Source organism: Rhizobium sp. Root1204 (genome assembly GCF_001424965.1).
Classification (GTDB): Bacteria; Pseudomonadota; Alphaproteobacteria; order Rhizobiales; family Rhizobiaceae; genus Pararhizobium.
This window is the reverse complement of record NZ_LMCZ01000041.1, coordinates 115,344-172,341: the sequence shown is the minus strand read 5'-3', so window position 1 is coordinate 172,341 and position 56,998 is coordinate 115,344. Positions and strand designations below refer to the sequence as shown.

General features: G+C 59.5%; 55 protein-coding genes and 1 riboswitch (2 of these 56 only partly in view). Of the genes, 21 read left to right on the top strand and 34 right to left on the bottom strand.

The features are described 5' to 3' along the window. The 5 genes from ASC96_RS27455 to ASC96_RS27435 form a co-directional block, all read right to left on the bottom strand. On the bottom strand, positions 1-1,755 hold the 5' portion of the coding sequence (locus ASC96_RS27455) for a glycoside hydrolase family 2 protein (RefSeq protein WP_060506322.1). 711 nt of this gene lie to the left of the window's left edge; only the first 1,755 of its 2,466 coding nucleotides appear in the window; its start codon is at positions 1,753-1,755; the stop codon falls past the left edge of the window. A gap of 97 nt (positions 1,756-1,852) precedes the next feature. Then, the gene (locus tag ASC96_RS27450) at positions 1,853-2,932 is read right to left on the bottom strand and encodes an ABC transporter ATP-binding protein (protein WP_112834602.1); all 1,080 of its coding nucleotides are present in this window, start codon (positions 2,930-2,932) and stop codon (positions 1,853-1,855) included. Positions 2,933-2,942: 10 nt separating this feature from the next. Further along, positions 2,943-3,770, bottom strand: coding sequence for a carbohydrate ABC transporter permease (locus ASC96_RS27445; RefSeq protein WP_244482353.1), 828 nt, complete (start codon positions 3,768-3,770; stop codon positions 2,943-2,945). A gap of 106 nt (positions 3,771-3,876) precedes the next feature. Beyond that, entirely contained in the window at positions 3,877-4,779 is a 903-nt protein-coding gene (locus ASC96_RS27440) for a sugar ABC transporter permease (protein WP_060506240.1), read from the bottom strand. Between the two features lie 117 nt (positions 4,780-4,896). Further along, positions 4,897-6,132 carry an ABC transporter substrate-binding protein gene (locus tag ASC96_RS27435; protein ID WP_060506239.1) on the bottom strand — a complete coding sequence of 412 codons (1,236 nt, stop codon included), beginning with the start codon at positions 6,130-6,132 and terminating at the stop codon, positions 4,897-4,899. 491 nt (positions 6,133-6,623) lie between these two features. Here ASC96_RS27435 and ASC96_RS27430 point away from each other — a divergent pair, with 491 nt between their 5' ends. Next, the gene (locus ASC96_RS27430) at positions 6,624-7,661 is read left to right on the top strand and encodes a LacI family transcriptional regulator (RefSeq protein ID WP_060506238.1); all 1,038 of its coding nucleotides are present in this window, start codon (positions 6,624-6,626) and stop codon (positions 7,659-7,661) included. Between the two features lie 85 nt (positions 7,662-7,746). On the opposite strand, the gene gndA is transcribed toward ASC96_RS27430, so the two are convergent. Further along, positions 7,747-9,177 carry an NADP-dependent phosphogluconate dehydrogenase gene (gndA, locus tag ASC96_RS27425; RefSeq protein WP_060506237.1) on the bottom strand — a complete coding sequence of 477 codons (1,431 nt, stop codon included), beginning with the start codon at positions 9,175-9,177 and terminating at the stop codon, positions 7,747-7,749. A 268-nt stretch (positions 9,178-9,445) separates the two neighbouring features. Here gndA and ASC96_RS27420 point away from each other — a divergent pair, with 268 nt between their 5' ends. The 3 genes from ASC96_RS27420 (at position 9,446) to ASC96_RS27410 (ending at position 11,065) form a co-directional block, all read left to right on the top strand. Next, a complete protein-coding gene (locus tag ASC96_RS27420) occupies positions 9,446-10,231 on the top strand; it encodes a helix-turn-helix domain-containing protein (protein ID WP_156393901.1) in 786 nt (261 codons plus the stop codon). Positions 10,232-10,303: 72 nt separating this feature from the next. After that, positions 10,304-10,702, top strand: coding sequence for a polyketide cyclase (locus tag ASC96_RS27415; RefSeq protein ID WP_060506321.1), 399 nt, complete (start codon positions 10,304-10,306; stop codon positions 10,700-10,702). A gap of 12 nt (positions 10,703-10,714) precedes the next feature. Beyond that, a complete protein-coding gene (locus ASC96_RS27410) occupies positions 10,715-11,065 on the top strand; it encodes a VOC family protein (protein ID WP_060506320.1) in 351 nt (116 codons plus the stop codon). A gap of 46 nt (positions 11,066-11,111) precedes the next feature. Here the strand turns inward: ASC96_RS27410 and ASC96_RS27405 are convergent, their stop codons facing one another. From ASC96_RS27405 to ASC96_RS27370, 8 genes are all read right to left on the bottom strand, one after another. Then, entirely contained in the window at positions 11,112-11,825 is a 714-nt protein-coding gene (locus tag ASC96_RS27405) for a PAS domain-containing protein (RefSeq protein WP_060506235.1), read from the bottom strand. 401 nt (positions 11,826-12,226) lie between these two features. Continuing rightward, positions 12,227-13,159 carry a lipid A biosynthesis lauroyl acyltransferase gene (locus ASC96_RS27400; RefSeq protein WP_060506234.1) on the bottom strand — a complete coding sequence of 311 codons (933 nt, stop codon included), beginning with the start codon at positions 13,157-13,159 and terminating at the stop codon, positions 12,227-12,229. A gap of 11 nt (positions 13,160-13,170) precedes the next feature. Continuing rightward, complete coding sequence (locus ASC96_RS27395; protein WP_060506233.1) at positions 13,171-14,199, bottom strand: zinc-binding dehydrogenase; 1,029 nt, start codon at positions 14,197-14,199, stop codon at positions 13,171-13,173. A 54-nt stretch (positions 14,200-14,253) separates the two neighbouring features. Then, entirely contained in the window at positions 14,254-15,537 is a 1,284-nt protein-coding gene (locus ASC96_RS27390; protein WP_060506232.1) for a beta-ketoacyl-ACP synthase, read from the bottom strand. A gap of 12 nt (positions 15,538-15,549) precedes the next feature. Next, positions 15,550-16,755, bottom strand: a complete 1,206-nt coding sequence (locus ASC96_RS27385; protein ID WP_060506231.1) for a beta-ketoacyl-ACP synthase — start codon at positions 16,753-16,755, stop codon at positions 15,550-15,552. Positions 16,756-16,757: 2 nt separating this feature from the next. Next, positions 16,758-17,243, bottom strand: a complete 486-nt coding sequence (locus tag ASC96_RS27380) for a 3-hydroxyacyl-ACP dehydratase FabZ family protein (protein ID WP_060506319.1) — start codon at positions 17,241-17,243, stop codon at positions 16,758-16,760. Positions 17,244-17,467: 224 nt separating this feature from the next. Further along, positions 17,468-17,752 (bottom strand): acyl carrier protein, encoded by a 285-nt coding sequence (locus ASC96_RS27375; RefSeq protein WP_112834592.1) that lies wholly within the window; start codon positions 17,750-17,752, stop codon positions 17,468-17,470. A 131-nt stretch (positions 17,753-17,883) separates the two neighbouring features. Beyond that, on the bottom strand, positions 17,884-18,789 hold the full coding sequence (locus ASC96_RS27370) for a LysR family transcriptional regulator (RefSeq protein ID WP_060506230.1): 906 nt from the start codon (positions 18,787-18,789) through the stop codon (positions 17,884-17,886). A gap of 116 nt (positions 18,790-18,905) precedes the next feature. Here ASC96_RS27370 and ASC96_RS27365 point away from each other — a divergent pair, with 116 nt between their 5' ends. Beyond that, complete coding sequence (locus tag ASC96_RS27365; protein ID WP_060506229.1) at positions 18,906-19,931, top strand: NAD(P)-dependent alcohol dehydrogenase; 1,026 nt, start codon at positions 18,906-18,908, stop codon at positions 19,929-19,931. Positions 19,932-19,991: 60 nt separating this feature from the next. Here ASC96_RS27365 and ASC96_RS27360 read toward each other — a convergent pair whose 3' ends face one another. The 6 genes from ASC96_RS27360 to ASC96_RS27335 form a co-directional block, all read right to left on the bottom strand. Further along, positions 19,992-20,420 (bottom strand): L,D-transpeptidase, encoded by a 429-nt coding sequence (locus tag ASC96_RS27360; RefSeq protein ID WP_060506228.1) that lies wholly within the window; start codon positions 20,418-20,420, stop codon positions 19,992-19,994. A gap of 144 nt (positions 20,421-20,564) precedes the next feature. Then, a complete protein-coding gene (cbiB, locus tag ASC96_RS27355) occupies positions 20,565-21,548 on the bottom strand; it encodes an adenosylcobinamide-phosphate synthase CbiB (RefSeq protein ID WP_060506227.1) in 984 nt (327 codons plus the stop codon). 12 nt (positions 21,549-21,560) lie between these two features. After that, positions 21,561-22,565 carry a threonine-phosphate decarboxylase CobD gene (gene cobD, locus ASC96_RS27350; protein WP_060506226.1) on the bottom strand — a complete coding sequence of 335 codons (1,005 nt, stop codon included), beginning with the start codon at positions 22,563-22,565 and terminating at the stop codon, positions 21,561-21,563. Then, positions 22,562-23,866, bottom strand: a complete 1,305-nt coding sequence (locus ASC96_RS27345) for a cobyrinate a,c-diamide synthase (RefSeq protein ID WP_060506225.1) — start codon at positions 23,864-23,866, stop codon at positions 22,562-22,564. The genes cobD and ASC96_RS27345 overlap by 4 nt, the downstream gene beginning before the upstream one ends. Further along, positions 23,863-24,705: a uroporphyrinogen-III C-methyltransferase gene (gene cobA, locus ASC96_RS27340; RefSeq protein ID WP_060506224.1), complete on the bottom strand. Its 843-nt coding sequence runs from the start codon at positions 24,703-24,705 to the stop codon at positions 23,863-23,865. Before cobA ends, ASC96_RS27345 begins: the two co-directional genes overlap by 4 nt. Continuing rightward, a complete protein-coding gene (locus ASC96_RS27335) occupies positions 24,702-25,223 on the bottom strand; it encodes a cobalamin biosynthesis protein (RefSeq protein ID WP_060506223.1) in 522 nt (173 codons plus the stop codon). Before ASC96_RS27335 ends, cobA begins: the two co-directional genes overlap by 4 nt. Positions 25,224-25,559: 336 nt before the next feature. Here ASC96_RS27335 and ASC96_RS27330 point away from each other — a divergent pair, with 336 nt between their 5' ends. Next, positions 25,560-26,345, top strand: coding sequence for a TSUP family transporter (locus ASC96_RS27330; RefSeq protein ID WP_060506222.1), 786 nt, complete (start codon positions 25,560-25,562; stop codon positions 26,343-26,345). A gap of 21 nt (positions 26,346-26,366) precedes the next feature. Here the strand turns inward: ASC96_RS27330 and cobO are convergent, their stop codons facing one another. The 4 genes from cobO to cobU all read right to left on the bottom strand — a co-directional run bounded on the left by cobO (position 26,367) and on the right by cobU (position 32,789). Beyond that, positions 26,367-27,011 (bottom strand): cob(I)yrinic acid a,c-diamide adenosyltransferase, encoded by a 645-nt coding sequence (gene cobO / locus ASC96_RS27325; RefSeq protein WP_060506221.1) that lies wholly within the window; start codon positions 27,009-27,011, stop codon positions 26,367-26,369. A gap of 47 nt (positions 27,012-27,058) precedes the next feature. Next, positions 27,059-31,003, bottom strand: coding sequence for a cobaltochelatase subunit CobN (cobN, locus tag ASC96_RS27320; protein ID WP_060506220.1), 3,945 nt, complete (start codon positions 31,001-31,003; stop codon positions 27,059-27,061). Positions 31,004-31,196: 193 nt separating this feature from the next. Further along, positions 31,197-32,261: a cobalamin biosynthesis protein CobW gene (gene cobW, locus ASC96_RS27315; RefSeq protein ID WP_060506219.1), complete on the bottom strand. Its 1,065-nt coding sequence runs from the start codon at positions 32,259-32,261 to the stop codon at positions 31,197-31,199. Positions 32,262-32,264: 3 nt separating this feature from the next. Continuing rightward, positions 32,265-32,789: a bifunctional adenosylcobinamide kinase/adenosylcobinamide-phosphate guanylyltransferase gene (cobU, locus tag ASC96_RS27310; RefSeq protein WP_060506218.1), complete on the bottom strand. Its 525-nt coding sequence runs from the start codon at positions 32,787-32,789 to the stop codon at positions 32,265-32,267. Between the two features lie 174 nt (positions 32,790-32,963). Continuing rightward, positions 32,964-33,360, bottom strand: a riboswitch (cobalamin riboswitch). A gap of 143 nt (positions 33,361-33,503) precedes the next feature. On the opposite strand from cobU, the gene ASC96_RS27305 reads away from it, so the two are divergent. Continuing rightward, positions 33,504-35,294 (top strand): chloride channel protein, encoded by a 1,791-nt coding sequence (locus tag ASC96_RS27305; protein WP_060506318.1) that lies wholly within the window; start codon positions 33,504-33,506, stop codon positions 35,292-35,294. Between the two features lie 15 nt (positions 35,295-35,309). Here ASC96_RS27305 and ASC96_RS27300 read toward each other — a convergent pair whose 3' ends face one another. Continuing rightward, the gene (locus ASC96_RS27300; RefSeq protein ID WP_060506217.1) at positions 35,310-36,767 is read right to left on the bottom strand and encodes a cobyric acid synthase; all 1,458 of its coding nucleotides are present in this window, start codon (positions 36,765-36,767) and stop codon (positions 35,310-35,312) included. Between the two features lie 246 nt (positions 36,768-37,013). Between ASC96_RS27300 and ASC96_RS33485 the strand changes: the two genes are divergently transcribed. Next, positions 37,014-37,157, top strand: a complete 144-nt coding sequence (locus ASC96_RS33485; RefSeq protein WP_112834591.1) for a hypothetical protein — start codon at positions 37,014-37,016, stop codon at positions 37,155-37,157. 418 nt (positions 37,158-37,575) lie between these two features. On the opposite strand, the gene ASC96_RS33070 is transcribed toward ASC96_RS33485, so the two are convergent. Next, complete coding sequence (locus tag ASC96_RS33070) at positions 37,576-37,821, bottom strand: hypothetical protein (RefSeq protein WP_156393900.1); 246 nt, start codon at positions 37,819-37,821, stop codon at positions 37,576-37,578. A gap of 107 nt (positions 37,822-37,928) precedes the next feature. On the opposite strand from ASC96_RS33070, the gene ASC96_RS27290 reads away from it, so the two are divergent. The 3 genes from ASC96_RS27290 (at position 37,929) to ASC96_RS27280 (ending at position 41,177) form a co-directional block, all read left to right on the top strand. Next, on the top strand, positions 37,929-38,927 hold the full coding sequence (locus ASC96_RS27290) for an ABC transporter substrate-binding protein (protein ID WP_060506215.1): 999 nt from the start codon (positions 37,929-37,931) through the stop codon (positions 38,925-38,927). Between the two features lie 305 nt (positions 38,928-39,232). Then, entirely contained in the window at positions 39,233-40,141 is a 909-nt protein-coding gene (locus ASC96_RS27285) for a proline/glycine betaine ABC transporter permease (RefSeq protein WP_060506214.1), read from the top strand. After that, the gene (locus ASC96_RS27280) at positions 40,134-41,177 is read left to right on the top strand and encodes a glycine betaine/L-proline ABC transporter ATP-binding protein (RefSeq protein WP_060506213.1); all 1,044 of its coding nucleotides are present in this window, start codon (positions 40,134-40,136) and stop codon (positions 41,175-41,177) included. Before ASC96_RS27285 ends, ASC96_RS27280 begins: the two co-directional genes overlap by 8 nt. 12 nt (positions 41,178-41,189) lie before the next feature. On the opposite strand, the gene ASC96_RS27275 is transcribed toward ASC96_RS27280, so the two are convergent. Next, positions 41,190-42,461 (bottom strand): acyltransferase, encoded by a 1,272-nt coding sequence (locus tag ASC96_RS27275; protein WP_060506212.1) that lies wholly within the window; start codon positions 42,459-42,461, stop codon positions 41,190-41,192. 265 nt (positions 42,462-42,726) lie between these two features. Here ASC96_RS27275 and ASC96_RS27270 point away from each other — a divergent pair, with 265 nt between their 5' ends. Together ASC96_RS27270 and bmt are read left to right on the top strand one after the other, a co-directional pair. Further along, entirely contained in the window at positions 42,727-44,130 is a 1,404-nt protein-coding gene (locus ASC96_RS27270) for an O-antigen ligase (RefSeq protein ID WP_156393899.1), read from the top strand. Positions 44,131-44,211: 81 nt separating this feature from the next. Continuing rightward, positions 44,212-45,228 carry a betaine--homocysteine S-methyltransferase gene (gene bmt / locus ASC96_RS27265; protein ID WP_060506210.1) on the top strand — a complete coding sequence of 339 codons (1,017 nt, stop codon included), beginning with the start codon at positions 44,212-44,214 and terminating at the stop codon, positions 45,226-45,228. Positions 45,229-45,320: 92 nt separating this feature from the next. Here the strand turns inward: bmt and ASC96_RS27260 are convergent, their stop codons facing one another. Next, the gene (locus ASC96_RS27260) at positions 45,321-46,340 is read right to left on the bottom strand and encodes a hypothetical protein (protein WP_060506209.1); all 1,020 of its coding nucleotides are present in this window, start codon (positions 46,338-46,340) and stop codon (positions 45,321-45,323) included. A gap of 185 nt (positions 46,341-46,525) precedes the next feature. On the opposite strand from ASC96_RS27260, the gene ASC96_RS27255 reads away from it, so the two are divergent. Beyond that, on the top strand, positions 46,526-46,873 hold the full coding sequence (locus tag ASC96_RS27255; protein WP_060506208.1) for a hypothetical protein: 348 nt from the start codon (positions 46,526-46,528) through the stop codon (positions 46,871-46,873). Positions 46,874-46,962: 89 nt separating this feature from the next. Here ASC96_RS27255 and ASC96_RS27250 read toward each other — a convergent pair whose 3' ends face one another. The 5 genes from ASC96_RS27250 to ASC96_RS27230 form a co-directional block, all read right to left on the bottom strand. Continuing rightward, a complete protein-coding gene (locus ASC96_RS27250) occupies positions 46,963-49,074 on the bottom strand; it encodes a von Willebrand factor type A domain-containing protein (RefSeq protein ID WP_060506207.1) in 2,112 nt (703 codons plus the stop codon). Continuing rightward, positions 49,074-49,595, bottom strand: coding sequence for an RNA polymerase sigma factor (locus tag ASC96_RS27245; RefSeq protein WP_060506206.1), 522 nt, complete (start codon positions 49,593-49,595; stop codon positions 49,074-49,076). The genes ASC96_RS27250 and ASC96_RS27245 overlap by 1 nt, the downstream gene beginning before the upstream one ends. Positions 49,596-49,673: 78 nt before the next feature. Continuing rightward, the gene (locus ASC96_RS27240; protein ID WP_244482345.1) at positions 49,674-50,393 is read right to left on the bottom strand and encodes a phosphodiester glycosidase family protein; all 720 of its coding nucleotides are present in this window, start codon (positions 50,391-50,393) and stop codon (positions 49,674-49,676) included. Positions 50,394-50,487: 94 nt separating this feature from the next. Continuing rightward, a complete protein-coding gene (locus tag ASC96_RS27235) occupies positions 50,488-51,189 on the bottom strand; it encodes a hypothetical protein (RefSeq protein WP_060506204.1) in 702 nt (233 codons plus the stop codon). Between the two features lie 107 nt (positions 51,190-51,296). Beyond that, entirely contained in the window at positions 51,297-52,868 is a 1,572-nt protein-coding gene (locus ASC96_RS27230) for a trimethylamine methyltransferase family protein (RefSeq protein ID WP_060506203.1), read from the bottom strand. Positions 52,869-53,016: 148 nt separating this feature from the next. Here ASC96_RS27230 and ASC96_RS33065 point away from each other — a divergent pair, with 148 nt between their 5' ends. Together ASC96_RS33065 and ASC96_RS27225 are read left to right on the top strand one after the other, a co-directional pair. Beyond that, positions 53,017-53,190, top strand: coding sequence for a hypothetical protein (locus ASC96_RS33065; RefSeq protein ID WP_156393898.1), 174 nt, complete (start codon positions 53,017-53,019; stop codon positions 53,188-53,190). Positions 53,191-53,251: 61 nt separating this feature from the next. After that, a complete protein-coding gene (locus ASC96_RS27225) occupies positions 53,252-53,950 on the top strand; it encodes a B12-binding domain-containing protein (RefSeq protein ID WP_060506202.1) in 699 nt (232 codons plus the stop codon). Positions 53,951-54,027: 77 nt separating this feature from the next. Here the strand turns inward: ASC96_RS27225 and ASC96_RS27220 are convergent, their stop codons facing one another. Next, complete coding sequence (locus ASC96_RS27220; protein ID WP_060506201.1) at positions 54,028-54,186, bottom strand: entericidin A/B family lipoprotein; 159 nt, start codon at positions 54,184-54,186, stop codon at positions 54,028-54,030. Positions 54,187-54,225: 39 nt separating this feature from the next. Between ASC96_RS27220 and ASC96_RS27215 the strand changes: the two genes are divergently transcribed. The 5 genes from ASC96_RS27215 to ASC96_RS27195 form a co-directional block, all read left to right on the top strand. Further along, positions 54,226-54,846, top strand: coding sequence for a DUF1638 domain-containing protein (locus ASC96_RS27215; protein WP_060506200.1), 621 nt, complete (start codon positions 54,226-54,228; stop codon positions 54,844-54,846). Positions 54,847-54,968: 122 nt separating this feature from the next. Next, complete coding sequence (locus ASC96_RS27210) at positions 54,969-55,613, top strand: exopolysaccharide biosynthesis protein (protein WP_060506199.1); 645 nt, start codon at positions 54,969-54,971, stop codon at positions 55,611-55,613. Positions 55,614-55,633: 20 nt separating this feature from the next. Then, a complete protein-coding gene (locus tag ASC96_RS27205) occupies positions 55,634-56,410 on the top strand; it encodes a formyl transferase (RefSeq protein ID WP_060506317.1) in 777 nt (258 codons plus the stop codon). 112 nt (positions 56,411-56,522) lie between these two features. Then, entirely contained in the window at positions 56,523-56,825 is a 303-nt protein-coding gene (locus ASC96_RS27200) for a virulence factor (RefSeq protein ID WP_060506198.1), read from the top strand. After that, positions 56,818-56,998 carry the 5' end (the start) of a methylenetetrahydrofolate reductase C-terminal domain-containing protein gene (locus ASC96_RS27195; RefSeq protein ID WP_060506197.1) on the top strand. 398 nt of this gene lie beyond the right edge of the window, so only the first 181 of its 579 coding nucleotides appear in the window; the start codon lies at positions 56,818-56,820; its stop codon lies off the right edge, out of view. Before ASC96_RS27200 ends, ASC96_RS27195 begins: the two co-directional genes overlap by 8 nt.

Sequence of the window (56,998 nt, the reverse complement as noted above, 5' to 3'; positions counted from 1 at the left end):
ACCCTGCTGGATCTGGCTCAGATAAACGAAGTTGGAAAAATCCTTCGGGAAGCGGAAATAGCGGAACATGGTGGCGGCGATACGCTCGTTGCCACCGGCATTCTTCTGATGCGCCTCCATCACCGGAGACGCGACGTTCAGGTCTTTCTGCTCAGCGAATTGCCGCACGACCGGCATCGAGGTGTAGGACTGGAAGCCGAACTCCGAGCAAAAGCGCGGCCGCACGGTGCGGTAATTGTCAAACGACTTGTTTTCGTGCCAGACCGACCAATAATGCATGTCGCCGGAACCATCGGCATGCCAGGCATCGCCGAAATTCAGCGGCCCGACCGACGGGCTCGACGGCCACCAGATCGCCTCGGGTGCCGCCGTCTTGATGCCGGTCTCGATGACGCGGTTCAGCCGGTCATAGGAGACCAGGTAACGGTCCCGATCCCTGCGGCTTTCCTCGAACCAGGTCAGCGCGCCGACCAGTTCGTTATCGCCGCACCACAGCACGATCGAGGGATGCGAGGACAGGCGCTTGACCTGATAATCGACCTCGGCGGCGACATTATCGAGGAAATCCGGCGTCGATGGATAGAGGTTGCAGGCGAACATGAAATCCTGCCAGACCATAATGCCGAGCCGGTCGCACAGATCGTAGAACCAGTCCGGTTCGTAAAAGCCGCCGCCCCAGATGCGGATCATGTTCATGTTGGCATCGAAGGCTGACTGCAGCAGGTCCTCGACACCCTCCCGGGTGACGCGGGAAACCAGCGCATCAGCCGGGATCCAGTTGGCACCCCGGCAGAAGATTTCCCGACCGTTGACACGGAAGGCAAACCGGCTGCCGGCCGCATCCTTGTCGGTCAGCAATTCGACAGTGCGAAAGCCGATCTGGCGGGTAACGGTCTCGCCCTGCAGTGCGACCGTCAACTGTGACAACGCCTGTTCACCACTGCCGGCAGGCCACCAGAGTTTCGGATTCTCGACGGTAAAGACCTGGGTGATCCGGGTTTCACCGGCATTGACGGCGCAATCCAGATGCTCGCGCTGTTCATCCAGTGCGAAATCGAGACCGGCGACACCGGGCTCCTTGGCAAACACAGTTACTGTGACATGAAGATCGATCGCCCCGCCGACTTGCGGAACCTGCCGCGTCGTCACGTGCTCGATACGGGCCGTATCGAGCTTCCTGAGCGCAATCGTACCGTAGATGCCGAGCGGTGCGATGGCGATGTTCCAGTCCCAGCCGAAATGGCATTGCGGCTTGCGCAGCATGTTGCCATTGGCAATCGGCGAATTGCCGGTCGAATAGGGAATGTAGAATGGCTGGGCAGCCTGCCGCTCAGCACCTGCGGCAATCGAGGAGTAGAGGACAACGCGCAACGTGTTTTCGCCCGCCTTCAGGGCCGGACCCGCATCTGGGCGGTAGCGCCGGAAGCAGTTGTCAGCCTTCAGCACCAGTTGGTCGTTGATATAGACGTCGGCGATGGTATCGAGGCTTTCGATGTCGAGATACCAGTTGCCCGGCAATTCGGCCTCATCAATATGAAACTGCCTTTCCAGCACCCAATCCTTGTGGGCCACCCATTGCACATCGTCCTCATTGCGGCCCGCATAGGGATCGGCGATCACGCCAGCCGCCTGCAAGGCGCTATGAACATCGCCGGGAATGGCGATGGTCAGCGCGTGGCTGTTGTCGGACGAAGCAAGCCGCCAGTCACCGGAGAGATCGATCGTGACAGGAGCGGAAAAGGCAAGAGCAGACATTGTGGAAATCCATTCGCCGCCAGCCCCGCAGGTACCGGCATCATTCATTCGGACGTGACGGCCACCCATCCTTGCGGCCATCCCGATGATTCAGTGATCAAATTCTGTTTTCCGTCGCCGCATCGAAGACAGATGCCATCGACATATCGAAGCTGAGTTTGACCGCCTTGCCCGGTGCATAGCGGCGTGCACCGGCAATGCGCACCGATATTGTCTGGCCGGCAAGCTTCAGCCACAGGAGATTGTCGGCTCCCATCGGCTCTTCGATATCAACGACGGCGGCATGGATTTCTTCGCCGGGCTCATCGACCCTGACATGTTCCGGACGAACACCGAGCACCACCTTGCGTCCGGCCTCCAGCGGGCCACGGGTCGGATAGGCGTCCATCGAGAAATCGACACCGTTGATCTCGACGACCTTACGGCCACCCCTGTCCTTGATTTCGCCGCGGAAGAAATTCATCGACGGCGAACCGATGAAACCCGCCACGAACAGGTTTTCCGGGAAATTGTAGATCGTCATTGGATCGGCAAGCTGCTGGATGACACCACTTTTCATGACGGCGATCCGGTCGGCCAGCGTCAGGGCCTCGATCTGGTCGTGGGTGACGTAGATCATCGTATTCTTCAGCGACTGATGCAGCCGCTTGATTTCGACGCGCAGTTCGGAGCGCAGTTTGGCATCGAGATTGGACAAGGGCTCGTCAAACAGGAAGACATCGACGTCGCGCACCAGTGCCCGGCCAATCGCCACGCGCTGCCGCTGGCCGCCCGAAAGTTCGGAGGGCTTGCGCTTCAACAACGGCTGAATCTGGAGGATTTCTGCGGCCCGCGCCACGCGCTTGTCGATCTCTGCCTGAGAGAGCTTGGCAACCTTCAGGCCGAAGGAGAGATTGCCCTCCACCGTCATCTGCGGATAGAGCGCATAGGACTGGAACACCATGCCGATGCCGCGGTCCTTCGGTTCTTCCCAGGTGACGTTCTTGTCCTTGATGAAGATCTGGCCGTCGGAAACATCGAGAAGGCCGGCAATGCAGTTGAGAAGGGTCGATTTTCCGCAGCCGGAAGATCCCAGAAGAACCAGGAATTCGCCGTCCTTGACGTCGAGATTGAGAGTTTCAAGCACGGTGACAGCACCGAAGCTCAAAGACAGATCCCTGACCGATACGCTGTTGATGGTCATGCAATCACCCTTTCACTGCGCCGGCGGCGATGCCACGGACGAAAAGCCGTCCGGAGACGAAATAGACGATCAACGGCACGGCACCGGTCAGGATGGTTGCCGCCATGTTGACGTTGTATTCCTTCACGCCTTGGACGGAATTGACGATATTGTTGAGCTGGACGGTCATCGGATAATATTCCGGCCGGGTGAACACGACGCCGAACAGAAAGTCGTTCCAGATGCCGGTCACCTGCAGGATCATCGCCACCACGAAGATCGGCAGCGACATGGGCAGCATGATCTTGAAATAGATCGTCCAGAAGCCTGCCCCATCGACACGCGCCGCCTTGAACAGTTCCTCCGGCAGCGCCGTGAAGTAGTTGCGGAACAGCAGCGTCAAGATCGGCATGCCAAAGATCGTATGAACGATGATCAGGCCGGTCAGCGACCCGTAGAGGCCCATTTCGCGCAGAACGATGACGATCGGATAGATCATCACCTGATAAGGGATGAACGCACCAACGATCAGGATCGTGAAGAACAGGTCCGCTCCCTTGAAGCGCCAATTGGCCAGCGCATATCCATTGATCGAGGCGATTGCGATCGAGATGACGGTCGAGGGAATAGTGATGCGTACCGAGTTCCAGAAGCCACGCGAAAGACCGTCGCAATTGAGCCCGGTGCAGGCGGTTGCCCATGCCTTGACCCAGGGCTCGAAGGTGATTTCCAGCGGCGGCGAAAAGATATTGCCCAGCCGGATTTCCGGCATGCCTTTCAGTGAGGTGACGACCATCACATAGAGCGGCAGCAGGTAGTAGGCCGCGGCAAACAGCAGCGCGCCATAGATCATGATGTTGCGCGGCGACAGCAGCGGGCGGGGTTTCTTGCCCCGAGGCCCTGCAACCGGTTTGGTCGCGCTGCTTACCTTCGCGGACGGATTGTTGAGAGTTACGACCTCAGCCACGCTTGCGTCCTCCGAATTCGAGATAGGCCCAGGGGACGATGATGATGGCGACGGTGATCAGCATCATGGTCGAGGCGGCAAAGCCCTGGCCGAGGTTTTGCGCCTGGAACATGTAGTCGTAGACATATTTTGCCGGAACTTCCGACGAGATGCCCGGACCGCCGCTGGTCTGCGCCACGACAAGATCGTAGACGCGCACGATACCGCTGGCGATGATGACGAGCGTGGTAATGAACACGGCGCGCATCATAGGAATGATGATGAAGAGATAGGTCTTCCACATCGGGATGCCGTCGACACGTGCGGCCTTCCAGATGTCTTCATCGATGCCGCGCAAGCCAGCGAGCATCAGGCACATGACAAGGCCCGTGCCCTGCCAGAGCGCGGCGATCAGGATGCCGTAAATGACGATGTTGGGATTATAGAGCGGATCGAAAGTGAAAGTGCTCCAGCCGAGCGAACGGACAACGGACTGAATCCCGAATTCTGGATTGAGAATCCACTGCCAGACAAGGCCGGTGACGATGAAGGACAAGGCGAAAGGATAGAGAAAGATCGTGCGAAAAGTGTTTTCAAAGCGGATCTTCTGATCCATCAGCGCTGCCAGCAGAAAACCGATGACAAGACTGAAAATCAGCGAAAACACACCATAAATGGCCAGATTCTGGATAGAAACGAGCCAGCGGGGAGCCGCCCACAGGCGCTCGTACTGATCAAGCCCGACGAAGGAAAGCCGCGGCAGGAGCTTGGAATTGGTGAAAGAGTAAAACACCGTCCAGAGCGTGCCGCCGAGAAAGATGACGACGGCGGTGAGTATCATCGGAATTGAGGCAATCTTTGCATGCAGATTGCGCAGCAACTGGTTTGGCCGGCCGGCGTTCGCTTGGCCCGTCATAGGTCAACCCTCCCCTGGATCGCGTATTTTTGAGGACGTGACGAAACCCGGAACAAAATCGGCCGGGCTTCAGGCCGGCCCATACTAGGAGCCGGCCTTCCACAGAGACTGGTCCCGTTAGTCGGCTGCGGCGATGATATCGACGAAGCGCTTCTGTGCATCTTCCGGCGTCATGGTCGGCGTCGCGAAGAACTCGGAGAAGAGATCTTCCATCTGCTTCTGGCTGTCAGCCGAAAGCAGCTGATCGGTGCTGACGATGACATTGCCCTTGGCAAGAATATCAAGGCCCTTCTTCATGCAGTCGTTTGCGGCGGCGAGATCAACGTCGCCACGGACCGGCAGGGAGCCCTTTTTCAAGTTGAAAGCAACCTGCGTTGCCGGGTTGAGAAGCGTCGATGCCAGCACTTCCTGGGCCTTGGACTTTTCTTCATCCTTCAGGAGCGGGAAATAGAAGGCATCGCCGCCGGTCGAGATGATTTCGTTGACGCCGAGGCCCGGCAGGCAGGTGTAATCGGTACCGGCCTTCTGGCCGGCGAGCTGGAATTCGCCCTGCGCCCAGTCGCCCATGATCTGTCCGCCGGCCTTGCCGGTGATGACCAGATTGGTCGCCTGATTCCAATCCTGGACGTTGGTGCCCTTGGACAGGCGGCGGGCGTCGTCGGCGGCCTTGAACACCTTGACCATTTCCGGACCAGCGGCTGCTTCGGCATCCTTGTCGGAGAAGACTTTCTGGTAGACATCCTTGCCGCCGATAGCGATCATCAGCACCCCGAACGCACCGTTGGCCTGCCAGGGCTGACCGCCAACCGCGAGCGGAACGATACCAGCCTTTTCAAGCGCCGGAGCGGCGGCAACAAATTCATCCCAGTTCTTCGGCACGTCGACGCCAGCCGTCTTGAACGCGGCATTGGAAAGCCACAACCACTGCCAGGAATGAATGTTCACCGGCGCGCAATAGATTTTGCCGTCGATCGTGCAGCTGTCGAGCAAGCTCGCCGGCTTGATGATGCCCTTCCAGTTTTCCTTGGTCGCGACATCCGTCAGGTCGCGCATCAGACCAGCCTGAACCAGCTCTTCGGCCTGACGGCCGTGGTTGAACTGGGTGGCGCCCATCGGATCGCCGCCGGTGATGCGGCTGACCATGATCGGCCGCGCTGTACCGCCAGAACCGGCGATCGCACCGTCGACCCAATGATTGCCGGTGGCATCGAATGCCTTAGCCAGTTCCGCAACGGCCGCAGCTTCACCTCCGGACGTCCACCAATGTGTCACTTCCAGATCGGCCGCGTTAGCGATGCCCAGTGGAAGCACGACTGTTGCCGCCAATGCAGCAGCCAACAAACGCAATTTCATGAGTTTTCCTCCCTCACTGTAACGTTACCGTAAAAACTTAGTTCAATCGATTAGCAGACGCAACCAAAACAACGCATAATTCAAGGTAAAAAACCAAAAACAATCCTTGATTGCATCTCCTCATACAAGAAAGACCTGCATCCCTCGCTTTTCTGCGGTGCATTTTTGAACAAAATCGGCAATAAATAGAGATATATGATCCATTATCCGGGTTTTCTTTCCGAACCCGCGGGGAAACATGTCTCGCAAACGCACGGGAAATATGCCGCGGCGCAGGATTCAACCTTTCGGTGAGCTCACATATAAAAACTAAAAAATCGCTCGACAAGACAACTGTATCGTTACAGATTTTGAACAGAGGGGAGAACCGACGCCTGGGTGCCCCTGTGTCATGAATCGTATATAAGGCTGGCGAGCCTGTGGGGGCGACAGCAGGCAGACTCTGCCCCTTGCGGCATAACTGCCTGACTTTGGAAAGCGATGGGCGGGGAATGGACGAAAAACATAAGAGCCGACCGGCCTCGGTGCCGCCTTCGCCGAATGAACGCCCGACCTTGAAGACGATTGCCTTCATGACCGGACTTGGCATCACGACGGTATCCCGGTCGCTGAAGGACGCGCCTGATATTGGCGCCGAGACCAAGGAGCGCGTCCGGCTGGTCGCGGCCCAGGTCGGATATCATCCCAACCGGGCCGGTGTGCGTCTGCGGACGGGAAAAACCAATGTCATCAGCCTGATCCTCAGCCTGGAAGAGGAATTCATCGGTCTGACGAGCCCGATGGTTGTCGGTATTTCTGAAATCCTCGCCGCCACCCAATATCACCTCGTGATCACGCCCTACAGCGCACGGAGCGATCCGCTCGATCCTGTGCGCTATGTACTGGATACCGGAGCGGCAGACGGCGTGATCATTTCGCGGACGGAACCAAAAGATCCACGTGTCGCGTTGATGATGGAGCGCAACTTTCCCTTTGGCACGCATGGCCGCACGGAAATGGGCCACGTCCATCCCTTCCATGACTTCGACAACGAGCGCTTCGCCTACGATGCCGTGCGCATGCTGGTCGAGCGCGGCAGGCGGCGGGTCATGCTGCTACACCCGCCGCCATCGCTGACCTACCATATGCACATGCGCACCGGCTTCGAGCGCGGCCTTCGGGATTTCGGCGCGACATCTGTTCCGTTCAACACGGTCGACCTGGATAACAGCCTGGCGGACATCCGCGCCGCCTGCGAAGCAGTTATGCGTGCGCCCGGTGCGCCCGACGGCGTGATCTCCGGTAGCGGCGGCGGTGCCGTGGCACTGGTCGCCGGGATCGAAGCGGCAGGACTGAAGCTCGCTCGGGACGTCGACATGGTCTCAAAGCAATCGAACGACTTCCTGCAATGGCTAAGGCCGGAGGTCATCACACTCAGGGAAGATTTCAGGCTTGCCGGACGCGAACTGGCAAAAGCGGTGATCGCCCGTATCGAAGGCCAGCCCTCGGCCGAATTGCAGACGCTGAGTTTCCCCGTCCTGCAGAACTGAGCGATCTCAAGACACGACCCAGAAAGCAGAACGGCCGCTGATCAACAGCGGCCGTTCCAGTTTTATCTCTCCGATCGACGGATCATCAGGCGTTGAGGCCGCTGCCCCATGGACCGTGATGGGAATCGGCACCATCGATGCGGTCGAAACCGTGTGCGCCGAAGAAGTCGCGCTGCGCCTGGATGACATTGGCCGTACCGCGGCCGCGGCGGTAGCTGTCGAAATAGCCGAGCGCCGAAGCAAGGGCTGGAACCGGCAGACCGCCGAGAACCGCTGCAGACACGACACGGCGAAGCGCGCCGTCGGTTTCCTTGACCATCGCGGAGAAAGCCGGCGTAACGATCAGATTGGCAACCGTCGGATCCTTGGTGAAGGCCGTGGTGATCTCGTCGAGGAAGACCGAGCGGATGATGCAGCCTGCGCGCCAGATTTTGGCGATCGTTGGCATCGGCAGGTTCCAGTTGAACTCGCGCGAGGCTTCCGCCATGACCGCGAACCCTTGCGCATAAGCGCCGATCTTGGCAGCCAGAAGCGCGCTTTCGAGATCCTTGAGGAAGGCAGCCTTGTCGGCAACCTTGAATTCGCCGACATTCGGCAGACCAAGCACCTTTTCTGCCGCTTCGCGCTCGCCCTTGACTGACGAGATACTGCGGGCCGCAACAGCAGCTTCAATAGCTGTCGCCGGAATGCCCATGTTCTGCGCCTCGATCACCGACCACTTGCCGGTGCCCTTCTGGCCGGCCTTGTCGAGGATGAGATCGACGATCGGCTTGCCGGTGATCGGGTCAGCGGCCTTCAGAACCGTCTCGGTGATCTCGATCAGGTAGGAATTGAGGCGGCCCTTGTTCCATTCGCCAAAGACTTCCCCGATCTCGGTGGCACTCATCTTCAGCCCGTCGCGCAGGATGCCATAGATTTCGGCGATCATCTGCATGTCGGCATATTCGATGCCGTTATGGATGGTCTTGACGAAATGACCTGCACCATTTTCGCCGAGCCAGGCGACGCACGGATCGTTGTTGTATTTTGCAGCGATCGAGGTCAGCACCTTCTCGACACGCTTCCAGGAGTCTTCCTTGCCGCCGACCATGATGGACGGGCCATGACGCGCGCCCTCTTCGCCGCCGGAAACGCCCATGCCGATGAAGGTCAGGCCGCTGTCCTTGAGATTGTCGAAGCGGCGCATCGTGTCGCGGAAATTGGCGTTGCCGGCATCGATCATGATGTCGTTCTTCTCAAGATAGGGCTTGAGCAATTCCATCTGCTGATCGACCGGTTCGCCGGCCTTGATCATGATGATGATCGGCCGCGGCGGGCGGATGGCAGCAACGAACTCCTCGATGGTCTCGCACGGTACGATCTGGCTTTGCAGGCTGCCCGCTTCGGCATAGAATTTCCGCGTTGCCTCGACCGTGCGGTTGAAGACTGCGATCTTGTTGCCCTTTTCGGCAATGTTGAGCGCCAGATTCGATCCCATAACACCAAGACCGATAAGGCCGATTTCTGCCTGTGCCACGTATGTGCCTCCGTTGGACAGTGAAGGTGCCAAAGCCCGGCGGGGCTTGCACACGGCTTCACCAGATTGAACTTGCAGGGAGATTTTTTTCGGCCATGGAGGCCTGAATACGCCCTGCGGATGCTGAGGGAGTTTTGGCATTCAAATCGATTAACGACAAGTGATTGTTGTCAAAAGTGATACTTTTCCGCTGCACTGGAGTAGGTTTGCCGTGCTGACAGGTCGCATCGGGAAATCACCTTTGCCGGGCCGGCCAGGGAGGACATGCGTGAGGATCGGACAAGAAAACATGGCCATCGCCGCGTCTGTGGGGCGCTACAGCGAACAGGCGCCGCCGGCGGCACTCGCGTCGCATTTCCGGTGCACGTGGCTCCATCACCTGCCCGCCGATTTCGACAATGTCGTCGTGGTCGTGCCGGATGGGTGCAGCGATATTCTCTGGTCCAGCCGCGGGCTTTTCGTCGCCGGTCCAGACAGAACCGCAGCCTTCCCGCCGCTACAAGCGGGCGAAACCGTTGTTGGCTTTCGCTTTCAGCCGGGTGCCGCCGCCAGATGGCTAAACCTGTCGATCGCCGAAATCACCGGCGAAACGGTAGCGCTTTCAGATCTGTGGGGAGCCGATGGCCGGGAGCTTCATGAACGCCTGTCGGAAACGGGGTCCACCGTGGAGGGGTTGGCATTGTTGCAAGATTTCCTCACGCAGCGAGCCGCTCAGGTCACAACACCTTCAGACGATACGCTCCACGCCTTCGAATATCTTTCACGCAAGGGCAGAGAACGCCCGCAGACGGTCGAAGCTCTCGCGCGGGCGCTTGGCTATGGCGAACGGACGTTGCGGCGACGCTGCCTCGATCATTTCGGCTACGGGCCCAAGACACTCGGCCGGATTCTGCGTTTCCAACGGTTTCTTTCGCTTTTGAAAGCAAACCAATGGCAGCCAATGTCCATCCTGGCACTTGAGGCAGGCTACGCGGATCAGGCACATATGTGCCGCGAGGTGCAGGCACTGGCCGGTCTGCCCCCTGCCGAAATCCGGCAGCAGCTTGTGGCGTGATTGTCCGTTTTGTTCAATCTTTTCGCGTTCGGCCATCGCATGGTCGCAAGCGGCAAAAAAGGAGAAGGTGGTGTGGCCGTGATGGAAGCGAAAATCATTCATATCAGTATCGAGAGGAATTGGCGCGACGTCTATGCCTACGCGGCCAACCCGGAAAACATGCCATCATGGGCATCCGGTCTTGCCGCCGGGCTGGAGCCGGACGGCGACGAGTGGGTGGCAAGCGGCGCGCTCGGCAATGCCCGCGTCCGCTTCACACCCCGCAACGATCTCGGCGTGCTCGACCACCTCGTCACGCTGGAAACGGGCATCCAGGTCCATAATGCTCTGCGTGTCGTGCCGAACGGCAGCGGCGCGGAAGTCTTGTTCACGCTGCTCAGGCAGCCCGGCATGAGCAAGGAACAATTCGACGGCGATGCCGATTGGGTTAAAAAGGACCTCAACGCATTGAAAGCACAGCTGGAAACATAAGGAATGACCAACATGGGACAGAAGGGAACCGACCGCCAGATCGATAATATCGAGTTCGCGGTGAGGGATATTGCACGCTCGAAGGCATTTTATGGCGCAGCATTCGGCTGGTCATTTACGGACTACGGCCCGCAATATTGCGAATTCACCGATGGGCGGCTGACCGGCGGCCTGACCACGGGAACACCAAAGCCCGGCGGCCCATTGATCATTCTCTATGCCGATGATCTCGCCGAAACCCAGACCAGGCTCGAAGCACAAGGCGCTCGCATCGTCGTCGAGACATTTTCCTTCCCGGGCGGAAGACGCTTCCATTTCCAGGATCCGGACGGTTACGAACTGGCTGTCTGGTCGGACAAGTAACAGTGAAAGACCGGTGAGCGAGGGCAACCACCCTCGCCTTTCGCCATCAGGCCGCGATCGAACGGCGGCGGTCGGCGATTTCCTGCAGCACCAGAATGGCACCGATGACCTTGCCCGTGCCCGACATGCAGGGCGTCATCCGGCAGCGCACCACGACGGTGCGGTTCCCGACATCCTTCGCGAAGGTGTAATCGACCAGCTCACCGGAAAAACACTTGTCGAGATTGGGCTTCACCCGCTGCTCGAAGCGCTGGATGCCGACGAACTCGACGATATGGCGGCCGACGAGGTCCATCGGCCGTTCTTCCAGCCGGGCCGCATTGACGGGGTTGGTATAGAGATAGCGGTAATCCGGCGTGATCACCGCGACACGGTCCGGCAAACAGTCGAGGATCGCTTCATTGAGAAACCCTTCGTCTGCCCGGCCCTTGAGGGCTGCAGCCGTCGGAGGTGGTGACATCCACGGCTTTTCAGCGGCTTCGCTGCCGCCAGCGGAAAAATAACGGTCGGCCAGCGTCTGCAGGACATCGCGTTGGCGCAGCACGCTGGACACATCGTCGGCTTCCTTGCGCAGGAGATCAAGGACGAACTGGAACTGCAGGCGCGCATCAGCGACGGTCTCGGCCTTCTCCTCGTAAATTGTGGTAAGAACCGGCTCGATCTCGCGATCAAGAATGCTGATCAGCAGATCATCACCGGATTTCACCGCATATTGCAGCTGAGAATATTTGAACCAGAAGAGCTCGATCAGTGCCTTCAATTTCCACCCCACTCCCCACTCAATTTTCCGTTTAAGCGTGAAAAGCTCAGGAAAATTGAACGCAATCAAAAAATAAATCGATTGAAGGCGCTATTTTACAAACCCGAAGCGCTTGCAATCGTCCTATAGTAATACCTGAAGTTTACACCCAAAATGATGGTGTTCAACACCTGAAAAATCACCTGAAACGTTTCCGGTGAACTTATTTTAGGCAACCGATATAAAACGCACTGGGCCGCGCAGCGGCTTCTCCCGACACCGGCGGTACTTGCAAGCCATTACTGATCACACGATGCAATCTGCATGCGCCGACAACAGACAGAGACTCAACTGTTCGTATGTACTTGTCACGAAGTTGCGCCGACCGCCAGCTCTACATAGCGGAAAGCGACGCTACATACTCAGTCTTTCAAATGTTTCTTGATGTGCCAGCGATCATGGTACCAGAGCCACTGCCCGGGATACTCGCGCACCCAGCTCTCGACCTTGTCGTTCAGCAACTGTGCTGTCGCATTGACATCGACACCGCCGTCCGGCTTGCGCGGGATTTCAATCGCCGGCTCCAGCTCAAGGCGGAAACGTCCATCAGGCAACCGGATGGAGCGGGCCGGATAGACCTCGCAATTAAACTGCCGCACCAGCTTGGCCAGCAGCGGATTGGTGCGCACATCACGGCCGAAGAATTTTGTCATCAGCCCCTTGCGGAACTTCTGATCAACCAGAACACCGACAGCGCCGCCCGCCTCAAGCTTGCGTGCCAGCGTGAAGGAAGATCCGGCATGCGAGGGAACCAGATTGCCCATGCGCTGCTTGCGGAAATCGAAGACCTTGTCGGCAACATAAGGATTGTTCGGCGGCCGGAACAGCACAGTGACATCCAGCCCGAAGGCAGCACTTGCCACCGGCAAAAGCTCGAAATTACCGGTATGGGCGGTAAAGACGATGAACGGGCGCGGGTTGTCGCGCAGTTCCAGGAACAGCGGGATACCGGACACTTCAATACGGCCAGGCTTCGGGTTTGCCGGATCGAAATCGAAAAGCTCGTCCAAAAATACATATTCTGCGGCAAGCCGGCCAATACTGCCCCAGCTCTCCAGTGCAATAGCCTCGATCTCCGCCTCGCTCTTCTCAGGAAAAGCATTGCGAAGATTGGTCATCGTCAGTTTGTGACGATGCTTCAGTTTCGGCCCAAGCCAGCTTGTGAAGCGGGCAGAGAACTCGATGGCCCCTCTGGCCGGAAACAGCTTGAGCGTTCCCAGCAACAGAAAGACGAACTGGGCGATCGACCACTGGCGAAAACGCTGCGCGGCAAGAACCAGTCGTGTGATCAGCATGCGCACGGTGTTCAGTCCATCCGCAGGATGATTTTACCGAAGACCTGACGTGTTTCCATGCGCTCGAGCGCCTTGTCGATCTCGGTAAAACCGACCTCGGTGTCGATGACGGGGTGAACGAGCCCGCGCGCCATCTTCTGCATGGCGTCGGCCATGTTCTCCATGCGGCAGCCGAAGGAGCCGAGCAGCTTCAACTGCTGCTGGAAAAGCATCATCAGGTTCATTTCGGTGGAAACCCCGGAGGTCGAACCGCAGGTGACAAGACGGCCGCCCCGCTTCAGGACGAACATCGACGCAGCCCACGTGTCCTTGCCGACATGTTCAAAGACGACATCGACGCCCTTCTTCTTGGTCAGCTTGCGGGTCACACCCTCGAAACGGTCCTTACGATAATTGATGACGTGATCGGCGCCGAGCGCCTTGGCCTTCTCGATCTTGTCGTCTGAGCCCACCGTGGTGATGACGGTGCAGCCGATCTTTTTGGCCAGCTGGATGGCTGCCGAGCCGATGCCGGAACCGCCGGCGTGAATGAGGATCGTTTCGCCCGGCTCAAGCTTGGCATTGTCGAACAGCATGTGCTCGACGGTGCCGAAGGTCACCGGCGCGACTGCCGCAGCCACCGCATCGACGCCCGGAGGGGCCGGAACGAGCAGGCGCGCTGGCAGGTTGACCTTTTCCTGGGCAAAGCCATCGAGATGGAAACCATGGACGCCGCCGACATGTTCGCAGAGATTGTCGCGGCCTTCGCGGCACGGACGGCAGAGGCCACAGGTGCGCGCGCCGTAGATCGAAACGAGCTGTCCCGGCAGGACGTTCGACACGCCCGGGCCGATCTGATCGACCACGCCGGACGCTTCAGCGCCGATCACCAGCGGCATCTTGCGCTTGGCAAAAGCCATGCCGCGCCAGCCCCAGACGTCGATATGGTTGAGCGCAACGGCTTTGACGCGGAGCGTGACCTCGCCCGGACCCGGGGCTTCCGGTTCGGGAAGATCGGTGATTTCCAGCTTGCGGTCGTCGACCAGTTGCAAAGCGCGCATGATATAAGTCCTTGAGCCCGAGGCATCCTAGCCTCGAAAAAACATGATGTCCGATTAGGCCGGTTCAGCAGCCATGACAAGGCTGGCGTTCTGGCCGCCGAAGCCGAAGGAGTTCGACAGGACAGCACTAACCTGCGCATCCCGCTTCACGTTCGGTACGACATCGAGAATGATCGACGGATCGGGGTTCTGATGGTTGATCGTCGGTGGAACCGTGCCGGTGAGGATCGTCTGCAGCGAGAACACGGCCTCGACAGCGCCTGCGGCGGTCAAGGTGTGGCCGATCATCGACTTGTTCGACGACACCGGAATGGACGGCAGTGCTTCGCCGAACACCGACAGCATCGCGCCATACTCCATCTTGTCGTTTTCAGGCGTCGATGTGCCATGGGCGTTGATATAGCCGATGTCGCCCTCGTTGAGGCCCGCATCGGCAAGCGCTGCGCGGATCGTCGCAATTGCGGGGCCGCCATCCGGCGAAGACCGTGTGCGGTGGAACGAGTCGGCCTTTTCGCCACAGCCCTTCAGGATGCCGTAGATTTTTGCGCCGCGCGCGACTGCTGCTTCCAGCGATTCCAGCACCAGCGTTGCCGCACCCTCGGCAATGACGAAACCGTCACGATCCTTGGAGAAGGGTTTCGAGGCCCGTTCCGGCGGGTCGTTCTGGGTCGAAAGAGCCGACAGAAGCGCAAAGCGGATCAGCGCCTCGGCGCTGACGGAACCATCGGTAGCGACGGTCAAGGCCCGGTCGGTGCGGCCCTGGCGGATCGCCTCAACTCCAAGCTGGATGGCTGTTGCACCCGATGCGCAGGCGGTCGACAACGTTACCGGCAGTCCGCGTGTTCCGAAACGATCGGACAGGCGCTCGGAAATGGCGCCGAACAATGCCGCCTCGTGAAACACCGGATCCGCGCGGTCACGCATGGCGGCAAGGAAGCGATCATAGGCATCGCCCGGCTTCTGCGACGGCCGCGAACGGTCGGCCAGTTCGAAGCGGGCGCTCCATTCCGGCTCGATGGGCGGCGCAGCCAGGAACAGCGGCCCATTGAAATCGCTGGAAATACCGGCCTGAGCCAAAGCTTCCGCTGTCGTTTCGCGGGCAAAGGCATAGGACCGCTCGACGGCGTTTTCCGCAGGCAAATCAATAAAATCGACGGTTCCGCTGATTCTGGTCGAGAGCCCCTCGGTCGGGAACCGGGTAATCTTGTGAATACCGGAAACGCCTGAGGTCAGCGCCTTCCAGTTGTCCTCGACGCCCTGGCCAAGCGAGGTGATGACCCCCATGCCGGTAACGGCGATCAGCGGGCGGCCGAGATGATCCTTGTAAGCGCTGGTCATATCTGCCGCTCCTTATTCTTCTGCCGAAAGCACGGCGATACCTTCGCCGCGCGCATGGCCGATCGTCGTGACGATGGCCGTCGTTGCTGGCTTTTCCATAAGGGCTTCACCATCCGGGGCGAATGGCGGCACCTTGGCGCCAGCTCCAAGCGAGAGAGCCGCGAAAGCCAGGCCGAGCGGAAACTGTGATTCCAGCGCATGACCGACAAGCCCGCCATAGGCACGCACGGCAGCCTTGGGGAACTGCGCATCGAGAAACGCCTTCTCACGCGCGGCAAGATCCGGAAAACCGGTCGTGCCGGAAAAGACCACGGTGCGCGACGGATCGGCGTCTGCAGAGGGAGCCATCAAATATTGCAGGCGCTGCTCGAGGCGATCCCCGTCGCGGCTACCACGATCTCCACCGACAGAATCGATCGTTGCATAGATGCGGGCGCCGCGTGCCTCAGCATGTTCGCGGGATTCGAGCATCAGGAACGCACCGACCGAACCGGTGATCATGCCGCCGCCGTTTTCCGGCTTGCGCGACCAGATCGGCTGATAACCGCCGAGCGCATGGCCCTGGATCGCTTCGATCAACAGGATCATGTCGAGCCGTTCGGCCGAGAACGCGCCGCCGACCAGTGTATGGGTCGACTGTCCGGCCTTGATGCGGGCAAAGGCGGTTTCGATCGCCGAAATGCCAGCACCCTCTTCACCCATAAAGGTGCGCGAAGAGCCCGTGACCTTATGGACGATGGAGATGTTGCCGGCCATCAGATTGGAAAGCTGGGCCAAAAACAGTGTCGGGCGCAGTTCCGTCGTCAGCTTCTCGTTGAGCAACTGTTCGCGGTCATTGCGCTTCAGGGCCTCATCGACGATCAGCGAATCGACATTGATGTCGCGCTCCCCGCCCCCGGCTGCCACGATCATGTCCATGCTGCCGCAAGCGTCCAGGTCATCCTTGAAACCGGCATCGTCCAGCGCCAGACCGGCACTGAAGACGCCAAGGCGCTGCCAGTTTTCCATCTGCCGCTGGTCGCCACGCTTGGAAATCTGCTGAGACCAGTCGATTTCCGGAAGCGGATGCACCGGATACGGCGCGAAGCGTTCCGTCTCGACACGGACGGCCGGAGTTTCCGCAGCAGTCAGAAGCGCGGTATGCACTTCAGTGCCCACACCCTGGCTGGTGACGATGCCGACACCGGTGATCACAACATCATTGGCGGATTTGCTCATCGTCATTCCCCCGTCGCGGCTGAAGCCGCTATTGCAGCCATCAAGCCCACCTCTTCGGCACGCTTCTTGACGATCGGGCCGAGCGGCACCTGATCGAACGGCATGGTCCGCAGTTTCAGCTGTGCATCGCAGACCTTCTTGCCCTGCGAGGTGATTTTTGCCTTCACGACGGCAAAGCCGGACCCGTCATGTTCGAGGAAGGCTTCGATATCGAGTACGGCTTCCGGCTCGACAAAGGTGCGCATCTTGGCGCTATCGACCGACATCAGGAACGGCATGGCGGCGAAATCCGTGGCGGCGAGCACCAGAAAACCGCAGGCCTGCGCCATCGTCTCGATCAAAAGAACACCGGGGACCAGCGGGTAACCCGGAAAATGACCCTCGAAAACAGGGCTCTTTGCCGGAACCACAGAACGCGCCGTCAGCGTCTTGGCGTTAAGATCAACCGTCTCGACCCGATCGATCATCTGAAAATATTCAAGGAGCATCAGGAGCAAATCCAGCTTGGCCCAGAGCACGGCGCTTTGGGAAACAGCGCCCGAACACTCCGGATTTCAAATCCGCATGACCCCGCCCGAACAGGTCCGGTATCGCGATCATGCGACCGTCAAGTAAAAACGCAAATGCCGCCTGTCAAGCGCGGTCCACGCGACAGGCGGCATTGCTATCACTCATGCACGTGTTCGCGCGTGTCAAACGCGCGATATCGTCATCAGCCCTTGGCGGCCTTCAGTTCGTCGATCTTGGCGCAGAGGTTCTTCAGGACGAAATATTCTTCCGTCGAAACCTTGCCTTCGTTGACTTCCTGCGTCCACTGCTCAAGCGGGATCTTGATGCCGAATTCCTTGTCGATCGCAAAGACGATGTCGAGGAAGTCCAGGCTGTCAATGCCGAGATCGTCAATGGTGTGGCTTTCCGGCGTAATCGTCTCCCGGTCGATTTCGCTCGTTTCCGCAATGATGTCGGCAACCTTGTCGAATGTAGCTGTCACGCGCATACCTCTTTAGAATACATGTTTTGGCGAACCTATAGGTAAATACGGCTGAAAAGCCAATGGCCTTGGGCGCAAGAGTTGCATTTATGGCGGCGGTGTTGCCCAAACATCAAGCCAAGCCCGCAATACCGGCCTCAAAGGCCCGTTGCAGCCGGGAGATCAGCAGCCAAAGCATCGATCGCCAGCCTGACGCGCAACGGCAGATGCGGGGTCTGCGGCCAGACCGCATGGCAATCGAATGACAGGCGGCGCTCATTGGCAAAAAGCCGGACAAGACTGCCGTCGCGGAGCCTGTCCTGAACGAGCCAGCAGGGCAGCCAGACGAGCCCGAGCCCGGAAACCCCGGCATCGGCAATCATCTCCAAATCATCGAAACGCATGCGCGAAGGCGGCAGGACTTCAGCGTCCGGGCCGCCGTCGACCGGAAAGAGCCAGGAGCGGATGTAGCCGGAGCGGGCATAGAGGATCGCATGGTGATCCCGCAACTCCTCCCGGGTTCCTGGCGCGCCGTGGATACGCAGATAATCCGGCGAGGCGCAGACGGTCATACGCTGGTACGCCAGCCGCCGCGCCATCAGCCCCGGCCATTCGCCGAGCGGACCGTTGCGGATGGCAAGATCAAATCCGTCTTCCAGGATATCGACCCGGCTATCAGTGAAATTCAGATCGAGCTCCAGCTTCGGATGCTCGCTGGCAAGTTTCAGCAGGATGGGCGCAACGCAGCGGCGGCCGAACAGCACGGGCATGGAAACCCGCAATCGTCCCGCCACTTCCTTGCGTCCTGATTCGAGCATGGCCTCGCCTTCCCGCAACTCCTCGAGCGCCCGCAGGCAGCGTTCGTAAAACGCCTGGCCATCCTCCGTTACCGTCTGGCTGCGCGTGGTGCGATGGAACAGCCGGGCGCCGAGCCGCTCTTCCAGCCGGGCAATCGTCTTGCCGACCGCTGAGCGCGACAGGTTGAGCCTCTGGGCGGCGGCGGAAAAACTCGCCGCCTCCACCGCCTCGACGAAGACGGAAACGCCAGTCAAACGATCACTCATATCTTTTGTAGCCCTCAAGGAACCAATACGTGGAAATCATATCGCCACTGGAGAACGAAACGCAATGCTAGCGTCATCTCATCGCTTGAACCAACCAAGAAAGCAGGAGACGAAACATGACGGCAACGATGAGGCGCTGGTCGATGCAGGCAATCGGCCGCGACAATCTGAAATTTGAGACGGTGGCAGTCCCCGAGCCGGAACCCGGCGAAATCCGCGTCAAGGTTTCAGCGGCGTCACTCAATTATCGCGACAAGCTGGTAATCGAAACAGGCATGGGGCTAACCCTTCCGACGCCATTCGTGCCTGCCTCCGACATGGCAGGCGTTGTCGATGCGGTCGGATCGGGTGTCACGCGCTTCAAGCCCGGCGACCGGGTGATGTCTACCTTCAAGCCGGACTGGATCGACGCCGGGGATAACGGCAATGCCCGCGTGCCGGCCTATAAGACGCTGGGTGGCGCCTATCAGGGCGTGCTGGCCGATTATGTGGTGTTTCCGGATGACTGGTTTGCCGCGTCGCCGCACAGTCTTGACGATGCAGAGGCAAGTACCCTGCCGGTTGCCGGGTTGACCGCCTGGTTCGCATTGGCCGAACTCGGCAAGCTCAGGGCCGGATCGACCGTGCTTGTCCAGGGTACGGGCGGCGTCGCCCTGTTCGGGGTTCAGATTGCCAAAGCACATGGCGCCAATGTCATCATCACCTCGCGTAGCGACGAAAAACTTGAGCGGGCAAAAGCGCTCGGTGCTGATCATGGCGTCAACAGCAGCAAGGAGGACTGGGTTGAGGCCGTCTACAGGCTCACCGGCGATGAAGGCGCCCACCATATTCTGGAAATCGCTGGCGGCCCCAACCTCGGGCAATCGATCCGTGCCGTTGCCGTGCATGGGAGAATTTCGGTCATCGGCGTTTTCGAGGGTTTCGACGTTGCCGGACCGGCAGGGCCACTGCTGCTGAAATCGCCCATCATCCAAGGGATCAGCGTCGGCCACCGGCGGTCTCTTGAAGATTTCGCCCGCGCCATCGATCAGACCGGGATCAAGCCGGTCATCGATGCCCGCTATCCGCTGGAAGACTTGCACCTTGCCCTCGACCACCTTGACCGCGGCGCCTTCGGCAAGATCGTTATCGACCTGAATTGAGGCTGAAAACAGCTCTGGGGCTGGCATCCCTGCCAGTCCCGGAACGACGGCCTTTGCCGGTCAGCGGGTAACGACGATCTTGGTATTCTTCAAGCCATACTCGCTAGCCAGCGCGAAGAACTCGGCGGCATTTTCCGGATGCAGGCGGATACAGCCATGCGAAGCCGGACGGCCGAGGCGCTTCACGTCAAAGGTCGCGTGCACCGCATAGCCACCGTTGAAAAACACCGCATAAGGCATCGGCGCATTGTCATATTTGCGCGAGCGATGATCTCTCGAAAGCCATTTGGCGCTCCAGCTGCCCTGCGGCGTCACATAGCCTTTGCGCGCGGTAGAAACCTTCCAGCGATACCGTACGAAACCATTCTGCGAGACAGTCATGGTTTGAGAAGAAAGGCTGATCCTTGCAACAAGATTGGCAGCGAAGGCAGACGGCGAATGAAACTGCATCAACAAGAGTGCCAAAGAGGCGACGAAGAATTTACGCATGAAAAATCCTCTCCGTAATACGAATTTTTACTGGCGTCCCAACACGAGACAAACTTTACAGCCTTTGCAATGATAGACGTTTAAGACAATTGGAAAATTCGGCGTTAACGAGGGCGGATGGTTTTTTAAATCCGAGTAACGCGCTTAGACTATACTGCCGACCAGGGCTGCAATCACCGCCAAAACTGCAAGTGACGCGCAGGCACGGTAGAATATGGAAACGCCGGTCTCGACATCGGCTACCGTTGCAACCGCCCGGCCGGCTCCGTTGATCATCGGCTCATTGACCAGCGTACCAGCATAGATCCTCGGGCCTGCCAGCTGCACATCGAGTGCCCCCGCCATCGCGGCTTCCGGCCAGCCGGAGTTGGGCGAACGATGCAGTCCGTGGTCACGCAGTGCAATGCCGATGGCATTGCGGGCGGCGCGCCGTCCCTTGGCCAAGACTGCGCCAGCCGCGATCAGCAGGATCGACAACCGCGCTGCCGGGATGTTGGCGAGATCGTCGAAACGCGCCGAAGCCCAGCCGAAATGCAGATATTTCGGGCTCTTGTGACCGATCATGGAATCGGCGGTGTTGAGCATCTTGTAGGCCAGCAAGCCGGGCAGGCCGAGCAGTGCATACCAGAAGGCCGGGGCAACAACGCCGTCGGAAAAATTCTCCGCCAGACTTTCGATGGCGGCGCGGCATACGGCCGGTTCGTTAAGTGTCTCGGGATCACGCCCGACGATCATCGACACCGCTTTGCGGCCACCCTCCAGCCCACCGGTGCGAAGACCCGTGGCCACCCGCGACACGTGGTCGGCGAGACTTTTTTGCGCCAAGAACACCGCGACAACGATTATTTCGAGCAACCAGCCGAAAATCCCGATCTGCATGAACAGCTTGTGCAGCAGCCAGCCGCAAAAAAGGCTCCACAGCAACAACACGGCAATGACCAGAACACCGCTGATCCGCAGAGCCTCCTCGCCTAGGCGCTTGCGGTTGAAGGTCCGGTCGCACCAGCCGATCATTGCGCCAAATAGAACGACAGGGTGCGGAAGACGGCGCCAGAGCCAATCAGGGTCGCCAACGACCCGGTCAAGCAGAAGAGCGGCGATCAGGGCAAGCAGAATTCCGGTCGACATCGAAAAGTCCGTTCAGGCGAGGTGCACACTGCTCAAGGCATCCGCCAAACGTGTATCGCCTGCCGTATCCGGTGCAAGTCCAATCCTGAGCCACGATGGCGCATAGCCGAATTTTCGCGTCAGAACCCGCCCCTGGCAGAGATGTTCATGCAGTTCCGGCGCGCGTTGGTGCTCCACCAGGGTGAAAAGCGGCGTGCCGCCGATGATCGTCAGCCCGGCTTGCCGCAAGACAGAATCGAGGCCCTGCTTGCGCGCCGAAATCTGCGATCGAACCGGCTGTGTGTCGCCATCCATCAGGTCTGCCGCCACCACCAGTGCCGGTCCTGATACGGCCCAAGGGCCAAGCCATTCCTGAAATGCCGACAGAATCGGTTCCGCCGCAATGACGAAACCAAGCCGCAGCCCTGCCAAGCCGAAGAATTTGCCGAAGGAGCGGAAGACAATGAGATTATCGTTACTTGCGGCCTGCGCGGCGACGCTCAGATGCGGTTCGGTATCGCCAAAAGCCTCATCGACAAGCAGCAACCCGCCATAAGCTTTCATCTGCTGTGCCATGCCTGCGATATCAGCAGGCAGGACAGCGCGTCCGGTCGGGTTGTTGGGATTGACCAGCACCACCAGCCCATGATCCGGCGTCACCTGAGCGGGCGTCGAGATTTCATCGACCGCAAAACCGGCACTGACGAAAGCACGCGCATATTCGCCATAGGTCGGTCCGAAAATGGCGATGCGCCTGCCCGGCGCAACAAGGCGCGGCAGCAGCTGAATAACCGATTGTGTGCCGGGAACAGGAAGCGGCAGGATATCGCTGCTACGATAATAGCGGGCAGCCGCATTGCGCGCGCGGTCCACCAGATGACGGTCCGGCAGCCTGTGCCAGGCATGGATCGGGATGTCGGGCAGCATCACAGGATTGGGATTGATGCCGGTCGACAGGTCCAGCCAGTCCTGCGGGTTGCCACCAAACGACGCCGCCGCCTCGGTAATACCGCCGCCATGCACGATCGGCGCGGTCATGCAGAGCAGGCCATGTCGATGAGATGCATGAAGGAGCCCGCAACCTGCCCTCGCCGCAGTCCGGCGGGTCCAAGCGGCTCCCCGGCGGCGTCAGCCGTATCGAACAGCCGGTCGGCAGCGCCCTCCGACAGGATCGTGGCATAGTGAAATTCATGCGCCATCAGTGGACCATCGAAAAAACTGGCATCGAGCGGAGTGATCCGCCGGTAACCCAGATGCCGCTTGCGTTCGGCAAAGCTGGTTTCGAGCGGTAGAAAACCGAGCATTTCGTAGCGCTTGCCATCGGCAGCGACAAGCCCCTCACCCAGCATCATGTAGCCGCCGCATTCGCCGAAAATCCGGGCGCCTCGATCCCGGGCCGCTGTCATGCCCGATTTGAACTGCCCTGCATCGGACAATACCCCGGCATGAAGCTCGGGATAGCCGCCCGGCAGATAAACGGCATCGGCATCATCTGCAGGCACCTCGTTGGCGAGCGGCGAGAAGAATGTCAGCTTGGCACCGGCACGCTGCCAGCCGGACAGGAGATGTTCGTAAGAGAATGCAAAGGCAATATCGCGGGCGATGGCGATTTTCCGGCCGAGCGGTTTCAGCGGTGAAACTTGCGCAGCCCTCTGTCGCGGAGATTCTGACCTGGTCAGTGACAGGATCGCATCCAGATCACAGCCCTTTTCGATCTGCATTGCGGCATGGTCGATGAATACATCCAGTCCACCATGCTCCCCGGCTTGTACGAGACCGAGATGACGTTCTGGCAGCTTCAGAGCATTATCCTGCCGCAAAACGCCAAGAACCGGCATGCCGATGGTATCCACCGCATTGCGCAGCATCATTTCATGACGGTCGCTGCCAACCTTGTTGAGGATGACCCCGGCCACATGGACATCGTCGCGATGGGACGCATAGCCGCGCACGAGAGCAGCCACCGACTGCGACATGCGGGCGCAATCGACCACCAGAACAACCGGAAGACCAAGCAGCGACGCCAGATCGGCGGGCGAACCAGTCCCGTCGACCGCCCCATCGAACAGCCCCATCATGGCCTCGACAATCAACACATCGCCATCAGCAGCCTGCATGGCAGCATTGGCACGCAACAGATCCGGACGCATGGCCCAAGGATCGTAATTGAAGCAGGCTCTGCCGCTTGCGGCCGCATGGAAGGCCGGATCAATGTAATCCGGCCCGGCCTTGCCGGGAGCCACGGCGATACCGCGATCGCGCAATGCCCGCATCAGTCCGAGCGTCACCGTCGTCTTACCGGAGCCGGACGATGGCGCCGCAATCAGCAGACCGCTCATGCCGGGTCCTTGAAAGCCCGGCTCGACAGCGGATCGGATGTCAGAACCCGGCCGCCCAATGCGCCCAGCCAGTCGAGCGACGCACGCAGGCGCACCACTTCGCCGATGACGACGATGGCGGGCGGCTCCAGTCCGGACGCGATCATATCGGCCTCGGCGCGCGCCAGCGTCGTTTCCAGCACCGTTTGCTCGGGTGTAGCGGCGTTGCAAACAAAAGCGACTGGCTCGTCCGGCGAACGCCCGGCAGACATCAGATTGGCGGCGATCTGGCCGATATGCTTCATCGCCATATACATGACGATCACAGGAGAACCTTTGGCGATCCCTTCCCAGTGGATGCGGTCAGGAACGAGCCCGGAGGAATCATGGCCCGTGAGGAATGTCACGGCGTGATTGACCTCGCGATGCGTCACCGGGATACCGGCATAGGCGAGCCCGCCGATACCGGCGGTAATGCCCGGCACGATACGGAATGGAATGCCGTGTTCGACCAGCGTCAGCGCCTCCTCGCCGCCACGCCCGAAGACGAAGGGATCGCCGCCCTTCAGCCGCAGCACGCGCTTGCCCTGCCGAGCCAACTCGACCAGCCGCAGCGAAATATCGCGCTGCTTCGGCGATGGCTTGCCACCGCGCTTTCCGGCAAATTCGAGAACGGCGCCCGACTTTGCCAGGCTCAGGCAATCAGCATTGACAAGCGCATCATGGACGATGACATCGGCCTGACGCAGCGCATTGGCAGCATGCAGCGTCAAGAGACCGGGATCACCGGGACCCGCGCCGACCAGCCAGACCGAGCCCGGCGCAAGTTCGGGCAGACCGGAAAACAATGGATTGGTCATGGCGCCACTCCTGATGCCGCAGACATGAGGCGCAGTGAACCGGCAGGTGAAGATATGGAATCACTTTGCCGGCATCCGGCAGCAACATCCTGATCTGATTCAGAAAATACCCTACGCGCAATTGCTGCTGTTGCATGAGGCGACTTGATCTTCGGGACGATCAGCGCGCCGGACGGGCCCGCCGCAGCAAGGGCGGCTGCCTCCGCAACGCCGTGACAACCCGTTAGGGAAAAGACGATCTCCGACGGGTTCTGTAGCCGCGCGGTCTGAGCCTCCAGCGTTCCGGCATCGAAGACAACAAAGGGAACGGAAAAATGCCGGGCGGCGGCAATCATCGCCGGTTCCGCCACACGGCTATCCAGCGAGGCAATACCGGTAAGCTCATGCCGATCGATGCCGGCGACCGCCAGAGCCTCCTCGGCAAGCCGGATCACTTCGTCGCATGGCGTGCCACGCTCGCAGCCAAGGCCAAGCACGAGTGGCCGATGAACTGGCTGATCGCCGATATCCAGATGCATCACAAGACGGGCCTCCCGAGCCGCACAATCAAGATGCGCCGGGGCCTTCGATAACCAAAGGCTATCGAAGCGGTCTGGACAGCACCGGATGAAGCCCCCTGACTGGGTCGGCCGCACCGGACGCTTTTTCAGCCCACCGTGATGGGCACCGTCGCACGTGCCTCCTGTTTACCGGAGCCCACCTGCCCGGTCAAACCGGATTGCGTCATTCGAAGAGCCGGGAGCGTCACGATTCGAAATGCTCCGGCTTGTTGGAGGCAACTGTCAGGCATTCTTTGCTTTTCCGGGCAACCTCTGACAAACAAGGCTGAATTGCCCATCTCTCACGAGTCTCCCGTGCACGATCTTGTTCCCCAGCTCCTCGTCTTTTTGTTCGCCGCTGCCTTTCTCGCCGGGTTTATCGATTCGATCGCCGGCGGCGGCGGCATGATCACCATCCCCGCCATGCTGATTGCCGGCATTCCGCCGCTCGAAACATTGGGGACCAATAAACTGCAGTCGCTGTTCGGTTCCGGCTCGGCAAGCATCGCCTATGCCCGGCATGGCCATGTCAATCTGCGTGAACAAATGCCGATGGCAGCGATGTCTGCGCTCGGAGCAGCGGTGGGAGCGATCCTTGCAACCGTGGTGCCGGGCGACGTATTGAAGGCCGTCCTGCCGTTCCTGCTCGTTGCAATCGCCCTTTACTTCGCCGTCAAGCCAAGCCTTGGCGACGCCGACAAGGCGCAGAGGATGACACCCTTCCTGTTTTCGATGACGCTGGTTCCAGCAATCGGCTTTTACGACGGCGTCTTCGGGCCGGGCACGGGTTCTTTTTTCATGCTCGCCTTCATTGCCCTTGCAGGATTCGGCGTCTTGAAGGCGACCGCCCATACGAAGTTCCTCAACTTCGGCTCCAACATCGGCGCTTTCATCGTCTTCTGGCTATACGGGGTGATCCTCTGGAAGGTCGGCCTTTTGATGGGCGTCGGCCAGTTTGCCGGCGCTCAGGTCGGGTCGCGCTTCGCCATGAAGAACGGCGCCAGAATCATCAAGCCACTTCTCGTCATCACTTGCATCGCGCTGGCGATCAAGCTTCTGGCCGATCCGGGCCATCCGGTCCGGATCTGGCTTGGCTGGTAAGCAGCTCATGAGTAGAGCCGCCTAGAACTCGACGCCGACCTGCGCCTTGATGCCGGAACGGAACGGATGCTTGATCAGTTCCATTTCGGTGACGAGATCCGCAGCCTCGATCAGCTCTTCCTTGGCATTGCGGCCGGTCAAGACGACGTGGGTCATGTGCGGCTTTTCTTCCTTCAGGAACCGTACGACTTCGGCGACATCGATATAATCATAGCGCAAAGCGATGTTGATCTCGTCGAGCAGAACCATGGAATTGCGCTCGTCGCGGATCAGCTCCTTGGCCTTTTCCCACGCCTTTTCGGCCATGGCGATATCGCGCGAACGGTCCTGCGTTTCCCAGGTAAAACCTTCGCCCAGCGTATAGAACTGGCAGACATCGCCAAAATGCTTTTCGATCAGGTCGCGCTCACCGGTTTCCCAGGCACCCTTGATGAATTGGACAACGGCCGATGGCATGCCATGGGCGATGTGGCGGAAGATCATCCCGAAACCGGCCGTCGACTTGCCCTTGCCCTTGCCGGTATTGACGATGATCAGGCCCTTCTGGTCCGTCTTCGTCGCCATTATCTTTTCGCGCGCCGTCTTCTTTTTCGCCATCTTGATCGCATGGCGTGCCTCGTCTTGGACGGGGCCTGTATCCGTTGTCTGTACGTCGTCTTCACTCATGGTCTGTCCTCTCCGAATTCATTCGTTCTTTCATTGGTGAAACGCCGTTATTCCGCCGCCGCCGAAAGGCCTTGCAGTTCGAACCGGGCGGAGTTCGAACGGGGCGACCAGAGGCCGCGATCGATCGCCTCCATCAGCTTGTCGGTCATTTCGCGCAACGCATCCGGGTTCTTGTCCTCCATGAACTGGCGGACGCGCTCGTCCATCACATAGGCCTGGTAGACGGCCTCGAAATGATGGCTGCGGACAGCGCCTGTCGTTGCGGCAAAGGCAAACATGTAATCGACCGTCGCGGCGATTTCGAAGGCGCCCTTGTAGCCGTGGCGCATGACGCCATCGATCCATTTCGGATTGACGACGCGGCCGCGCACCACCCGGCCGATCTCTTCTTCCAGCGAGCGGATCACCGGCTTTTCCGGGCGGGAATGGTCGTTGTGATAGATCGTCGGGCGCGTGCCGGCCATCTGCTCGACGGCCAGGCTCATACCGCCTTCGAACTGGTAATAATCGTCGCTGTCGAGCAGATCATGCTCGCGGTTGTCCTGGTTCTGGACGACGGCCTCGACGGTCTTCAGCCGCGCTTCCAAGAGCCCGCGCTCGGCCTTGCCGTCTTCCCCGGCGCCATAGGCATAGCTTCCCCAGGTGAGATAGGCGTCGGCGAGATCGGCGCGGTTATTCCAGCCGCCCTCGTCCATCAGCGCCTGCAATCCGGCACCATAAGCGCCAGGCTTCGCGCCGAAAACGCGGTAAGAGGCACGCCGTGACGCATCCTTCGTGGAGACACCGGCAGCTTCCAGCCGTTTGGTTTCCGCCCGCATGCGCGCGGCAATCATGTTGTCGGCATCGTCCTCCTCGAGCGCACCGACGGCGCGGATCGCCGTATCGAACAGCGCGATCTGCTCGGGAAAGGCATCACGGAAAAAGCCGGAAATCCGCAAGGTGACATCGACACGCGGACGGCGGAGCATCGCCAGCGGCACGATCTCGTAGCCGGTGACACGGCGCGACGCCATGTCCCAGACCGGCTTCGTGCCGATCAGCGCCATCGCCTGGGCAATATCGTCGCCGCCGGTGCGCATGTTCGATGTGCCCCAGGCTGTCAGCCCGAACGATGTCGGCCAGTCGCCATGATCCTGCAGGTAACGGCGGATCAACAGTTCCGCCGATTTCTTGCCAAGTTCGAACGCGGCCGGCGTCGGCACGGCACGGCTGTCTACCGAATAGAAATTGCGCCCCGTCGGCAAGACATCGGGTCGGCCGCGCGTCGGCGCGCCGGAGGGGCCAGGCGCGACGAAACGGCCATCCAGGCCGGTCATCAGAGCGGCGATTTCGGCGGCGCCGGATTGGGTGATCGAAGGTTTGAGGCGAGTTTCGATTTCCTCCAGGACAGCACGGGTGGCGCTCCAGTCGTCAGGGCAAACCAATTCGCCGGAGACGAATTTGGCGGCCAGCAACTCGACACGCTCGACGGTGTCGCCAGCGGTGCGCCACGGGGCATCGGATACTTCAGCGAGGATCGCCGGTTTCGGGCCTCCCCACGCATCGGATAGGACGCAATCGAGCGGGTCGAAAGAAAAGATCCCCTCCCCACCCCCTCCCCACTGGGGGGAGGGACTGATCTGCGGCACGTCCGCCTGCCCATCTCCAACCTTGGTGGACGGAGCAGCAGCGGTGCCCAGAACACTGGGTCTATGGGATCCGAAACCGAGCGCCGGGTTAAGTCCCTCCCCCTTGTGGGGAGGGGTTGGGGAGGGGGTTCTTCCAAAAGCATCCGCCGCGATCGCCCGCTGCAGACTCTGGTCACCGCCCTCGCCCAACCCGCGCGGAACACGGGCCAAAGCAACCGTCAGATCCGTCAGCAGCCGCCCTTCCGGCGCCACGCCAAAAACATGCAGGCCGTCGCGGATCTGCAGCTCCTTGAGGTCGCAGAGATAGGCGTCGAGCTTTTCCAGCGCCTTGTCCTCAGCGTCTGTACGAGCAATGCCGGCATCCTGGTCGAGGCCGATATCGCGGACAAGCTCAAGGATTTGCTTGCTGAGCAACCGCAGACGCCGCGGGTCTCCGCCAGCCGCGTCGTAATATTCGTCGACCAACGCTTCGAGATCTTTCAGCGGGCCATAGGATTCGGCCCGCGTCAGCGGTGGCGTCAGGTGATCGATGATGACGGCGCTGGTGCGCCGCTTGGCCTGCGTACCCTCGCCGGGATCGTTGACGATGAAGGGATAGAGATGCGGCATAGGGCCGAACACCGCTTCCGGATAACAGCTTTCCGACAGCGCCAGCGATTTGCCCGGCAGCCATTCAAGATTGCCATGTTTACCCATATGGACGATGGCATGAGCGCCGTATTCGCGGCGGAGATACGCGTAGAAAGCCAGATAGCCATGCGGCGGCACGAGGTCCGGCGAATGATAGGTTTCCTTCGGATCGATATTGTAGCCGCGGGCCGGCTGGATACCGACCAGCGTTTGTCCAAAACGCGTCAGCGGCAACGCAAACTGGCCATCCCGAAAGAAAGGATCATCCTGCGGACTTCCCCATCGCTCAGCAACCCCGCCTTGAATCTGGACGGGAAGAGACGCGAAGAAGGCGTTGTATTGATTCAAGGAAAGCGTTTCGCGGATTTCGCAATCGACCCGCGCCGAATTGGTTGGCCCGTCCATCAGATACCGGATCAAGGCGTCGCCATCGGCGGGAACCGAATCGATGGCGTAACCGGCAGCAGCCATCGCCTTCATGACTTCGATCGTGCCAGCCGGCGTATCGAGACCAACGCCGTTGCCAAGCCGCCCATCCCTGTTGGGATAGTTCGCCATGATGATCGCCACGCGGCGCTCAGACGGCGCAGCGCGGCGCAATCTCGCCCAGTTCGCCGCCAGCTTGGCAGCAAAGGCGACGCGGTCGCCCAGCGGCTCGTGGCCGACGATATTGGCTTCGACATCGGTATCATAGACGGCCGCAGCCTTGAAGGAGACGGCCCGGGACAGGATGCGGCCGTCCACTTCGGGCAACGCCACGTTCATCGCCAAATCCCGTGCCATCAAACCTTGTGGCGAGTTCTCCCAGGCAGCACGCGAGGAGCCGGAAAAGATCACCTGGAGAACCGGTGCATCGGAAAACTCCAGCACGGTCGGCTTGCGGTCGGCCCCGGGCGCGGAAACAGCAAAACCAGTGGCATTCATCACCACCGCCGGCGGCACCTCACCAAAGATCGCCTGCAACGTGCCGATCGACACCGCATCCTTGAGGCTGGACACGAACACCGGCAAAACGGTCATGCCTTCGGCGCAAAGCGCCGCGATCAGGGCTTCGACGGGTTTGGTCTCGCCGCTTTGAACCAGTGCGCGGTAAAAGCAGATGGCGACGGTGGAGCCGGCTGGCGATTGAGAAGCGATATCCGGGACAAACCCGGCCACCGCTTTCCAAGCCTCAACCCCGATCACACCCTGCCCCGGCCACCAGATCCCCGCCTTCATCAGTGGAGCGGCGGATTCCGGCTTTTCCAAGCCGCCGATCAACGCCTCCGCATAACCGAGCAGCCGTGCCATGTTGCCGGCACCACCCTCGGTGAAATAGGCCCACATCCGATTGCGGTCTTCGGCGGAAATGGTCGAAAAAGGCTCCAGCCCTGGATCGGGCTTGTCATCGCCAGGCAACACGGCAATCTGGAATTTATGCGTGACGGCAGCCGCATGCAGCGCCTCCAGCACATAGTGAAAATAGCTGGCACCGCCGAGCGGGCGCACGATGATCAGCCTGGCATGGCGCGCCGTGCGCTCGACATAGGTATCAACCGACATCGGGTGCTTGAGCGTCAGGAGGCTGGCGACCCGCAGGCTCGACTTTGCCCCACGTGTGCGATGTGCCCCGGCAATCGAGGAAAGCTCGGTATCGGCGGCCGACAGAAAAAGGATATCGGCGGGTGACTGGCCGAGATCGATCGCTTCCTCGCCGTCGGTGATCGTGCCCTTTTGGGCTAGAAGGAGATGCATGGCATTCCCCGAGGGCAGTCGTACCCCCCTCTGTCACTGCGTGACATCTCCCCCACAAGGGGGGAGATCGGGACCGAGCGGCCCCGGGACGCGTGCACCAAAAGCTTTGAGCGCGAGGCAGCCACAGCTGATCTCCCCCCTTGTGGGGGAGATGTCCGACAGGACAGAGGGGGCGACTCCGCGCTCACCATTATCAAACCGCCGCTGTGATCGCAGCGCGCACGGCCGCTTCATCCATATCATGCAGACCGATGACGACCAGGCGGGTGCGGCGCACTTCGCCGGCTGCCCACGGGCGGTCGAAATACTGGTCGATGCGGGCACCGACGCCCTGGATCAGCAGGCGCATCGGCTTGCCGGGGATATCGGCGAAACCCTTGAGACGCAGCACGTCATGTTCCGCAATGATCGGCTTCAGCTTTTCGATGAACCCGGCCGGATCGGCAACGGCACCAAGTTCGACGACAAAGCTGTCGAATTCGTCGTGATCATGCTCTTCGCCGGCCTCGTGTTCCATCTCGTGATGCGATTTGCGGTTGGCGATATCGCTTTCCGTGCCAACACCGAGGCCGAGCAGGACGGCGGCGGACACCTCGCCGTTCTTTGCCTCAATCATCGCCGGTTTGCGGCTGGTGCGCGACGAGACTTCATTGCGGACGAAGGCAAGACCGGTCGAGTCGAGCAGGTCGGTCTTGTTGAGAATGATCAGGTCGGCCGCAGTCAACTGGTCTTCGAACAGTTCCTCGATCGGGCTTTCATGATCGAGGTTGTCGTCGTTGACGCGCAGCGCATCCACCTTGTCGTGATCGTCGGCAAAACGCCCGGCGGCAACGGCAGCGCTGTCCACCACGGTAACGACACCGTCGACCGTGACTTCGCTGCGGATATCCGGCCAGTTGAAAGCGGCGATCAGCGGCTGCGGAAGCGCCAGGCCGGACGTCTCGATGACGATATGGTCCGGGCGATTTTCGCGCTCAAGCAGCTTGGTCATCGTCGGGATGAAATCGTCGGCAACGGTGCAGCAGATGCAGCCGTTGGTCAGCTCGATGATATCGTCCTCGCTGCAGGCTTCGGCGCCGCAGCCCTTCAGCACGTCGCCATCGACGCCGAGATCGCCGAACTCGTTGATGATCAGCGCGATGCGGCGTCCTTCCGCATTCTGCAGGATGTTACGGATCATCGTTGTCTTGCCGGCGCCGAGGAAGCCGGTGATGACGGTTGCGGGAATCTTGCCGTGGACGGCTTTAGCAGTGGTCATGGATCAACCCTTCATTTTCAGCGGCAATCCAGCCGCGATAAAATAGACGTCAGCGGATATCTCCGCAATGATCTGGTGCAGCCGGCCGGCATGGTCGCGAAAGTCGCGCGCCATGCGGTTCTCCGGCACGATGCCAAGCCCGACCTCGTTGGACACGAAAACCAGCCGGGCCTTGGCCTGCGGCACATAAGCCGCAAGCCGTTCAAATTCCGCCGCGATATCCCGGTGCTCCATCATCAGATTGGTGACCCAGAGCGTCAGGCAATCAATCAGAATGATGCGATCCGGCGCATCGATCGCCTTCAGACAGGCGGCAAGCTCAAGCGGCTCTTCATGGGTCTGCCACTCCGGCCCGCGGCGATCGCGATGCTCGTCAATCCTTGTCTGCATCTCGCCGTCCCAGGCTCTTCCTGTCGCGACGTAATGCAGGCGCAGACCCGACGCCGTGACGAGTTTTTCAGCGAAAGTGGATTTACCGGACCGGGCGCCGCCGAGAATCAGCGCGCTACCTGACTGTATCGATGTCATGGAATGGTCCTGGCCTCAGCGCGCGCCGGGAAGTACGCAGACCAATGGACCACGCGAGCGAAAAAGCGCGGCAATGCAAAACGGGCCGTTCGGGGAACGGGATGATAAAGCCATGACAACCTCCGTGCTGGCATCGGGAGTATCTCTCCCTGGATCGGGCGAGCCCCTCGCTAAGATGGGGCTCTTGAGGATGGCAGGTCTCCTGGCTCACGGCGCCACGTCCCCAAAGGGACGAACGGGTCCACCTCGCCTTCCCGGAGGTTTGCGCCAGATTGCGTGACCGCAATCGACGGGCATTACGAAGAGGTGGACGATTCGTAGACAATAGAGGCGTCCGGCCCCGGCTGATCGTAATGCCACTCCAGTGGCTTTTCCGGTTGGGCCAATGCGCGCCGCTGCCGCGAGTGCGGACAGTCCGGAAGCACCGGCTTTCCCGAATGGTGAACCCTGACCGTTCTACAGTCGCGGGGTCGGCTGCGATAAGGACGCCCGGCTTGGGTCCGGCCCGTCGCATTCCCATTTACTCCCGGCATGCACAAGCATATCGGGAACCATCCAATGACTGATGATTAGGCGCTCACCTGGATCAAGTCAATTGCGACACTATCTCCGCCACCTCGGTTTAGCGTGATGTGATCAAGACTTCACTTGATCTCCAATGCCATGCCTTCTAGGACGGCGCGGAGACTGGATGGCCTGGCAATGAAGCTGAAGATGATACCCAAATTCGACCTGCGCCGCCTCGGCTATCTCTCGCTGCTGTTTGACCGTGGACGCATGCGGGCCTTTGCGCGGCGCAGTGAACTCGGCCTGGTCGTTGCGGGCATGATCGTCGGCATCACGTCAGGTCTCGCCGTGACCGCGATGAGCATCATATCCAGCCGCCTGCACAGCCTGATTTTCGGGATTGCCGACGAACAAAGGTTGAGCGCGAGCGATCTGCGGGGCGAAATCTCGGTGTTGATCGCGCCGGTCGTCGGCGGGATCATTCTTGGCCTTGTGATGCTTCTTCTGGCGTCGTGGCGTAAAAAGCCAATGGTCGACCCGATCGAGGCCAACGCCCTGCATGGCGGCCGGCTGTCCTTGACCGACAGCATCATCGTCGCGGTCCAGAACCTGATCTCCAACGGCTTTGGCGCCTCTGTCGGGCTTGAGGCCGGGTACACCCAGCTTGCGTCCGGCATCGCCTCCAAGCTCGGCGTTTCGCTGCAGCTTCGCCGCTCGGATCTGCGCACGCTGGTCGGCTGTGGCGCCGCCGGAGCCATCGCCGCCGCGTTCAACGCACCCTTGACTGGCGCCTTCTATGCGTTCGAGCTGATCATCGGCACCTATACGATCGTGTCGCTGACGCCGGTCGTCGTATCCGCATTGATCGCCAATCTCGTCGCCCGATGGCTCTATGCCGGTGATTTCACCATCGATGTCGGGCAGTTCGGCGCGGTCGTTCCGGCCGACTATCTGCCAGCATTGCTGCTCGGCTGCTTCTGTGCCGGCATGGGCATCCTGTTGATGAAGGGTGTCTCGCTGGTCGAGGGTCTTGCCCGCCGCAGTTCGATCCCTGCGCCGATGCGGCCTGCGCTTGGTGGTGTCGTCGTTGGCCTTCTGGCGCTGGTCTCACCGCAGGTTCTTTCGGCCGGTCACGGCGCCTTGCACCTCAATCTCGCCAGTTCGCCGGCGATCCCGATGTTGATCGGTCTGTTCCTCCTGAAATCGCTCGCCTCGGCCGTCTCGATCGGTTCAGGATTTCGTGGCGGCCTGTTCTTTGCCTCGCTGTTTATGGGTGCGCTGCTCGGCAAGCTGTTTGCCTTTTCTGCGCCCTACATCTTTGCCCATGCAACGTTGACACCGGTCATCTATGCCGTTGTCGGCATGAGCGCGCTGGCGGTCGCCGTCATCGGCGGGCCATTGACCATGACCTTCCTGGCGCTGGAAATCACCGGTGATTTTCCGATCACCGTTCTGGTCCTCGCAGCCGTGATCACCTCATCGCTCGTGGTCAGAACCACCTTCGGCTACTCGTTCGCCACTTGGCGTTTTCATCTGCGCGGCGAAAGCATCCGGAGCGCCCATGATGTCGGCTGGATCCGTAACCTGACGGTCGGCCGCCTGATGCGTACCGATGTCCGCACCATCGACGCCCACGCAACGCTGGAGGATTTTCGCCGCGATTTTCCGCTCGGATCAACACAACGCGTCGTCGTCGTCGATGGCGCGAAATATGCCGGCATCATCCAGGTTCCCGAAGTCTATGCCAGCCCCATCGAGGCCAGCGAGGAAAAGCAGGGGCTTTCGGGCTTTGTCCGACTTCCCAACGATTTCCTGCAGCCGAACATGAATGCCAAGCAGGCGGCCTCCCTGTTCGACACCACGGAGAGCGATGCGCTGGCCGTGGTCAACAACCTCATCGAACGGCGCGTCGTCGGCCTTTTGACGGAAAGCCATACGTTGCGCCGCTACAGCGAAGAGCTGGACCGCAGGCGGCGCGAGGCATCGGGAGAGATTTGAGGCAAGGCGTGCCTGTCAGGACGGCATCAATCCATCCAGCCAGCGCGGATCCAGCACCGCCTCCAGTTCGGCCGCGACGTCGTCGAGCGCACGGTCAACTGAAAGCCGATAGTTTTCGCCGCCCCCCTCGATACCGAAGCTTTTAAGCAGCGCCGCGCGATAAGCGTCGCTGGCAAACAGCCCATGCAGATAAGTTCCGCTGACCATGCCATCTGCCGAGACCGCGCCATCCGGGCGGCCATCGATAATCACGGCCGGGCGGTTACAATCGGAGCCGGTGGTGCGACCGAGGTGGATTTCATAACCTTCCAGCGCAACATCGTAGATCGCCGAGCGGGCCCTGCTGTTGCGCACCGTCTTTTCCGGCGCCATCTCCGTTTCGACTGCCAGAAGGCCAAGCCCTGGGATTTCGCCGACATTGCCTTCGATACCATGCGGATCGGTGACCCGGTCTCCCAGCATCTGGTATCCACCGCAAATGCCGATGACACGGCCACTACGCCGCACATGCGCCTGCAAATCGCGGTCCCAGCCTTGAGCCCGAAAATCCGCAAGATCGGCAATTGTTGCCTTCGATCCGGGTATGACGACAAGACCGGCATCGGCAGGAATGCGCTCACCGGGCCGCACAAAGACCAGATCGACCTCTGGTTCGGCAGCCAGAGGATCGAGATCGTCGAAATTGGCGATGCGTGACAGAACCGGCACGGCAACCTTCAACGCCCTGCCCGTTCCACGTGCCAGCTTTTCGAGAACGACGGAATCTTCCGCCGGCAGGCGGGCGGCACTCTTCAGCCACGGCACGACGCCGAAGCACGGCCAGCCGGTAAAACCGTTGACCGCCGCAATGCCATCGTCAAACAGCGACACGTCACCCCGGAACTTGTTGATAATATAGCCGCAGATCATGGCACGGTCTTCGCCAGACAGAATAGTGTGCGTGCCGACCAGCGAAGCAATGACGCCGCCGCGATCAATATCGCCAACCAGCACGACCGGCACATTGGCGCGGGTGGCAAATCCCATATTAGCGATATCGCCGGAACGCAGGTTGATTTCGGCCGGCGATCCCGCCCCTTCGACCACCACCAGATCGGTGCCTGACCGCACCGCCTCGAAGCTTTCCATGACGGCGCCCATCAGCTTCGGCTTCAAGGCTTGGTAATCGCGTCCTCTCGCCTGCCCGGCCACCCTGCCCTGAACGATGATCTGGCTACCGGTCTCCGACTGAGGTTTGAGCAGAACCGGGTTCATATGCACCGACGACGGGATGCGCGCCGCCATCGATTGCAGCCATTGTGCGCGGCCGATCTCACCACCATCGTCGGATACAGCTGCATTGTTCGACATGTTCTGCGGCTTGAACGGAGCGACTTTCAGGCCGCGATTGGCTGCGATGCGGCAGAGCCCCGCCACGAGTACCGTTTTTCCGACATCGGAGCCGGTTCCCTGGAGCATGATCGTCTTTGTCATGGCCCATCCTCTAGCATTGCCCCAACCGCAATAAAAGCCATATTCCGCCGCATTTTTGCCGTCTTTCGCACCCGTTTTTCACGCGATATTTCAGGCTGCCGCAAGGCTTGTATGACACGCATGGCAAACCATCCAAAAAGCGACATATCGTGGCGAAAATACTCGTTGTATTCCGCCCCAACAGGACTATATCAGCACTATCAAAGCACGGAGCGAAAGGCGCTCCACACCCAAGGTCACACCCCGATGTTGTTCATCTTCAGCAAGCCCAATTTCGTTCAGATCGCCTGGAATTCGAAGGTACCCGACAGCCAGTCGCGCGTCCGCAACACGGTCATGTCCGCCCCCTTCGGCCCGCTCGGTTTCATCCGGACCCGCAGCGTCGGCTGACACACACTCTCCTCCCAGACTGACAATTCGAACCGCGCCTGTCTTCGGACGGCGCGGTTTTTTTATGCCAACCAATCGAGAAAGGCGCCGGAAATGCGAAAACCGCACCCGCTCCTTCCGGAACCGTGCGGTCTGCCAAAGCTACACATGGCCACTCCGGCATACACCCGGAGATCGCTCCGGCCGGGACGCAAAACCTAATCCAGCCGGGCGGCCAAGTATCCCTGCCGCAGGAAAACAATTAGCCTGACAGTGTTACCGGATGGTTAGCAGGAGCTTAATCAAAGGTGAATTCCGTCTTTTTTTTCACTTTTTTTCACGACACATGAAAATCGATGTGAAGGCGCATACGGGACACAATTTGTCTGGGATAAAACACGCTCCGCAACTCTTGTGTGAAGCGGTGCTAATTTTGCGCTCAAGAGCGGCGCATTTGCACAAAAATCTTGCCCGGCTCATTAAAATTCAACAGCTTGCGCGCGCCTTCCGGCACCCCGCAAATGCCGTCCGCATGGCCTAAAACGATTCCGGAGGTTGATTTCTCCTGTGGAATACTTACGCTGCCCTTAACGGTAAAAAGAGAGATGGCTGGCGACAGAGTTCCGCGGCCAGACAAAAAAACTCCAGCACCGTCGCAGCGGGGATGAAAGATCGGCCTTGCCACAAGAGCCCCCCGGACTGCTTCAACCTGAACGATCGGGTTTCCGGGAGATGCAGTATCCCGATGGGCCCCAAGATTTTGGCTGCATATAAGACTGGGAGGTCTTAAACATGAAGAAGCTGCTCGCTTCCACCATCATCGCTACCGGCATTTATGCACTGGCCGGTTCCGCTCAAGCCGCAGAATGCGGCGAAGTCAGCATTGCCGAAATGAACTGGGCGTCGGCCGGTGTCGCTGCTTGGGTCGACAAATACATTCTCGAAAACGGCTATGGCTGCACGGTAACGCTCGTTACCGGTGACACCATGCCGACCTTCACCTCCATGAATGAGAAGGCGCAGCCGGACATGGCGCCGGAATTGTGGGTCAATGCCGTGCGCACGCCGCTGGATGCCGCCATCAAGGAAGGCCGCTTGATCGAGGCAGCGCCGCTCTTGAGCGAAGGCGGCGTCGAAGGCTGGTGGATTCCGAAATTCCTCGCTGACGCGCACCCGGATATCAAGACAGTTCAGGACGCGCTGAAGCATCCGGAACTCTTCCCTGCACCGGAAGACCCCTCAAAGGCTGCCGTCATCAACTGCCCGTCAGGCTGGAATTGCCAGGTTTCGACGGCCAATCTCTACAAGGCACTGGGCGCCGAGAAGCTGGGTTTCGAGTTGGTTGATACCGGGTCGGCAGCGGGTCTCGATGGGTCGATCTCCAACGCCTTTGAAAAGAAGTCGGGCTGGCTCGGCTATTATTGGGCTCCGACAGCCATTCTCGGCAAGTATCAAATGACGCGGCTGAGCTTCGGCGTCGAGCACAACAAGGCTGACTGGGACGCCTGCACAGCGGTTCCGGATTGCCCGGATCCGAAGGTCAACTCCTATCCGACCTCAGACGTCTACACCGTCGTCACCAAGGCGTTTTCCGAAAAGGCTGGCGTCGCCATGGACTACGTCAAGACCCGCAAATGGGATAACGGCACTGTCAACCAGGTTCTCGCCTGGATGACCGATAACCAGGGTACCAACGAAGATGCTGCCAAGCACTTCCTGGAAACCTATCCGGACATGTGGACCAAGTGGGTCGCTCCGGACGTCGCCGAAAAGGTTAAGGCAGCCCTCTAACGGCTTGCCCTGCGGCAGCGGAGCAGATTTCGCTGTCGGCTTTCGGCTACCAACCCGGCACGCCAAATCGCCGCGGCAAACAGCAAATCCCGATACCGGCGACATGAAATGCCGCCGGTATTTCCATCAGATACGGATGTGAAAACGAAAATCGTCGCAAACGGTATAGTCGCCAGGGGCGAAAAGCTGTCACATTCTCGATATGCCGGGGTTCGGAAAGAAACCACCCAAGTCTGCGCGCGGCCTCAAACAGGCATCGTCGACGCAGCCGGCACTATAAAACTTCCGGCAAAAAGGGGAACGACATGGCAATATGCAGTTACTTGCCAGATCTGCTTTGTAAATTTCCGGCGATCAATGATACGACAATCCGAATGGCTCGAAAAAGCGTCGATGACGGCTTCAAGGCCCTCGTCCGCGAATATGTCAATGTCATCGATGCGCTCGTCCAGCCGCTTCAATGGTTTTTGAACTACCTCGAAAAATTGTTCGTCAGCTCACCCTGGATCGTTATTTTGGCCGTCATGGTCGCGATTGTCTATTATGGTAGCCGCGATATCAGGATCACTATTGGCACCATCGTCTCCATGCTGCTGATCGGCCTTGTCGGTCTGTGGAACGACACGATGGTGACGCTGGCCATGGTTACGGTCTGTACGTTCATCGCCATCATCGTCGGCATCCCGATCGGCATCCTGATGGCTCGCTCCGAGCGCGCCCAGTCGATCATCAATCCGATCCTCGACGTCATGCAGACGATGCCGAGCTTCGTCTATCTGATCCCAGTCGTCATGATCTTCGGTATCGGCAAGGTTCCCGGGTTGATCGCTGTCGTCATCTATGCCGTGCCACCGATGATCCGCCTCACCAACCTTGGCATCCGCCTGGTCGACAAGGAAGTGCTGGAAGCAGCTGATGCATTTGGTTCTTCGCCGTGGCAACGGCTGAAAAACGTGCAGATGCCGCTAGCGCTTCCAACCATCATGGCTGGTATCAACCAGACAATCATGATGTCCCTCGCGATGGTCGTGGTTGCCTCGATGGTCGGCGTCGGCGGTCTTGGCCGCAACGTGCTGCAGGCGATCAACAACCAGTTCTTCACCGTCGGTTTCTTCAATGGCTTCGCCCTCGTTGCGATCGCCATCATTTTTGATCGTACCAGCCAAGCCTACGGCAAGCGGCTGCAAAAGCACTCGGAGGTCATCCATGGCTAGTCACGCGATCGAGGTGAAGAACCTCTACAAGATCTTCGGACCCCGCGGCCGCGAATTCATCGACCAGGTCAAGGCCGGACTAGGCAAGACCGAACTGAATGAAAAACATGGCCATGTGTTGGGCTTGCAGAACATCAACATCTCCATGCCCGCCGGCGGCATCATGGTTGTCATGGGCTTGTCAGGTTCAGGAAAATCGACCCTTATCCGCCACATCAATCGCCTGATCGATCCAACGGCGGGTGAAGTGCTCTATGATGGCGTCGACGTCTGCAAGATGAATGAAAACGACCTTCGCGAATTCCGCCGCCATAAGACTGCGATGGTGTTTCAGAAATTCGCGCTGCTACCGCATCGCACGATCATCGAGAACACAATCTATGGCCTGGAAATCCAGGGAGTTCCGGATGCGGAGAGCCGCAAGCGGGCGCAGGGCTGGATCGAGCGCGTTGGCCTCAAGGGCTTCGAGAACCACTATCCCAACCAACTCTCGGGCGGCATGCAGCAGCGTGTCGGTCTTGCCCGGGCGCTGACGAACGACGCCGACATCCTGTTGATGGACGAAGCCTATTCTGCGCTCGATCCGCTGATCCGTGTCGACATGCAGACTGTTCTGCTCGACCTCCAGAAGGAGCTGAAAAAGACCGTGGTGTTCATCACCCACGATCTCGACGAAGCCCTTCGGCTGGGTGACAAGATCGCCATCCTGCGCGACGGCAAGGTGATCCAGCAAGGCACCGGCCAGGAGATCGTCCTGAAGCCGGCCGATGAATATATCACCGCCTTCGTCAAGGAAGTGAACCGAGGCCGCGTCATCAATGTCGAAACGATCATGAAACCGCTCTCGGGCAATGCCGAAGGGATGCCCATCGCGATCGGAACCGTGCTCGAAAGTGCCGCGCGGATGATGACCCTCGCCAACCTGAATGTTGCACATGTCGTCGATACCAATGGCAAGCCGGTCGGCTCGCTGGATCTTGGCACGATCATTTCCGCAATGGTGACGCCAATCGGCCATCAGCTGCAAGCAGCTTGAAGAAAACTCTTATCAGGAGGACAGGGCGGACAATCCGGCCTGTCCCGTCCCTTTCTGGCGCGGTGCTCCACCCATCCTGTCCGCCAGCGCTTTCGACAGACGAATACCCGGCTTCTCGATGGCGAAATGTGCGACAAGCGCAGTGACGACGACGAGAATGACCATCGCCAGCGTCATGACCGTGCCGAAAGCGGCTCCCCGAATACCGAACCCGAAGAATTCTTCCCGCCCGATCGAAAATGCGCCGACGAATGACTGTCCCGTTATTTTCTCGAGGACGCTGCCGGCATTAATCATGCGGGCCTGAACGAAAATGTGGACCATGTAGATCCCGTAGGAAAACGTGCCCAGCCACAGGAAAACTGGCCGGTTGAGAATGCGGCTGAGCGCACCGCCCTCATAACTGAACACGCAGATGGCAAGCGCGAATACCCAGGGCGCCAGAATGTTCACCGGCCCCTTGCCGGCCAGAGCGACAAACCCGAGAATGGCGCCCAGCGCCAGAAGTTCGACGCATGTTGCAATAAATGATGTGACGTGCGGCGTGGCCGCACCCAGATGGCGGGCGACCAGCACCGGCCCGAAGACATGATAGAGCAGTGCGCCCAGTGAAAAACCGTAGAGGCAGCGGACAAAGCCGAGATGCCATGTCGTGTCCATATGGTTCGGTGACCAGGCATAGATGGCCGCCATCCCGGCGATGATCACCGGAATGAAGACAATCCAGTGGCGGCGGCCGAACGACAGGACAGCAAGACCAAACAGGAGATAGGTCCAGACCTCGGCCGAAATGCTCCAGCTGGGACTATTCCAGGTCAGGCGCACGTCCATTCCGATCCCGTTGAGAAGCAGGAGGCTGTTGATCAGTTCGCTGAGACTGTTGCCGTCGGAGAAAGGCGCCGCACCGTCTCCCCGCAACGCCGGCACCGTCAGCCTCAGCAATTCGAATATGACGAAAATCGCAAGCACAGCCAGATGCAGCGGGTACACGCGGCCAAACCGCACGATTGCAAACCGGAGATAGGCGGCGCGGGTGGAAAGACTGGAACGATAGCGGTGCGCGATGACGAAGCCGGACAGCACGAAAAAGTAATCCACAAACAGATAGGCATTGCGAACAATAAGGCTTTCCGACAGTGGTCCGGACGCAGGAAAATGCATCATCGCGACCAGCAGCGCGCAGATACCTCGCCAGGAATCAAGAACAGCAAACCGAACTCTAGACGGGCCTGCACCGCCGCTTGCTGCGGACGCAGGTTCATTGCGGATTTTGATACTGATCATGACCCTGCTGGCTCCACCCACTACGTACAACATGCACGCACAACGCGCATCAATGATGGAGAAAGCGTCCTACGACGCCCCGAAATTTTGCGTTAACCGGACTACGGCGGCGCCAGAAATCCGCCAGATAGGTAAATAAATTTGACAGGCGATACCTGCACCAACGTCAGGATGAACCTGCCGGCGAAAGTATCTTTACGCCGATTTAACCATGTGAATGCACTGTGCGGTCAAGCCGCCAAACCCGTTTACAGGCTGATGTTATGTGGCTGGACGCTGGCCACTCCGGGAATGGACGGGTGGCGACGGTCACGGCAATCTTTACCGTCACGGACACTACGCCTTGCGCAACGCAGACGCCAGAATAGCCATACCGCAAGAGGTGCCCGAAGGGGCCGCCGTGGTAATGCGGGTCGTAACGACCTTTCTTGCGGGTTTCGGCCTGTTCATCATGATCTTGACCCTTAATCCCTTCATGGGAGATGTTGTTTCCGAGGCCGATGGTGGGGGCACGGCCAATGTCGTCAACCAGATCGGCTATCTCGGATTGGGCGGGCTGTTCGTCTTTTTCATGCTGGGCTCCGTTCCCCCCCGAACACTGCTGCAACTGATCTCACCAAGTTGGCTGATCGTTTTTGCCATCGCCTATTTCTCGTGCATGCAGTCCTACGACCCGAATGCTTCGGCACGCGGCGTCACCCTCAGCCTCGTCGCCATGCTCATGGTCGCCGGCGTGCTGGTCCTACCGCGCAGCGAGAAAGACTTTGTCGAGGCTTGCGCGAATGCGGTGCTGCTGCTGCTCATCATCAACTACGCAGCGCTCGTGCTCTTGCCCGAAAGAGCGATCCATCAGGCGTCCGCGTTGGAGTCATGGCACGCCGGCTACTGGCGCGGCCATCTCTCGCACAAGAACGTATCGGCCCCGGTTTTTTCGGTGCTCGCAATGTTCGGTATCTACTGCATCCGGTCAGGCGCGCGCCTGCGCGGATGGGCCATCACACTGCTGGCCGTCATCTTCGTTCTTCATACCGGCTCGAAGACAACGATCGGCTTCCTGCCATTGGCGATCGGTATCGTGCTGTGCGGCAGCGCCATCCGCAGCCCAGCCGCAATCGTCATCTCACACCTGTGTCTCGCAGTGCTTGTCACCTGCCTAACCGTCGGGACAATCTACTCCCCCGGCTTTCTTGCGATGACCGCAGCCGTGCTGGACGATCCGACATTCACGGGCCGCGATGCGATCTGGCAGTTTGCATCCGAGAGCATCGCCGCACATCCCTGGTTTGGCCATGGCTATGCCAGCTTCTGGCAATCGCCGGTCATTCGGGGCATGGAGGCCAATTTCGAAGCGGACTGGGACGTGCGTGGCATCGTATCGGCCCACAACGCCTATCTCGACGCGTTGCTGACGTTCGGCATTCCGGGCGGCGCTGTGATGATCCTGCTTCTCTTCGTAAAACCGCTCGTCGACTACCTCCGCGCCGCCCGCCGCAGAGGTAGCCGCAATTTCTCGGAATTCTGCGTGATGGTCGTCATCTTCATGACCTACAACGGCATGCTTGAATCCTTCATCCTCAACCGCGCCGATCCTATGTGGATGCTCCTTGCCCTCGCCGTTTTCGGGCTGAACATGGCAGCACGCTGCAACCTGCGGCACAATGCCGACTGAGATCATCGTACGGCGACACTCTTGCAATCATATAAGGATATCTTTATATGGTTGCAAAACCCGATGAGATCAGGATCCCCCATGACCGTGCACGCCAATCCGCTTTCCGACCTGCTCGCCGAAAAGGGCGTGCTCCTCGCCGATGGTGCGACAGGCACCTCGTTGTTTGCGATGGGACTGGAAGCGGGCGAAGCACCGGAACTCTGGAACGAATCCAAGCCCGAGAACATTACCAAGCTGCATCAGGATTTCGTCGATGCCGGCGCCGATATCATTTTGACCAATTCGTTCGGCGGCACGCGCCATCGCCTGAAACTGCATCAGGCGCAGGATCGCGTTCACGATCTCAACAAGCGCGCCGCCGAGATCGCCCGTGCCGTTGCCGACAAGGCACCGCGCAAGGTGATCACCGCCGGCTCCGTCGGCCCGACCGGCGAACTGCTGATCCCGCTTGGCGCCATGAGCTACGAAGATGCTGTCGAGGCATTCGTCGAACAGATCGAAGGCTTGAAGGCTGGTGGTGCGGAAGTTGCCTGGATCGAGACAATGTCGGCTCCTGATGAAATCAGGGCAGCAGCCGAAGCCGCCGTCAAGGTCGGGCTTCCCTACGTCTACACAGGATCGTTCGACACGGCCGGCAAGACGATGATGGGTCTGCACCCGAAGGACATGTTCGCCGTTGCCCAGGATATCGGCGGTGGTCCGGTCGCAACCGGCGCCAATTGCGGCGTCGGCGCTTCCGACATCCTCTCCTCGCTGCTCGACATGACGGACGCCAATCCAGAGGCAAGCATCATCATCAAGGGCAATTGCGGCATTCCGGAATTCCGTGGTTCGGAAATCTATTATTCCGGCACACCACCGCTGATGGCCGATTATGCCCGCCTTGCCCGCGATGCCGGCGCCAAGATCATCGGCGGCTGCTGTGGGACGTCCTGCGAACATCTGGCAGCCATGCGCGTCGCGCTTGACACCTATATACCGGGGGATCGGCCGACCGTCGAAGCCATCGTCGAGCGCATCGGCCCGATGCGCAACAAAACAGCCAATGAAGGTCCATCCGCACCCGCCCGCGAGCGCGGCCGCCGCCGCGGCTGAGAAGAACATCGTCATCAACACGAAGGGCCTGAAAAATCAGCTGATTTTCAGGCCCTTCGTGTTTCAACCTGATTTTTTCAGGCGCGTACCTTTCAGGCCGCGGCCGCGGCCTTGAAGAAGCGGATGTAGCCATCCTTCAAACCGGGCTTGATACAATCGGCCATCAAAAGCGCGAGATGGAAAATCGATTCGATGTTCCGCTCCTGTTCGATCAGCTCCGCGAGATAGACCACCACCTCGTCATAATCTGCGCCATTGGTCCGGACGCTCTGCAGAAATGCCGCCAAGGCAAGACGGCCGTTCATCAGGAGCACCTCGTCACGTTCCGCCGGAGCCAGCCGCAGCGAGGGACGAATCGCGAAAACATGCACGTCTAGAAATCGCAAAAGGGCGGCATATTTTTCACTATCCGCCGGAAGCCCAGCCTTGACGTAAAGATTGCTGGTGGCCTCAGCAATCCCGTTCTCCGTCGCCCATATGCCGAGGTCGTACCGGTAGATCAGAGATGGATCATGAACCACTCTGCCGGCAGTGATCAATGCAAACGTCAGGCTCCAGTCACAATAGCCGCCATTGGTTGGATGTGCCTGCGTGAAAAGCCGCAGCAACGGCACGAAAGCACCGGTCCGGTATATGCTGTAATAAATGCTGTTATTGCCCATTACCTTGCGGGTGAATTCGTGCAACCGTTCCGCTGGTGACGCGGCGTCGACCGTATAGCACTCCGTCTGGCAAACCCCGTTCTCTGCCGTCCAGATCTGCGTTTGCGGCCGGACGCCGACAACATCATCCGGCAGCAATGAAAGATCGACCGGTGTTTCATCGGCGCTGAATTGGATGTGATCATCGTCGCCCATCGGCATCACGAACGGCGTATCAGCCAAAGACAGGGCTTCCAGACCGTTACCTGACGCATCCTCGCTTGACGAATAATGGTAAAGCAGATTGGGCGAACGGTTTTGAAGAAACGCGCGTTTTTCCGGGTCTCGGGAATTGTCGGACACAATCAGCAGCGCGCCGGTTTTCTCAGCATAGGCGAGCGCACTCTCGATCGCGCTGCGCGAGGTTGCCCACGGCCGGTTGCTCGGCATGCAGATCGAAAGCTGGGCCATCGGTATCTCCACTCCAAAAACACTCGAACGCCTATTCGGCAATATCAGTCCGCCATCACATTCGAATATTCTCCATTAGCATCAGCAAGACTGTGCCAACCTTGCGGCTGAATCCAGTTTTGCCCCAGCCTCGGCCGGTAATCATTTTCCAGATTGACCCGTTGTGAATTGAAGAAAGCCTAGAGATGAACGGTACACCCGCCCCGTTTCCCGCCCGTGATTCCGTTGCCGAAAAGCTGGCGGCCCTCGGCGAAGGCGAGAAAGCCTATCTGTTGCTGCTGATGGAAAATGCTACGCAGGATGAAAATCTGATTGAAGGCCTGTACCGCCAGCTCGACCTTGCGTCCGCAGCAAAACTGTTGAATTCCCTCAAACTCGAAAAGCTTGGCGAATGGCTGGGCTCAAGCGCCCCTGCCCGGCTACAGATCCGTCTGATGGAAGCGGCCAAATCCAGCCAGCACGCCGCCTATCAGGCGTTCCGCATCGGGCTTGTCCGTTCAGGTGGGCTGGAAAAGGCTTATCCAAAAGCCTGAATTTGCAGTGATACGCCGTGTATCGACTTGGCTCACCGGCGAACGCCCTCCGGTTAGCTGGAAGGCGCTCTTTCCGGTGTTCGCGAGCGCTATTCTCCGCCAAGACTTCTGGCGAGCCGGACCAGATTGAGGAACTCCGCCCGGTAGCCGTAGGCATCCTCACCCTTGGCAGCCGATGCCAGGTCGAGGATCGATCCGTATTTGTAGGTGGACACGGCATCGGTTCCCCGCAGTTTCTGACCAAACGCCGCGACCGCGACGGAGAAGCGGACGTCCTGCCCCGCCTGATCGAGCGCCGCCACCGCATTGCCCTCGGTCACCGGCGTCGTGATGAGCTTGCTCGTGTCGCTATCCGGCTGCTTGTAGCGGATTTTCAGGAAGGCCAGCTCGTCTGACGGCTTGGCAGCAGCCTCTACCTTGGGGCTTGAACCATAGCGGAGGTCATCGTTGAGAACTGCCGAGCTTCCCCTGGGAGTGATCTCATAGATCGCCGTGACGCGGTGGCCGGAACCGATATCGCCGGCATCGACCTTGTCATTGTTGAAATCCTCACGCTTCAACGCACGGGTCTCATAGCCGATCAGGCGGTATTCGGCGATTTGCTGCGGATTGAACTCCACCTGAAACTTCACGTCCTTGGCAATCGGGAAGAGCGACGATCCGGCCTCCTCGACCAGCGATTTCTGTGCTTCGGCCAGCGTATCGATATAGGCGGCCGTGCCGTTGCCATTCTGCGCCAGTGTCTGCATCAGCGCATCATTGTAGTTGCCGCGGCCAAATCCTAGCACCGACAAGAAGATCCCACTCTTGCGCTTGGCTTCAATCGTCTTTTTCAACTCCTCGTCACTGGATGGCCCGACATTGAAATCGCCATCCGTCGCCAGCATGATCCGGTTGACGCCGCCTTTGACGAAGGCCCGCTCCGCCAGGTCATAAGCCGCCTCCAGCCCTTGCGCACCCGCCGTGGAGCCACCCGGCTGCAAGGTATCGATCGCCGACAGGATTTTTGCCTTGTCCTTGATGGCCGTCGGCTCCAGCACCGTACCGGCATTGCCGGCATAGGTGACGATCGAGACGGTATCGTCGGGCTTCAATTTCTCGACCAGAAGACGGAATGCGGTTTTTAAAAGCGGCAGCTTGTCCGGCTCGTCCATTGAACCGGAGACGTCGATCAGGAAAACCAGATTGGCGCGCGGTGCAACGTCCGGCGCAATATCATAGCCCTTGATGCCCACATGCATCAGTCGCGTATTGGCATTCCACGGCGTTGGCAGCACGGTGACCGTTGCCTTGAACGGCGCGTCCTTGCTATCCGGACCTGGCCAGTCATAGGGGAAATAATTGATCATCTCCTCGACGCGCACACTGTCTCGGTCCGGCATCTGTCCAGCCATCAGCGACTTGCGCACGAAGGAATAGGACGCCGTGTCGACATCCGCCGAGAAAGTGGAGACCGGGTCCGTGGCCGTTGATTTGACCGGATTGGTGTCAGCCGCGGTGAAACGGTCGCGGTTTTCTTCTGGTTGTGAAAGAGTGTCCGTCGGCGCAGTCATGGGGGATGGCATGATCTCCGCCATGGAGCCGGCAGCCATCGATTCGTTGGCAACCGTCAGCGATGGGGCTGCAAACTGTGTCCGCCGCTCAAGGTTCGAGGCGGCACTCACCGATTTCTGATCCACCGGCCGAGGTGTCGCATAGGCCGCCGCCTCGTCATCAGCTGTTGCGCGTGCCGCCGGTTCCGCGGTCACCCCGTTAATGGCCTGGCCGGTAACAACGTCAGGCCGCTGCGTCAGGCTATCCACGGGCATCTCTGCAGCCGAATCGTTCTTGGGTTTTGACGGCGTCGCCTTTTTGGCTTCTGCATCCTTTGATGCGACACCAGTCGCCACCTCGACCTGTTGGCCATCCGGACTTGCCGGCAAACCGCCCCGCGTCAATTCCAGCGTGAGAAAAGCGGCAGCGGGCACCACCAGGAGCGTGGCGAGCGCCGAACCTGCGAGAAATTTCCTGTTCATGATGGGGCTCCATAGCCTGTTGAATATGGAGCTTTGACGCCGGGCATCGGTAGTTCCTTGGGGGGCTTTCGAATTATTTTCGCTTTCGTCGAACGCCTGCATTGCCAGAGACAGTGCACGGGCGCGCGCAGCCGGTGAAGGCGATGGCGGGGTCATCTGGCCGAGATTTTTCAGATCGTCGTTCATCACATCGTCTCCCTGCCGAGCAGGATTTTCAACCGTTTGCGGGCTTCATGCACATGCCACGATATCGTTACCTCCGAGCAGCCCATGACGTCAGCGGCGGCGGCGTGGGACAGGCCCTCGCCATAAACGAGCAGAACGGCATCACCCTGTTTATCCGGCAGCTGCCGCACGGCTTCCCAGAGTGCTTCGGTCTGGTCGTGATTATCGTTTGCCGCAGCACTTGTCGGGTCTGCCAGGAAATTCGCGGCATTGCGCCTTTCGCGTAACTGGCTTCGTTGATGGTCGCGTGCAGCATTCAAGGTCAGTGTATAGAGCCAGGTACGGAAACGGCTGGCTCCCCGAAAAGCCCGGATCGCCTGCGCCAGCTTCAGGCATACCGTCTGGGCAATATCCTCGGCATCGCCCACATTGCCGGACCAGCGCCAGGCAACCGCATGGACGAAATCATAGTGCCGTTCCACCAGCAAGCCGAAGGCATTCCGATCGCCCTTCTGCGCCCGCTCGATAAGATCCTCGTCCAAATCACCCGCCCGGATTTGTTGCAACTGATACTGAGACGTTCTGTCCTGGCCGATCCTTGGGTGCGGACCAAAATATTTTCACGATCCCGGGATTTTCCGGGTCACGGCGATGATCGGCCCCATCGGATGGGTATTGTCGTAACGCTGGAGAGAGGGAGCAAACAGGCTGGAGATCGAACCATCCAGAAACAGCGCGTTGGCGCAACCGAGTTGATCGCGAAACAGGGTCGCGAAATCATGGAAACGTACAGGCTCCAGCGAGATCGCGAAGATAGCCATGCCCTTCTGATCGACGCCAACACCGTTGCGAATCTGCAGGCTATCGCTTTTCGGCAGGAAGGCCGGATGCAACTGCCCGTCGATCACCAGCATCGGCCCGGATTGCGTGGCGAAATCCGGCTTGACCGCCGCATCGACATAGGCTTCGGTTTCCAGGACACCTGCCCGGCCACCCTGAAGGAAGAAAACCCCATTGGGCTTCAGGTAGAAATTACCCCAGCTATAGCCCTGGTCGATTGCCTTGCGCTCGACACCGTCGGTCACCAGCAGGCCAACGGATGTCAGGTCGCGCTCGTACATGCCGCCATTCATGGCGAATTCGAGATATTCACCCTCCTGCCGCAGATCGTGCATAAGAGGCGCAAAGCCGCCATAGGGCTGGCCATCGCGGCCGCGGTGAAAGATTCCGATGTCACTGGCGGTGGGGTCGAAGCTGCAAACAGCATAACTTTGCGTCAAGTGCGTCACCATACGGCAGGCGGCCTCCTCCTCGCCAGCGGACAGAATGGATGCGGTCATGACCAACCCGATACTCAAGGAACGAAACATACCCACCTCATTTCACACGCGCCCGACGCTGTCGTCCGAGAACAGCAAAATAGAGGCCGGAATTTTATAAACTGAGGGCAGCCATATGAAAATGCAGCTGTTTCGCCGGATAACGATAGGCAGCACCGACTGGACAGACATTGCGGGCAAAACATCCTGCCATCATGCAGCCAGCCTGCCCCGCTCTTGTTTCCAGATGCGCCCGGCACGGCCCCAGCTGAAACCCCGATGGCAAGACAGCGTGTGCCGGACAGCTGGAGAGACAGGGCCGATCGGGACAATGATCGCAAGGATGCGGATAAATGGGGCTCGCGGTTGGCGGCAGAGCCTGCGCAAAGGCAAGTGCTCCGCGATATCCGTGCCAAAGTCCGTATCGTGGATGAATGAGGATGCCGAGTGGTGACGATTTCAAGCCTTCCGCCCGCATCGCCCATTGCTGGAACGGCTGCCAAGGCGCATCCGAGGGGAAATAGGCGGTTGCGCCAAAAGCGTCGGCCACCGGCTCGATCACAGCTTTCGACCATGCATCGAGCGGGTTTTTGCCGCCGCGATCGGGCGAGGAATTACGCCAGTGCTCAAACGCAGGCCAGATCGATCCGCCGGCATTTCCCAGTAAAACCACGCTGCCGGCCGCATTCCCGTCCTTCAAGACGGGCACCGTTTCGCCGTCGGCAAAGTTGACGACACCGCGTAAAAAAACTCCGTGCGGCGCAAGCGCTGCACGGAGTTCACTCAAAACATCGCTTGATGTCACGGGACCGGTCATTTCGGTTTCGGCCCCTGCCTGTCGTAATGTGGGCGCCAGACCTCATTCTGGATGAAGTCTGCTACTTGCGCCGCTCCGCCTCTCTCCCTGGCTTGTTCGGGCTCTCTTCAAGTGAAGGCGTCAGGCATCGAATCCTTCTTCTTGGCGATGAAGTCGAGAAGCGCCGCGTCAATCGCGGCATCAAGCGGCGGCCGTTCGTAATGTTCCAGCCAGCTGCGGGCGAGCGCATTAGCACGCTGCTCGACACGCTTTTCGCCCTCGATTTCCCATTGTTCGAACGAGTTGTTGTCAGCCAGCGCCGAGCGGTAGAACGCCGTCTGGAAATTGGCCTGGGTATGGGCGCAACCGAGGTAGTGGCTGCCCGGACCGACTTCGCGGATAGCATCGAGCGCCTGCGCGTTTTCCGAAAGATCCACACCCTCGGCCATTTTCTGCATCATGCCGAGCTGGTCCTGGTCGATCATGAACTTTTCGTAGGACGACACGAGACCACCTTCGAGCCAGCCCGCGGCATGGAGCACGAAGTTGGTGCCGGCAAGCAGCGTCATGTTCAGCGTGTTGGCCGATTCGTGAGCTGCCTGGGCATCGGGAACCTTCGATCCACAGAGCGATCCGCCTGTGCGGAACGGCAGGCCGAGACGGCGCGCAAGCTGTGCAGCACCATAGGACACCAGCGACGGCTCCGGCGTGCCGAAGGTCGGCGCCCCCGATTGCATCGAGATCGAGGCCGCGAACGTGCCGAACAGCACTGGTGCGCCCGGCCGGATCAGCTGGGTGAATGCGGCACCGGCCAGCACTTCGGCGAGAATCTGTGTCAAAGTTCCCGCCACCGTCACCGGGCTCATCGCTCCGGAAAGAATGAACGGCGAGATGACACAGGCCTGGTTGTGTCGTGCATAGACCTTCAATGCACCGACCATGGTCTCGTCGAACACCATGGGCGAGTTGGCATTGATGAGATTCAGCGTCACGCAGTTGTTTTCGACGAAATCGTCACCGAACACCAGCTTCGCCATGGCGATCGTGTCTTCGGCCCGTTCCGGCGCGGTCACCGATCCCATGAACGGCTTGTCGGAATATTTGATATGGCTGTAGACCATGTCGAGATGGCGCTTGTTGACCGGGATATCGACCGGTTCACAGACGGTCCCACCCGAGGAGTGCATCGACGGCGCCATGTAGGCTAGCTTCACGAAATTATGGAAATCCTCAATCGTCGCATAGCGGCGCTGGCCGTCGAGATCGCGCACGAAGGGAGGTCCGTAAACCGGCGCAAACACAGTCGCCTTGCCGCCGATGTGAACGTTGCGCTCAGGATTGCGTGCATGCCAGGTGAAATTGGACGGTGCGGTTTTCAGCAACTGACGGCACAGTCCTTTGGGGAAATGCACCCGCTGGCCGCGCACCTCGGCGCCAGCTTGCTTCCAAAGTGCCAGCGCTTCTTCGTCGTCGCGGAACTCGATACCGATTTCTTCGAGGATCAGGTCGGCATTGGCCTCGATCAGTGCCAGGCCTTCCTCATCGAGCACCTCGTATTCGCGAATCTTTCGGGTGATGTAAGGAAGCGGTGGCGGCGCACCACCGCCCGTGCGCGACGCACGGCGGGCTGCAGCACCCCGGCCCTCACCGCGCGAGCGGCGTCCGCCGGTTTCTTCGGTTTGCTCGGTTACATCTACCATGTCTTTATCCTCTCCCGCGCCTCGTCTGCGCACTTGTCGAGCCTATGCTACCAAGCCCCAGCATCCGAACGGTTCTCAATGCGCCAACGCATGGCGCAACTCGAACACGATCGCGACGACTGGTCCAGGGACACCGCCGGATTTCGGCATGGCACCTAGCCTGCCGGAACTGCGGTTACCATATTTTCCGGCGATCACAGCAGCCAATGCACTGTTTTTGTTAAGCCCGGCCCGTTATGGCCTGTCAACGATCGCGCTGCCGTCGTTTTTCATCGTACGCGACGTCGCTTTCGAAAAGAGCTTTTGGAACCAACAAAGCTAAGTATAGTGCCTGCGTCGGGGAGGTTTGAGCCTGACAGCGCCAGGAACCGAGGAAAACCATCATGGCAGACGACGAAATCATTCTCGAGGATCTCTCCGACGACGAACTCGTGCAGCAGATGCATGACGATCTCTACGACGGGATGAAGGAAGAGATCGAGGATGGAACCAACATCCTCCTGAAGCGCGGCTGGGCTCCCTATGACGTTCTCACCCAAGCGCTGGTCGAAGGCATGCGCATCGTCGGCGTCGACTTCCGCGACGGCATCCTGTTCGTGCCGGAAGTATTGTTGTCCGCCAATGCGATGAAGGCCGGCATGGCCATCCTTCGCCCGCTGCTCGCCGCCACCGGCGCACCGAAGCAGGGCAAGGTCGTCATCGGCACCGTCAAGGGCGATATCCACGACATCGGCAAGAACCTCGTCGGCATGATGATGGAAGGTGCGGGCTTCGACGTCGTCGACCTTGGCATAAACAATCCGGTCGAAAACTATCTTGACGCCATCGAGCGCGAAAAGCCGGATATTCTCGGCATGTCGGCGCTTTTGACCACGACGATGCCCTACATGAAGGTCGTGATCGATACGATGAAGGAAAAGGGCATGCGCGACGACTATGTCGTCCTCGTCGGCGGTGCACCGCTCAACGAGGAATTCGGCAAGGCTGTCGGTGCAGATGCCTATTGCCGTGATGCCGCTGTAGCGGTCGAAACCGCAAAGGACTTCATGAAGCGCAAGCACAACCAGCTGTCCGGCGCCTGATCAACACCGATTTGACCATGCAAAACCGGCCGACCTCATGAAAAGCGCGGCCGGTTTTCCTATTTTAGGAACCAGCCTTATTTGGCAGCACGTTCTACGCTACGGCCAGCGTCCTGGGTCGCATCAACCGCGTTGGCGGTATCCCGGCCCATGCCACGGATGGTGTTGCCGCACGACGCCAGCGTCGTGATGGAAAAGAGGACTAGACCGATGGTGGCGATTGTCTTTGCTGTCATGACGCGGGTTCCTTATGCTGGGTGACAGGTTCAATTGACGTGGAAGAAAGATCTTCGGCTATGGAACGCGCGAAATCGGAAAAAGTTCACGTCATTGGTTGCGGTGCTATCGCCCGCGAAATCCTTGCTGTCTGCGAGGCAAATAAGCTCCAACATATCGACCTCACCTGCCTTCCCGCCATCTGGCACAACACCCCGGACAAGATCACGCCCGGCATCAAGATCGCTATCGACAAGGCCCGCGCCGAAGGTTTTGGTCGCATCTTCGTCGCCTATGCCGATTGCGGCACCGGCGGTCTACTCGACAAGCTCTGCGAGGAAGAACAGGTCGAGCGTATCGCGGGACCGCACTGTTTTTCCTTCTTTGCCGGCAATGCGGCTTTCGAGGCTGGTTGGGACGACGATTTCACGTCTTTTTTTCTGACCGATTTCCTTGCTCGCCAGTTCGACGCCTTCGTCATCGAGCCACTCGGCCTCGACCGCAATCCGGAACTGCGCGACATGTATTTCGGCCACTACAAGAAACTCGTCTATCTCTCGCAGGTCGAAGACGAAAAACTGCAGGAAAAGGCCCGCAAGGCCGCCGAGACGCTGGGACTGGCCTATGAATACCGCTTCACCGGTTATGGCGACCTCACCCCGGCACTTCTGCAGGCCTGACCGCCAGCAACCATCTGTTAGCCTTGCGCTCAATTTTGCATGAAACGCCGCATTTGATTTAAGTGCATCGTAACGACCGCCCGCCAAACTCCCCCTACAAACACAATAATAAGGTGACGGGGATGACGGACATTTTCGCAACGAACCTATCGGCAAGGACGGCGGCCCACAGCCACCACCCGCAGCAACTTTCTCAACTGCTGCGCAATCTTTCGCTCAACGCCGGTTCGAAAATCACCCTGCGCGAGCTTGCCGGTGCCATGGAAGACCGCTCCTTCGGCGCTTTCCTCGTCGTCTTTGCCCTTCCCAACCTCATTCCTCTGCCACCGGGCGCCACCTTTATTCTCGGTCTGCCGCTGGTCTTCATCGCCTGGCAGATGTTTGCCTCACGCGGCCCGCGCATCTGGCTCCCCAAGCGCATGGGTGATTATGCCTTCGACAACGCCACCTTCTTCGTCTTCGTCAACCGCATCTCGCCCTGGCTGCAGCGCGCCGAGACCCTAATCAAGCCACGCGGCTGGTTTCTCGGCAGCCGGTTTGCCGAACGGCTGATCGGCCTTTTGGCGCTCATTCTCGCGGTGGTGATCTTCCTGCCCATTCCCTTCGGCAACTGGCTACCAGCCTTCGCGCTTGCCGTCATCGGCTTTGCCCATACCGAGCGCGATGGCCTTGGTCTTGTCGCAGGCGCCCTGATCGGCATCGTCTCCCTTGCCGTCGCCGCCAGCGTCATCCTTGCTGCCGGTGCCATCCTGACCTTCATCATCTGAGACGGATAGTGATCGCCGGCATGTCCTCCGCAGCCAACCAACATATCGTTATCGTCACTGCTGGCGGACGCAATCCGCAGATCCTGATCAATGCGCTTGAGAGCCGCTTTGGCAACGTCACGGTTCTGCTGGAACAGCCCGAATCGAAAAAACTCTTTCTCAAACGCCGCATCCGCAAGCTGGGTCTGATCACAGCAGCCGGTCAGTTTGCCACGATGGTGGCTTCGAAGTTCGGCAAGCGTTTTACTGAAAAACGTACGGCGGAAATTTTACAACAGTACGAGGCCGATGATCGCGAAAAACGGGCCATCCCGGTGATTGCCGTTGCTTCCATCAACACACCAAAGGCAATCGAACAGATCAACGCCCTGCACCCGGCCGTCGTATTCCTCGTCAGCTGCCGCATGCTGTCCGCATCGACGCTTGCAGCCATGCCCTGCCCGGTCATCAATTTCCATGCCGGCATCACCCCGCAATATCGCGGCCTGATGGGCGGATACTGGGCGCGTGTGGAGAACGACGAGGCGAATTTCGGTGCAACCGTGCATCTGGTCGATGCAGGCGTCGATACCGGCGATGTTCTATATCAATCGCGCATGACACCGTCGAAAAACGACACGATGCACACCTATCCGCTGCTGCAGACCGCAGCGTCCACCGGCATTGCCATTCGCGCCGTCGAAGATGCGTTATCTGGCAATCTCGAGCCCCTGCCAACACATGGCAATTCGCGCCAATGGTATCATCCGCCGATCTGGACATGGCTCTGGAATGGCGTGACGCGCGGCATCTGGTAGTTATATCGTCAACATTGAGGGCAAGTCGCTTTTGAGCATGACGCGCGTCGTGCCAAGGTGAGCCATGGCGAGACAAGATGCGCATTGTCAGGCAAGAGGAGAATTCGGGCATATGGCAGATCGCATTATCGTTTACTGGCGCGATATTCCAGCGCAGGTCATCATCAAGCAGGGACGCAAGTCCGCCAAGCGGGAATTAACCCTGCGCTTTACCGAAGCGATAGACATGTGCGCCATGCGCACCGGTGCAGCCGACAGCGGCGACTATCTGGCGGAATGGCGCAAGGCCGATCCGGTTCCGGTCTCCGACGATCTCGAACTTGAGGCCGACAAGGCAGCGGCCGAACTGGAAGCAGCCTATGACAAGGAGCGGCTGGTCGCCCTCGTCAAATCCGGCGGCAAAGACAATGGCTGATGCAAAACCCGGCAATGCCGCTCCAGCCAAGAAGGCCGCCACCGGCGCCTATACACCGTCAGGCGTTTCGCCCAATCGCCGTTCGCGCCGCAGTTACACGATCCGCCTGTGGGCCGTTCGCCATTCGCGGTTCTTCGAATGGTTCTACCACCGGTTCGCCGACGTCTTCCTGC

What these genes read in the sequence shown, in the direction of transcription:
- ASC96_RS27250 (WP_060506207.1), bottom strand. Translation starts at nt 49,074, where the DNA reads ATGAACGACGATCTGAAAAATCTCGGCCAGATGACCCCGCCATCGCCT.
- ASC96_RS27200 (WP_060506198.1), top strand. Translation starts at nt 56,523, where the DNA reads ATGGCAGATCGCATTATCGTTTACTGGCGCGATATTCCAGCGCAGGTC.
- ASC96_RS27300 (WP_060506217.1), bottom strand. Translation starts at nt 36,767, where the DNA reads ATGACAAAGACGATCATGCTCCAGGGAACCGGCTCCGATGTCGGAAAA.
- cobD (WP_060506226.1), bottom strand. Translation starts at nt 22,565, where the DNA reads ATGACCGCGCCGATCGTGCATGGCGGCGGTATTACCGAGGCGGCGGCG.
- ASC96_RS27275 (WP_060506212.1), bottom strand. Translation starts at nt 42,461, where the DNA reads ATGATCAGTATCAAAATCCGCAATGAACCTGCGTCCGCAGCAAGCGGC.
- ASC96_RS27230 (WP_060506203.1), bottom strand. Translation starts at nt 52,868, where the DNA reads ATGGTAGATGTAACCGAGCAAACCGAAGAAACCGGCGGACGCCGCTCG.
- ASC96_RS27380 (WP_060506319.1), bottom strand. Translation starts at nt 17,243, where the DNA reads ATGCTCCTTGAATATTTTCAGATGATCGATCGGGTCGAGACGGTTGAT.
- bmt (WP_060506210.1), top strand. Translation starts at nt 44,212, where the DNA reads ATGACCGTGCACGCCAATCCGCTTTCCGACCTGCTCGCCGAAAAGGGC.
- cobO (WP_060506221.1), bottom strand. Translation starts at nt 27,011, where the DNA reads ATGAGTGAAGACGACGTACAGACAACGGATACAGGCCCCGTCCAAGAC.
- ASC96_RS27345 (WP_060506225.1), bottom strand. Translation starts at nt 23,866, where the DNA reads ATGAGCGGTCTGCTGATTGCGGCGCCATCGTCCGGCTCCGGTAAGACG.
- ASC96_RS27375 (WP_112834592.1), bottom strand. Translation starts at nt 17,752, where the DNA reads ATGCGCGTGACAGCTACATTCGACAAGGTTGCCGACATCATTGCGGAA.
- ASC96_RS33065 (WP_156393898.1), top strand. Translation starts at nt 53,017, where the DNA reads ATGGCACCTAGCCTGCCGGAACTGCGGTTACCATATTTTCCGGCGATC.
- cbiB (WP_060506227.1), bottom strand. Translation starts at nt 21,548, where the DNA reads ATGTCGACCGGAATTCTGCTTGCCCTGATCGCCGCTCTTCTGCTTGAC.
- ASC96_RS27390 (WP_060506232.1), bottom strand. Translation starts at nt 15,537, where the DNA reads ATGACCAGCGCTTACAAGGATCATCTCGGCCGCCCGCTGATCGCCGTT.
- cobU (WP_060506218.1), bottom strand. Translation starts at nt 32,789, where the DNA reads ATGACATCGATACAGTCAGGTAGCGCGCTGATTCTCGGCGGCGCCCGG.
- ASC96_RS27205 (WP_060506317.1), top strand. Translation starts at nt 55,634, where the DNA reads ATGTCCTCCGCAGCCAACCAACATATCGTTATCGTCACTGCTGGCGGA.
- ASC96_RS27240 (WP_244482345.1), bottom strand. Translation starts at nt 50,393, where the DNA reads ATGACCGCATCCATTCTGTCCGCTGGCGAGGAGGAGGCCGCCTGCCGT.
- cobA (WP_060506224.1), bottom strand. Translation starts at nt 24,705, where the DNA reads ATGACCAATCCATTGTTTTCCGGTCTGCCCGAACTTGCGCCGGGCTCG.
- ASC96_RS27445 (WP_244482353.1), bottom strand. Translation starts at nt 3,770, where the DNA reads ATGATCTATGGCGCGCTGCTGTTTGCCGCGGCCTACTACCTGCTGCCG.
- ASC96_RS27290 (WP_060506215.1), top strand. Translation starts at nt 37,929, where the DNA reads ATGAAGAAGCTGCTCGCTTCCACCATCATCGCTACCGGCATTTATGCA.
- cobW (WP_060506219.1), bottom strand. Translation starts at nt 32,261, where the DNA reads ATGACCACTGCTAAAGCCGTCCACGGCAAGATTCCCGCAACCGTCATC.
- ASC96_RS27220 (WP_060506201.1), bottom strand. Translation starts at nt 54,186, where the DNA reads ATGACAGCAAAGACAATCGCCACCATCGGTCTAGTCCTCTTTTCCATC.
- ASC96_RS27365 (WP_060506229.1), top strand. Translation starts at nt 18,906, where the DNA reads ATGACGGCAACGATGAGGCGCTGGTCGATGCAGGCAATCGGCCGCGAC.
- ASC96_RS27385 (WP_060506231.1), bottom strand. Translation starts at nt 16,755, where the DNA reads ATGAGCAAATCCGCCAATGATGTTGTGATCACCGGTGTCGGCATCGTC.
- ASC96_RS27360 (WP_060506228.1), bottom strand. Translation starts at nt 20,420, where the DNA reads ATGCGTAAATTCTTCGTCGCCTCTTTGGCACTCTTGTTGATGCAGTTT.
- ASC96_RS33485 (WP_112834591.1), top strand. Translation starts at nt 37,014, where the DNA reads ATGTTGTTCATCTTCAGCAAGCCCAATTTCGTTCAGATCGCCTGGAAT.
- ASC96_RS27285 (WP_060506214.1), top strand. Translation starts at nt 39,233, where the DNA reads ATGGCAATATGCAGTTACTTGCCAGATCTGCTTTGTAAATTTCCGGCG.
- ASC96_RS27440 (WP_060506240.1), bottom strand. Translation starts at nt 4,779, where the DNA reads ATGACGGGCCAAGCGAACGCCGGCCGGCCAAACCAGTTGCTGCGCAAT.
- ASC96_RS27335 (WP_060506223.1), bottom strand. Translation starts at nt 25,223, where the DNA reads ATGCATCTGGATATCGGCGATCAGCCAGTTCATCGGCCACTCGTGCTT.
- ASC96_RS27255 (WP_060506208.1), top strand. Translation starts at nt 46,526, where the DNA reads ATGAACGGTACACCCGCCCCGTTTCCCGCCCGTGATTCCGTTGCCGAA.
- ASC96_RS27280 (WP_060506213.1), top strand. Translation starts at nt 40,134, where the DNA reads ATGGCTAGTCACGCGATCGAGGTGAAGAACCTCTACAAGATCTTCGGA.
- ASC96_RS27435 (WP_060506239.1), bottom strand. Translation starts at nt 6,132, where the DNA reads ATGAAATTGCGTTTGTTGGCTGCTGCATTGGCGGCAACAGTCGTGCTT.
- ASC96_RS27235 (WP_060506204.1), bottom strand. Translation starts at nt 51,189, where the DNA reads ATGACCGGTCCCGTGACATCAAGCGATGTTTTGAGTGAACTCCGTGCA.
- ASC96_RS27395 (WP_060506233.1), bottom strand. Translation starts at nt 14,199, where the DNA reads ATGCGCGCTTTGCAACTGGTCGACGACCGCAAGCTGGAAATCACCGAT.
- cobN (WP_060506220.1), bottom strand. Translation starts at nt 31,003, where the DNA reads ATGCATCTCCTTCTAGCCCAAAAGGGCACGATCACCGACGGCGAGGAA.
- ASC96_RS27260 (WP_060506209.1), bottom strand. Translation starts at nt 46,340, where the DNA reads ATGGCCCAGCTTTCGATCTGCATGCCGAGCAACCGGCCGTGGGCAACC.
- ASC96_RS27225 (WP_060506202.1), top strand. Translation starts at nt 53,252, where the DNA reads ATGGCAGACGACGAAATCATTCTCGAGGATCTCTCCGACGACGAACTC.
- ASC96_RS27210 (WP_060506199.1), top strand. Translation starts at nt 54,969, where the DNA reads ATGACGGACATTTTCGCAACGAACCTATCGGCAAGGACGGCGGCCCAC.
- ASC96_RS27410 (WP_060506320.1), top strand. Translation starts at nt 10,715, where the DNA reads ATGGGACAGAAGGGAACCGACCGCCAGATCGATAATATCGAGTTCGCG.
- ASC96_RS27400 (WP_060506234.1), bottom strand. Translation starts at nt 13,159, where the DNA reads ATGCTGATCACACGACTGGTTCTTGCCGCGCAGCGTTTTCGCCAGTGG.
- ASC96_RS27370 (WP_060506230.1), bottom strand. Translation starts at nt 18,789, where the DNA reads ATGAGTGATCGTTTGACTGGCGTTTCCGTCTTCGTCGAGGCGGTGGAG.
- ASC96_RS27430 (WP_060506238.1), top strand. Translation starts at nt 6,624, where the DNA reads ATGGACGAAAAACATAAGAGCCGACCGGCCTCGGTGCCGCCTTCGCCG.
- ASC96_RS27305 (WP_060506318.1), top strand. Translation starts at nt 33,504, where the DNA reads ATGATACCCAAATTCGACCTGCGCCGCCTCGGCTATCTCTCGCTGCTG.